This is a genomic window from Streptomyces sp. NPDC036764, assembly GCF_055609385.1.
The window spans coordinates 1-55,853 of sequence record NZ_JBVJPT010000003.1; the positions used below are offsets into that span (position 1 = coordinate 1).

The window sequence follows — 55,853 nt, forward strand, 5'->3', positions numbered from 1 at the left end:
CGGGGTATCAACATATCTGGCGTTGATTTTTGGCACGCTGTTGAGTTCTCAAGGAACGGACGCTTCCTTTGTACTCACCCTCTCGGGCTTTCCTCCGGGCGCTTCCCTTCGGTCTTGCGTTTCCGACTCTATCAGATCTTTTCTCGACCCGATTTCCTCGGTGCTTTCCAGGTTTCCGCTTCCGCGTTTCCCTTTCCGGCGGTTCCGACTTTATCAGACCCTTTCGGGCCTGACTCCCAGTCAGTGGGCTTGTCTTCCCGGCTGTTGGGCCGTTCCGACGAGTGAGACTTTAGCGGATTCCTCGCTCCCGAGCTAATCGGGGGCTGCACTCTGTCGAGCGCGGATTCCTCATTCCGTAATACGCATGCCAATGAAGCGACGGCAGACAGACCGACTGTCGTCGAATAGTGGTTGGTACTTGCGGAGTGGCTGTCCGGGGACCGACCGGAGTCGGCGCTCACGTCGGACAACTCGGAGAACAGTACGGACCGGGTCTGGGCGTGTCAACTTCACTCCCTGTGGCACCTCGGAGGCGTAGGCTGAGGCGCATGACGACGCGTACGTGTAGCAAGCTGTGGTGGGCCGCCTGACGGCGGCCGCGCTCACGTACGCACTCAACGGCCGCCGCCTCGGCGGCCGTTTTCGTATCTCCCTCCAGAGGGTCGGCCGGCCGGGGACGGCGGTCTCGACCAGGAGGTGGAGAAGAGATGACGCGGGTCTTCAGTGGGGTCAAGCCGACCGGGCATCTGACGCTGGGGAACTACCTCGGGGCCATGCGGCGGTGGGCGACCGTCGATCAGCACCAGGCCGACGCGCTGTTCTGCATCGTCGATCTGCACGCGCTGACCGTGGACCACGATCCGGCGCGGGTGCGCAGACTCAGTCGGCAGGCGGCGACGTTGTTGCTGGCGTCGGGGCTGGATCCGGAGCTGTGCACCGTCTTCGTGCAGAGCCATGTGGACGAGCACGCGCGGCTGTCGTATGTGCTGGAGTGCGTGGCCACGGACGGCGAGATGCGGCGGATGATCCAGTACAAGGAGAAGGCGGCGCGGGAGCGGGTGCGGGGCGGGAGTGTGCGGCTGTCGCTGCTGACGTACCCCGTGCTGATGGCGGCGGACATCCTGGCGTACGGGACCGATGAGGTGCCGGTCGGGGACGATCAGACGCAGCATGTGGAGCTCGCGCGGGATCTGGCGGTGCGGTTCAACCAGCGGTACGGGCATACGTTCGTGGTGCCTCGGGCCACGCCGCCGCAGGTCGCGGCTCGGGTCATGAACTTGCAGGATCCGGCCTCGAAGATGGGCAAGAGCGATGACTCCGGGCCGGGGATCGTCTATCTGCTCGATGAGCCGGACGTGGTGCGGAAGAAGGTCATGCGGGCCGTGACCGACAGTGGGCGGGACGTCGTGTACGACCGGGCCGCGCGGCCGGGTCTCGCGAATCTGCTGGAGATCCTCGCGGCGTGCACGGGTGGGAACCCATCGGAGCTGAGCGGTGTATATGAATCGTACGGAGCCTTGAAGAAGGACACCGCAGAGGCAGTGGTCGAGGTCCTCAAGCCCGTACAGGACAGGCACAGGGAGCTGTGCGCGGATCCTGGTTATGTGGAGGGGGTGCTGCGGGATGGTGCGGAGCGGGCTCGGGCGATGGCTCGGCCGACCGTGGATGCCGCGTATCGGGCGATCGGACTGCTGCCGGCGGCTGCGACGGCGACCGCGGATATCGGGGTGACCGTGTAGGGGGTGCGCTGGGCCGCCCCCTGGGCAGGGGGCGGCCGGGCGTCACTTGTTGCTGCTGCCGGAGGCGAGTTCGCGGCTGCGGTCGCGGGCGGCTTCGAGAGCGGCGATGAGGGCGGCTCGTACGCCGTGGTTCTCCAGTTCGCGGATGGCGTTGATGGTCGTGCCGGCGGGGGACGTGACGTTCTCGCGGAGCTTGACGGGGTGTTCGCCGCTGTCGCGGAGCATCGTCGCGGCGCCGATCGCGGACTGGACGATCAGGTCGTGCGCCTTGTCCCTGGGCAGTCCGAGGAGGATGCCGGCGTCCGTCATGGCTTCGACCAGGTAGAAGAAGTACGCCGGGCCGGAGCCGGAGAGGGCGGTGCAGGCGTCCTGCTGGGACTCGGGGACGCGGAGCGTCTTGCCCACGGAGCCGAAGATCTCCTCGGTGTGTGCGAGGTCGGCCTCGCTGGCGTGGCTGCCGGCGGAGATGACGGACATGGCCTCGTCGACGAGGGCGGGGGTGTTCGTCATGACGCGGACGACCGGGGTGCCCGCGGCGAGGCGGGACTCGAAGAAGGAGGTGGGGATACCGGCCGCTCCGCTGATGACCAGGCGGTCGGCGGGGATGTGCGGGGCGAGCTCGTCGAGGAGGGTGCCCATGTCCTGCGGCTTGACGGTGAGGATCAGCGTGTCGGCGGTCTTGGCGGCCTCCGCGTTGGTGACCGGGGTGACTCCGTGGCGGGTGCGGAGTTCTTCGGCTCGTTCCGCGCGGCGGGCCGTCACCAGGAGGTCGGCCGGGGCCCAGCCGCCGCGGATCATTCCGCTGAGCAGGGCTTCGCCGATCTTGCCGGTGCCGAGGACTGCGACTTTCTGAGTCATGGCTGGGGTGTCCTCCGGGGGTTGCGTCGTCCGGATTCATCCTCGCACCGGGCGCCGCCTTTGGAGGTGACATGTCCGGTGGGCGGACTATCCGGGCGATGCCGGGCCCGGCCCCGCGGGGGTCATGCCGTCCTGCGTCGCAGGGTCGCCGCTCCCAGGCCCAGGACCAGCAGGGCGCAGCCGGCCACGATCAGGGCGTCGCGGACGAAGTTGGCGGTCATGTCGGTGTGCTTGAGCACCTCGTTCATGCCGTCGACCGCATACGACATCGGGAGGACGTTGGAGATGGCCTCGAGGGCGGGGTGCATGTTGTCGCGGGGAGTGAACAGGCCGCAGAGAAGGAGTTGGGGGAAGATCACGGCCGGCATGAACTGGACGGCCTGGAACTCGGAGGCCGCGAAGGCCGAGACGAAGAGACCGAGTGCGGTGCCGAGCAGGGCGTCGAGCAGGGCCACGAGCAGGAGCAGCCAGGGGCTGCCGGTGACGTCCAGGCCGAGGAACCAGAGGGCGAGACCGGTCGCCAGCGCGGACTGGATGATCGCGAGCGTGCCGAAGGCGAGGGCGTAGCCGGCGATCAGGTCGCCCTTGCCGAGAGGCATGGCGAGGAGCCGTTCGAGGGTGCCCGAGGTGCGTTCGCGCAGGGTGGCGATGGAGGTGACCAGGAACATCGTGATCAGCGGGAAGATCCCGAGGAGGGAGGCGCCGATGTTGTCGAAGGTGCGCGGGCTGCCGTCGAAGACGTAGCGCAGCAGGAACAGCATCACGCAGGGCACGAGGAGCATCAGCGCGATGGTGCGCGGGTCGTGGCGGAGCTGGCGCAGGACCCGGGCGGCGGTGGCGGTGGTGCGGGCGAAGTTCAGGGCGCCGGTGGGGGCGGGCCGGAGCGTGCCGGTGGTGCTCGTCGTCGTGGTCATCGCGTGGTCTCCTTCGCGCGGGCGGCAGTCGCGACCGCCTCGTCGACCAGGTGCAGGAAGGCCGCCTCGACGGTCTCGGACCCCGTACGGGTGCGGAGGGCCTCGGGGGTGTCGTCGGCGAGGATCTCGCCCTCGCGCATGAGGAGGAGGCGGTGGCAGCGCTCGGCCTCGTCCATGACGTGGGAGGAGATGAGGAGGGTGGCGCCGCGGGAGGCGGCGATGTCGTGGAAGAGGTTCCACAGGTCGCGGCGCAGGACCGGGTCCAGACCGACCGTGGGTTCGTCCAGGACGAGCAGTTCGGGGGTACCGAGGAGGGCGACGGCGAGAGAGACGCGGCTGCGCTGGCCGCCGGAGAGGTTGCCGGCCAGGGCGTCGGCGTGGCTGGTGAGGTCGACGTCGGCGATGGCGCGGGTGACGTTCTCGTGGCGCCGGTCGGCGGCGGCGTGGCCGGGGTCGAGGATCGCCGCGAAGTAGTCGAGGTTCTGGCGGATCGTCAGGTCGTCGTAGACGGAGGGGGCTTGGGTGACGTAGCCGATGCGGGTGCGCAGGGCCGGGTGGCCGGCGGGGCGGCCGAGGACTTCGAGGGTGCCGGTGACCTTGGCCTGGGTGCCGACGATCGACCGCATGAGGGTGGTCTTGCCGCAGCCGGACGGGCCGAGCAGGCCGGTGATCTGGCCGCGCGGGACGGTGAAGGCGAGGTCGCGGAGCACCCGGCGCGGGCCGCGCACGACGTTCAGGGCCTCGGCTCGGAGGGCTGGGGTGTCGGGAGGGTCGGAGCGGACGGAATCGACCGGCGAGTAATTCATCATGCGATGAATAATGCTCCGGTGGGAATGCGGCGTCAAGCGCCGGGGTGGGCTCGGGGACGGGGTGCGGTTAGGTGCCGGGGCGGTGGGACGCGGAGGGGTGAGGCATGGGGCCGTGGGACGCGGGGCCGTGAGTCGCGGGGTGGGGGGACGCGGGGCGGTGGACACGGGGGCGTGGGACGCGGGGCGGTGAGACACGGGGGCGTGGGAGGCGGAGGGGTGAGGCATGGGGCGGTGGGACGCGGGCCCCGTGAGTGGTGCGCGCGGTGAGTGGTGCGTGCGGTGAGGTGTGCGGGGGCGCGGGTGTATTGGGTGCTGGGCATGTCGGGGCATGGGTTCGCCCGCCCTAGCCGGTTCCGGGCGTAGGGCGGGCGGGGTCGGCGAGATGCGTCAGGAGGTGGTGGCTACGAGGAGGTCGACGTCGTAGGTCTCTTCGATGATTCCGTCGGGGAAGGCGTTGAGGAGGAGCTGCTTCTCCTCGGCGAGGAAGGCGGTGCTCGCCTCGGTGCCGTGGACGAGGAAGATCGAGTGGCTGCCGATGTTGGCCAAGTGGGTGTCGACGGGGACTCGGCGGCTCCAGCGGACCTTGCGGCGGATGAAGTCGAGCTTGCCCGTCGGGTCGCCCAGGGCGGCTCGGGCGCCGCTGCCGTTCTGTTCGACGACGGGGTGGATGCCGAAGGAACGCTCGATGCGCCGCGCCTGTGCGACGTGCCACGCGATGTCGAGCGGGGTGGTGTTCCACCACAGGGCCAGCGCACCGCCGGGGCGCAGCACTCTCAGGGCTTCCGGAACCGAGTGGGCGGGGTCGGTCCAGTGCCAGGCCTGGGCGTAGGTGAGGAAGTCGGCGGAGCCGGTGGCCAGGGGGAGGTTGTTGCCGTTGCCGCGGACGATCGGTATGTCCGGGTGGGCGCGACGGAACTGGGCGGCCATTCCGTTGCCGGGTTCCACGGCCAGCACGTCGGCGCCGCGTCCGCGGAGGAGGGCGGTGGCGATGCCGGTGCCCGCGCCGACGTCGATGACGCGCGCACCGGTGAGGGGGCGGCCGGCGAGTTCCTCGATGGCGTCGAAGAGGGCGGGTGGGTAGGAGGGGCGGTTCGCGGCGTACTGGGCCGCGGCGTCGTTGAAAGAGCTGGCGCGGTCGGAATGGGAAGGCGCGGTCATGCGGCCATGGTGACCCTGGTTTGTGTGGTGTGCACCGAGTTTTGCGCGGGCCTTTCGGTGGGCGCGGGTCGATGAGCGCGGCTCAGTGGACACAGGTCGATGGACGCCGGTCGATGAGCGCGGCTCAGTGGACACAGGTCGATGGACGCCGGTCGATGAGCGCGGTTCGGTAGGCGTGGGTCGATGAGCGCGGCTCAGCGGGCGCAGGTCGATGAACGCAGGTCGATGAGCTCGGCTCGATGGACGCGGCTCGGTGAGCGCGGGTCGATGACGGTGGCTCGATGAGCCCGGGGCTCGATAGGCCCGGGTCGATGACGGCGGCTCGGGGCAGCGTCGTCGGCCAGCTCTGCGCGGTGCGCCCGTGTGTCCACCTGTGCAGGGCGCTCCCTGCGTCTGCCTGCGCCCTCTGCGTCTGCCTTGCGCACCCTGCGCCCCGTCCAAGGGCGGCGGCTAGTCGCGGCGGCGTTTTTTCGAGGGGTTGCCGGTGCGGCGGGTGGTGCGGGATTCGTGTTGCTTGCGGGCCTTGTCGTATTCCTCGCGGTGGAGCTTCTCGCCGGGGGCCTCGACGAGGGAGCGGAAGAAGTAAGCGAGGAGGGAGCCGACGAAGCCGATGGTGAGCAGGCCGCGCAGGGAGGCGTGCCGGTCGGGGTCGGGGCGCTTGGTGAAGGCCTCCCAGGTGTGGCGGAAGGCGAGCGCACTGCAGATGGCGAACATCGCGACGACCAGGACGGTCACGAAGCTGCCGGGGCCGGCGATCGCGATCCCCTCGTAGGCGAAGCGCAGCACCAGGCAGGAGACGGCCGCTGCGAGGAGAGACCCGGCGCTGACACCGATGCGGCGGGCGGTGTAGCGGTTGTCGTGGTCGACCCAGGTCGTGCCGAAGAAGCGCAGGGGCTCGGGGCGGGGACCCGAGGAGCCCGCGGGGATGGCCGGCGTGCCGTTCTTCTCGCTCACGAGTCGATTATGGCTCCGGCGGGGCCGCGGGCTCCGTACGGGTCCCGGCGAACCGGGATCGGCTGGGCTCAGGAGCAACGCGGCCTGACGTAGCCGTCGGTGCCCGTGTGCACATAGGTGTCCGAGACGTACAGGCCGTCGTCGATGTTGTCCCAGATGTTCGACGTGCCGTAGGGACCGGTCACGGTCATGCCCGGCGTCTGGCAGTAGATCGGCACCTTCGCGCCCTCGGGCAGGACGCGAACGATGGCGTACTGGGTGCCCGGGCCGGTGCGGACGTTGAGTCGGTAGCCGGGAGCGGTGTCGTAATAGCGCAGGCCCGCCGCATCCGCGGTGGCGGCCGAGCCGACGACCATGAGGAGGGCTCCAGCGGCCGCGGTGACCAGGGCGGCTCCGCGCTTTCGGGATTTCATTCGGTCTCCGGAGATTCGATCACGATGAGCAGCGCGGGCGGATGTAGCCGTCGCTGCCTGTCCTCACGTACGTGTCCGAGACGTACTCGCCGCTGGCGATGTTGTCCCAGATGTTCGATGTGCCGTAGGGGCCGGCCACGGTCGTGCCCGGCGTCTGGCAGTAGATCGCAACCCGCGAGCCCTCGGGCAGGACTTTGACGATCGGGTAGGTGGTGCCGGGGCCACTACGGACGTTGAGGCGCACACCGGGTGCGACCGAGTAGTAGGGCACGGACGCCGTGGCGGCGGCCGTGGCGACGGCCGCGTCTTCATCCACTCTGTCGGCACGGTCAACAGACATGCGGAACTCCCCCCGTTGAACCCCACGACCATCGTGGGGCCCCATTGATTCCCCCAGAACACGCCATCAAACAGACGCGTTCAACTCGAACATGGAGACTAGCAAGCCGCCTCTGTCCCGTTCGATTCATCGACTAGGCTCCGTGCGTCGCGCGCGCGGACGAACAGCACGGGGGTGGTCCCATGGCGCCACAGCAGAACGCCGGAGCGGGCGCGGAAGCGGAACTTCCCGAGTACGCCGGTCACTACCGTCTGGAGTCCCATCTGGGGTCCGGCGGCATGGGCGTCGTACACCTGGCCCGCAGCACCTCGGGCATGCAGCTCGCGGTGAAGGTCGTGCATGCCGAGTTCGCCAGGGATCCCGAGTTCAGGGGGCGGTTCCGGCAGGAGGTGGGCGCGGCCCGCAAGGTCAGCGGGGCCTTCACCGCGCCCGTTGTCGACGCCGATCCGGAGGCCGAACGGCCCTGGATGGCCACGCTGTTCATCCCCGGCCCGACCCTCTCCGATCACGTGAAGCGGAATGGTCCGATGGAACCGGCGCAGCTCCGGCGGCTGATGGCCGGGCTGGCCGAGGCGCTGCGCGACATACACCGGGTCGGCGTGGTGCACCGGGACCTGAAGCCGAGCAATGTGCTGCTCGCCGAAGACGGTCCGAAGGTCATCGACTTCGGCATTTCTCGGCCAAAGGACAGTGAACTGCGGACCGAGACGGGGAAGTTGATCGGAACGCCGCCGTTCATGGCGCCGGAACAGTTCCGGCGGCCCCGTGAGGTCGGCCCGGCCGCCGATATCTTCGCGCTGGGGTCCGTGATGGTGCACGCGGCGACCGGCCGCGGCCCGTTCGACTCCGACAGCCCCTATGTCGTGGCCTACCAGGTCGTCCATGACGAGCCGGACCTGAAGGACGTTCCGGAGAATCTCGCCCCGCTCGTACTGCGGTGCCTCGCCAAGGAGCCCGAGGACCGGCCCACGCCCGACGAGTTGATGCGGGAGCTGCGGTCGGTCGCGGCGTCGTACGACACACAGGCGTTCATACCGGCGCAGCGCACGGCCGATCCACGGGATCCGGAGGAGCCCCCCGCGGGGTCGCGGCCGACGCCTGCGCCGGCGCCGAAGAAAGGACGTCTTCTCAAGCGAGGAGCCCTGGCGGCCGCGGCCATGGTCCTGATCGCCGGGGGAGGTGCCGCCGTGTGGCTGATGAAGGACGGCGGCGAAGCACAGCCGAAACCGGGCGACTCAGCACCCGCCGAAGTGGCCGCATTCAGACCCTGGGCCGTGAGGACGACGCCCAAGGCGACAGGCCTGCCCAGGTGTTCGTACGAAAAGCAGCGGCTGCTGTGTACACAACCGGGGCTGGTCAGTGCCCTGGATCCGGCGGACGGCAGTGTGCTGTGGCGTTATCCGCTCGCCAAGGGCGACGCCCCCGGCCGGCCGCCGACCCTCTCGGGTGGGCTGGCCCACGTGCTGACGAACGCGGGCCGACGGCTGGAGGCACTCGATCCGGCATCCGGTGAGGCCCGGTGGAAGCTGGACGTCTCGTCGTACCGCGGGTTCCGGTACGCGGGCGGCATGCTCGTACTGATCGGTGAGGACGGCAGGGCGACCGGCGTCGACAGCGCGTCGGGCGAGGCGGCATGGGATCGGCGGATACCGGGGCTGAGCGAGGCGTACGTCGTCTCGTTCCCTGGCAGCCCGTGGGTGTTTGTGACGAGCTCTGCCGCCGACGGGGCCCGGACACGCGTCATGGCGCTGGATCCGAGTACAGGTGAGGTGCGCTGGGACGCACGGCTCGACGGTGCACTGACGCCCGTCGGCGCCTCCAAGGGCGAGGTGTTCTTCCTCTCGGAGGGCGGAGACTACGGCGAGGCAAAGGCGGTGGTGCGTTACACGCCGGAGTCCGGGGCCACGCGTCGCGTGCCCTTGCCCGTCCCGGTCACCCAGGCGCAGGCCACGGTGCACGCAGGAGTGGTCTACCTCCTGGGAACCGGCGGATCCCTGGTGGCGGTCGACACGCGCGCGGGCAGGCAGCTCTGGTCCCTGGAAACGGCCGTGAGCCAGGGCTCGGCACCGGTCTGTGACGGTCGGCGGGTGTATTTCAGCGCCGCCGACGGACGACTGCTCGCCGTCGACGCCGCCAAGGGATTGCTGCTCGGCCAGACGCCACCACGGCTCAGCGCGAACTCCGCGCAGGCCACGACCGCGGTGCCGGCACCCGGAACGAGCGACGGCCGCATCTACGCCACCGCCCCCGACGGCACCGTGTTCGCCGTTGCCGGCCGCGACCCGTCGGCCTGGTGACCGGGCGGTCGGCCTGCTGACCGGCCCCTCGGACTGCCCACTCGCGTACGCCCTGATGCGGCCCGTCGGCCTGCTGACCCGCGCACGCCCTGCTGTCCCGCGCACCCCCTGCTGTCCCGCGCACCCCCTGCCGTACGGCACACGCCCTGCCGACCCGCACCCGTGCACCCCCGCTGTACGGCAAAGGGGCCGCCTCCAAAGAGACGGCCCCCGTGATCCGCGCTACGGGCGTCAGCCCAGCTTCGTCACGTCCCGGACGGCACCCTTGTCCGCGCTGGTCGCCATCGCGGCGTACGCCCGCAGGGCCGCCGACACCTTGCGCTCGCGGTTCTTCGGGGCGTACGCGCCGTTCAACGCCTGCTCGCGGCGGGCCAGTTCCGCCTCGTCCACGAGCAGCTCAATGACGCGGTTCGGGATGTCGATGCGGATGCGGTCGCCGTCCTCGACGAGGGCGATCGTGCCGCCGGACGCCGCCTCCGGGGAGGCGTGGCCGATGGACAGGCCGGAAGTGCCGCCGGAGAAGCGGCCGTCGGTGATCAGGGCGCAGGTCTTGCCGAGGCCGCGGCCCTTGAGGAAGGACGTCGGGTAGAGCATCTCCTGCATGCCGGGGCCGCCCTTGGGGCCCTCGTAGCGGATGACGACGACATCGCCGTCCGTCACCTGCTTGTTGAGGATCTTCTCGACGGCCTCTTCCTGCGACTCGCAGACGACCGCCGGGCCCTCGAAGGTCCAGATGGACTCGTCCACGCCCGCGGTCTTGACCACACAGCCGTCGACGGCGAGGTTGCCCCTGAGGACCGCGAGGCCGCCGTCCTTGGAGTAGGCGTGCTCGGCGCTGCGGATGCAGCCGCCCTCGGCGTCCTCGTCGAGCGCCGCCCAGCGCTCGGACTGGGAGAAGGCCTCGGCCGAGCGGACACAGCCGGGGGCGGCGTGCCACAGCTCGACGGCCTTCGGCGAGGGGGACCCGCCGCGCACGTCCCAGGTCTTCAGCCAGTCCCCCAGGGACGGGCTGTGGACGGCGTGGACGTCCTCGTTGAGCAGGCCGGCCCGGTGCAGCTCGCCCAGCAGGGCGGGGATGCCGCCGGCTCGGTGCACGTCCTCCATGTAGTACGTGCGGTCCTTGGCGACGTTCGGTGCGACCTTCGCCAGGCAGGGCACGCGGCGGCTGACCGCGTCGATCTGCTCCAGACCGAACGGGACGCCCGCCTCCTGGGCGGCGGCCAGCAGGTGCAGGATCGTGTTGGTGGAGCCGCCCATGGCGATGTCGAGGGCCATGGCGTTCTCGAACGCCGCGAAGGTGGCGACGTTGCGCGGCAGGACCGTCTCGTCGTCCTGCTCGTAGTAGCGGCGGGTGATGTCCATGACCGTGCGGGCCGCGTCCTCGTACAGGGCCTTGCGGGCCGTGTGCGTGGCGAGCACCGAGCCGTTGCCGGGCAGGGACAGGCCGATGGCCTCGGTCAGGCAGTTCATCGAGTTGGCGGTGAACATGCCGGAACAGGAGCCGCAGGTCGGACAGGCGTTCTCCTCGATACGGAGGATGTCCTCGTCCGAGATCTTGTCGTTCACGGCGTCGGAGATCGCGTCGACCAGGTCGAGGGTGCGGACCGTGCCGTCGACCAGCGTGGCGCGGCCGGACTCCATCGGGCCGCCGGAGACGAAGACCGTGGGGATGTTGAGCCGCAGGGCCGCGTTCAGCATGCCCGGCGTGATCTTGTCGCAGTTCGAGATGCAGATCAGGGCGTCGGCGCAGTGCGCCTCGACCATGTACTCCACGCTGTCCGCGATGAGGTCGCGGGAGGGCAGGGAGTACAGCATGCCGCCGTGGCCCATCGCGATGCCGTCGTCCACGGCGATCGTGTTGAACTCGCGCGGGATGCCGCCGGCCTCCCTGATCGCCTCGCTGACGATCCGGCCGACGGGCTGGAGGTGGGTGTGACCGGGCACGAACTCGGTGAAGGAGTTCGCCACCGCGATGATCGGCTTCCGGCCGATGTCCGCACCGGGTACACCGGAGGCGCGCATAAGGGCGCGGGCGCCCGCCATGTTGCGGCCGTGGGTGACTGTGCGGGACCTCAGCTCGGGCATCGTCGCTCGCTCCTTCAGGGACTGCTGGGACAGCGGGTACTGCGATCAGAGACTTCTGACTGCTAACGAGCGTACGCCGGTCATCCAGAGAGCGGGACGAGGTGTCCGCAATACGGGACGTATGTCTCGCGGAATCGGGGGATGCATCGGAAAACCACCGGGGACAATCGGGGACGCATCGGCGTCGTTTCGGCGGCGCATGCCTCGCGGCACCGGCGATCCGGCCCGTCAGGAACCGGTCAGGAGCCGATCATGCAGCCGATCAGGAGCCGGTCAGATGCCCCTGCACGACCGGCGCCACGCGCGCGATGATCTGCTCGGGGTCCGCGGAGGCGATCGGCTCGATCTTGATGACGTAGCGCATCATCGCGACCCCGACGAGCTGCGCGGCCGCCAGCTCGGCGCGCAGTTCCGCGTCCGGGGCGTCGATCTCGCCGGCGATGCGGCGCAGCAACTGGGCCGAGACCAGGCGCCGGAACACGGTGGCGGCGGCCTCGTTGTTGACCGCCGAGCGGACGATCGCGAGCAGCGGCCTGCGGGTGACGGGGTTCTCCCAGAGCCCGAAGAGGGAGCGGGTCAGGCGCTCGCCGACGTCGTCGAGGGGCACCTCGAGCACGGCGTCCCGCACCTTCAGGGCGGGCACGAGGGCGACCTCCACAGCCGCCTCGAAGACCTGTTCCTTGGTGCCGAAGTAGTGATGCACGAGCGCGGAGTCCACGCCGGCCGCCTTGGCGATGCCACGCACCGAGGTCTTTTCGTAGCCGCGCTCGGCGAACTCCTCGCGGGCGGCGTCCAGGATGCGGTCGCGGGTGTCGGCGGATTCGGCACGCGGGGGCCGGCCCCGGCGCCGGGAGCCCACCTCGTCGGCTGCGTCGGTCACGGCCGGGGCACCTTCACCGCGGAGGCCAGGTGCAGCCGCGTGAAGGCGAGGGCCTCGGCGAGGTCGGCCTCGCGTTCGGCGCCGGACATCGCGCGGCGGGTGTTGACCTCGATGACGACGTGACCGTCGAAGCCGGTCAGGGCGAGACGTTCCAGCACCTCGGCGCAGGGCTGGTTGCCGCGGCCGGGCACGAGGTGCTCGTCCTTCGCGGACCCCCGCCCGTCCGCGAGGTGCACATGACCCAGCCGATCGCCCATCCGGTCGATCATCTGCACGGCGTCCGCGCGGGCGGTGGCCGTGTGGCTCAGATCGATCGTGAAGTGGCGGTAGTCGTCCTTCGTGACGTCCCAGTCGGGGGCGTAGGCGAGCATCTCGCGGTCGCGGTAGCGCCAGGGGTACATGTTCTCGACGGCGAACCGCACGTCCGTCTCGTTCGCCATACGCCAGATGCCGGCGACGAAGTCGCGGGCGTACTGGCGCTGCCAGCGGAACGGCGGGTGCACCACGACCGTGCCCGCCCCGAGCTTCTCGGCGGCGGCCCGGGCGCGCTGGAGCTTGGTCCACGGATCCGTCGACCAGACGCGCTGTGTGATCAGCAGACAAGGAGCGTGGACGGCGAGGATCGGGATCCGGTGGTAGTCGCTGAGCCTGCGCAGCGCCTCGATGTCCTGGCTGACCGGGTCGGTCCAGACCATGACCTCGACACCGTCGTACCCGAGGCGCGCGGCGATCTCGAAGGCCGTCGCCGTCGACTCCGGATAGACGGAGGCCGTCGACAGAGCGACCTTCGCATCCGGGATGCGCACCACTGGTTCTGCCACGAGGGACAGAGTACGGGGCGTCACGGAACGCGGGGGAACCGATGACCGCACGCTCGCCGGCAGGGCCGACAACCGGCCAGGTGCGCGAACTGGGCCGATGCGGGGCGGGTGAAGCGCGGGCGCGGGGTGGGGGGTGTGGCGGGGTTCACGCGCGGGCGTGGGGCGCCGCCGACCGCGGCGCGCGGGGGCGGCCGCGAGCCCTACGCCGTCGTGAGCGCCCTACGGCTCCGCGTGCCTGCACGCCCGGTTGCCGGGCGGGTCCGTCAGCCCACCGTCATCTGATCCAGCTTCCGCAGGATCACGCCCTCACGCAGTGCCCAGGGGCAGACCTCCAGCGTCTCCACGCCGAACAGATCCATCGCCCCCTCGGCCACCAGCGCCCCGGCGAGGAGCTGCCCCGCGCGCCCGTCCGAGACGCCCGGCAGTTCCGCGCGCTGGGCCGTGGTCATCCCGGCCAGCCGGGGCACCCACGCCTCCAGGGACTCCCGCTTCAGCTCGCGCTGGGTGTACAGGCCCTCCGCGGAGCGTGCGGCACCGGCGATGCGGGCGAGCTGCTTGAAGGTCTTGGACGTCGCGACCACGTGGTCCGGCGCACCGAAGCGGCTGAATTCGCCGACCGTGCGAGCGATCTGCGCGCGCGCATGCCGCCGTAGCGCCCGTATGTCCTCGGGGTCCGGCGGATCACCCGGCAGCCACCCGGCGGTCAGCCTCCCGGCCCCGAGCGGCAGCGACACCGCCGCGTCCGGCTCCTCGTCTATGCCGTACGCGATCTCCAGGGACCCGCCGCCGATGTCCAGCACGAGGAGCTTTCCGGCCGACCAGCCGAACCAGCGCCGGACGGCGAGGAAGGTCAGCCGGGCTTCCTCCGGGCCGGTGAGGACCTGGAGCGAGACCCCGGTTTCGTCCTTCACACGCGCGAGTACGTCGTCGGCGTTGCTCGCCTCGCGCACCGCCGACGTGGCGAACGGCAGGACTTCCTCGACACCCTTGTCCTCGGCGGCCTGGAGCGCCTCATGGACGACGCCGATCAGCCGCTCGACCCCGTCGGGACCGATGGCTCCGCTGTCGTCGAGGAGTTGGGCAAGGCGCAGCTCCGCCTTGTGCGAATGCGCGGGCAGCGGGCGCGCGCCGGGGTGAGCATCCACCACCAGCAGATGCACCGTGTTGGATCCCACGTCCAGGACACCGAGTCTCATGTACGGAACGCTACTGCCACCTGGGCGATCCTCCGTCCTCGAAGTCCCAGGTGCGGACGCCGTACCCTGGTCCCGTGCCAAAGACGAAAAAGGCGAAGGACGACAAGACGTCCAAATCCGACAAGGGTTCTTCGCAGGCGAAGGCGGCCACGAAGTCGAAGAAGCCGAGGAAGGGCTCCGCGGAGCCGGACGAGAAGGGTCTCGACTTCGCACGCGCATGGGTGGAATTCCCTGATCCGGCGGACGACGAGCAGGTCTTCCGCTGCGATCTGACATGGCTGACCTCCCGTTGGAACTGCATCTTCGGCAGCGGCTGCCAGGGCATCCAGGCGGGCCGCGCGGACGACGGCTGCTGCACTCTGGGGGCCCATTTCTCGGACGAGGACGACGAGAAGCGCGTCGCGGAGCATGTGGCGAGGCTCACGCCGGAGATCTGGCAGCACCATGACGAGGGCATGGAGCACGGCTGGATCTCGGAGGACGAGGACGGCGACCGCCAGACCCGCCCCTACAACGGCTCGTGCATCTTCCAGAACCGCCCCGGCTTCGCGGGCGGCGCGGGCTGCTCGCTGCACATCCTCGCCCTGAAGGAGGGCCGCGAGCCGCTGGAGACCAAGCCGGACGTCTGCTGGCAGTTGCCGGTCCGGCGGACGTACGACTGGATCGACCGGCCCGACGACACCCGGGTGCTCCAGGTGTCGATCGGCGAGTACGACCGCCGCGGCTGGGGTCCGGGCGGCCACGACCTGCACTGGTGGTGCACGTCGGCGACCTCGGCGCACGGCGCCGGCGACCCGGTGTACGTGTCCTACCGGGCGGAGCTGACCGAGCTGATGGGCAAGGCCGGCTACGACCGTCTGGTCGAGCTGTGCGAGGAGCGGCTGGCATCGCAGCTCCCCCTGCTGGCACCGCACCCGGCGGATCCGGTCGCCTGACCGACGGCCACCTGCCGCGCGGCGACGCCCGACGTCGTCGCCCGGCAGGGAGCGCCGGCGCCCCACGCCACACACCTGGCCCCGGTGCCCTTTGACCTACGGCCCCGACGGGCCGGGCTCCCCGCTCCCGCTGGGCGGTGGTGTCGAGCTCGTCGGGTCGGACGGGCTGGACGGGTCGGACGGCGTCGGGTCGGACGACGAGGGCGGTGGGTCGCTGGGCGGCGGGTCGGACGGCGTCGGGTCGCTCGGGGTCGGGTCCGGCGGATCCGGGGTCGTCGGTGTCGGGTCCGGATCGGAGGACGAGGGCGGCGGCTCGCTGGGCGTCCCGGGGTCGGTCGGGTCGCTGGGCAACGGGTCGGGGCCGGGGCCTTGTCCCGGGTCGGAGGGGCTCGGGGCGGTGCCGTAGCCCTCGATGGAGACGACGGCGCCGGCTGGTGAGATCGCCACCCGCGCGCTCCAGTACCCGGACGGCTCGCGGAGCTGGTCGACGTACACCTTGATCGTCAACGACTCGCCCGGCTCCAGCGTTCCCGACGACCGGCTCAGGTACAGCCAGTGCGCCCCGGTGCTCGCCGACCAGCGCACCGGCGTGCGCCCCGTCGCCGTGAGGGTGACGAGTGTGGTGTCGCCGCTGTGGTCGGCGGTCACCTCCAGGTTTCCCGCGCCCGCCCCGCGCACCCCGCTGACGCTGACGACCTCGACCAGGACGTCCGTGCCGGAGCGGTCCCCGAAGCGGCCGCCGGGGGTGGTGCTGGCGTTGCCGGCGTTCTCGTAGCCGCCGTCCGCGGCCTCTCCGTCGAGGGCGCCGGGGCCGTGCGCCTCGCTCGCGCTGGCCGCGCCGCCTTCGACGCCCTCGGCGGTCGGGGTGCCCCGGTAGGCGGCCCACAGCGCGATGACCGGCGCGGCGATGACGGTGGCGACGACGGTCGTGGTGACGGCACGCGCGCGTAGCCGGTCCCTGCGGGCGGCACGATCCTTCGGGTCCATCGGGAAGCCACGCCGGTCGAACCGCGGCACGGCACCGCCCCGCGCGCGCGGGTGGTGCGCCAGGGCCATGTGCAGGGCCGCGCGGGGCGCCTGGAGGACGGGCAGCTCGGCGGGGGTGACGGCCGCGCCGGGCCACCGGCCGGGGATCGCGCGCTCGGCGGTGCGGCGGCAGCGCGGGCAGTCGTCGACGTGCCGGACGAGTTCGCGGCGCAGGGCCGTGCCGAGCACGACCTGGTTGTCGCCGGTCAGCCGGGCGACGCTCGGACAGGCGCCGGTCTCGACGACGGCGAGGGCCGCGCGGGTGCGCTCGACCTCGCAGGCGGCTGAGGCGAGCAGTTCGCGGGCGGCGGCGAGGTCCAGGCCGAGGACGGCGGCGACCTCGCCCGCGGCGAGGTGGTGGCGTACGGCGAGTTCGAGGGCCTCGCGCTGCTCCGGGGTGGTGCCCGCGGCCTCCGGCCAGGCGAGGAGGGCGAGTTCGCGACGCCGCTGCTCCTGGATCTCGTCGGCGACGGGCGGCCCGGCCGACTGCGCCCCGGTCGTCCGGTGCGCGCCGGGGCGGCCCGCCGCGTGGCTGCCCTGACGTTTCTGCTTGGCCTCGGCCAGCTTGCGCAGACACGCCCAGCGGGCCAGCGCGTACAGCCAGGGCCGCCGGTCGGCGGGGGTCTCGGGCACGCGCTGACCGCGGCGCTCGGCGAGCGCGAGGACGTCGCCGAGGGCGGCGGTCGCGCTGTCGTGGTCGCACAGGACGGACAGGCAGTAGGTGAACAGCCCGTCCAGATAAGGCTCGTAGCGCGCGGGCGGCCGCTGCGCCAGCGTGCGTGCCGCCGCACGATCACGCGCCTCCCGGTGCGCCCGATGCGCGCCGGCGGTGCGGGGCGAGGTCTCCGGAGTGCTGCTCATCATTGGTGGACCGTAGGCGGCTCGCGGTGGCGCCTTCCGCCTGCTTTAGCAGTTTTAATCCATACGGGTGAAACGATCCCTCAAAGGGGTACAGGAACCCGGGATTCCATGGCTTGTGCATGACGAGTCGGCCCCCCGCGGCGCCCCGAAGAGGCGCCTCGTGCACGGCCGTACGGCGTTGTCAGTGGGCTCGGCTACGGTTCATCGCATGGCTGCCCGTACCAAGACCACGAAGGACCGACCGTCCTACCGCTGCACCGAGTGCGGCTGGCAGACGGCCAAGTGGCTCGGCCGTTGTCCCGAGTGCCAGGCATGGGGGACGGTCGAGGAGTACGGCGCACCGGCGGTCCGTACGACGACACCGGGGCGGGTGACGAACTCCGCGCTGCCGATCGGGCAGATCGACGGCCGGCAGGCGACCGCGCGCTCCACCGGTGTGCCGGAGCTGGACCGGGTGCTCGGCGGCGGGCTGGTGCCCGGGGCCGTCGTCCTCCTCGCGGGCGAACCCGGCGTCGGCAAGTCCACGCTGCTGCTGGACGTGGCGGCCAAGGCGGCGAGCGACGAGCACCGCACGCTGTACGTCACCGGTGAGGAGTCGGCGAGCCAGGTGCGGCTGCGCGCGGACCGCATCGGCGCCATCGACGACCATCTGTATCTCGCGGCCGAGACCGACCTGTCGGCCGTGCTGGGCCACTTGGACGCGGTGAAGCCGTCGCTGCTGATCCTCGACTCGGTGCAGACCGTGGCCTCCCCCGAGATCGACGGCGCCCCCGGCGGCATGGCCCAGGTCCGGGAGGTGGCCGGTGCGCTCATCCGCGCCTCCAAGGACCGCGGGATGTCCACCCTCCTCGTGGGACACGTCACCAAGGACGGCGCCATCGCCGGCCCCCGCCTCCTGGAGCACCTCGTGGACGTCGTCCTCCACTTCGAGGGCGACCGGCACGCGCGCCTGCGTCTCGTGCGGGGCGTCAAGAACCGCTACGGCGCGACGGACGAGGTCGGCTGCTTCGAACTGCACGACGAGGGCATCACGGGCCTTACCGACCCAAGCGGACTTTTCCTGACCCGTCGTGACGAACCGGTCCCCGGCACCTGCCTGACGGTCACCCTGGAGGGCCGCCGCCCCCTGGTGGCCGAGGTGCAGGCGCTCACCGTCGACTCCCAGATCCCCTCGCCCCGCCGCACGACGTCCGGTCTGGAGACCTCGCGCGTCTCGATGATGCTGGCCGTGCTGGAGCAGCGCGGCCGGATCAGCGCGCTCGGCAAGCGGGACATCTACTCGGCGACGGTCGGCGGCGTGAAGCTCTCGGAGCCCGCGGCGGACCTCGCCGTCGCCCTCGCGCTGGCCTCCGCCGCCAGTGACACACCTCTCCCCAAGAACCTGGTCGCGATCGGCGAGGTGGGCCTCGCGGGCGAGGTCAGACGGGTCACGGGCGTGCAGCGCAGGCTGTCCGAGGCGCACCGTCTGGGCTTCACGCACGCCCTCGTTCCGGGCGACCCGGGCAAGATCCCCGCGGGCATGAAGGTGCTGGAAGTGGCCGACATAGGAGACGCGCTCCGGGTCCTTCCGCGCTCGCGTCGGCGAGAGGCCCCACGGGACGAGGAGGACCGCCGGTAGACTTTGCCCAGGTCTCGCCCGTCCGTACGAACCCCATGTGCGAAACGGGAGCGCCAAGAACCTGCGACCGGAGGAGTGCAGTGGCAGCCAACGACCGGGCGGCAGCTCCCGGAAAGTCCGGCGGGAGTTCCGGTGCCGATGGCCTGATGCGCGCCTCACTGAGCGCGGTGGCTCCAGGCACGGCCCTGCGCGACGGGCTCGAACGCGTCCTGAGGGGCAACACCGGCGGACTCATCGTGCTCGGCTTCGACAAGACCGTCGAGACGATGTGTACGGGCGGATTCGTCCTGGATGTCGAGTTCACGGCGACGCGACTGCGTGAGCTGTGCAAGCTCGACGGCGGCATCGTGCTGTCGTCCGACCTGTCGAAGATCCTGCGCGCGGGTGTGCAGTTCGTGCCCGACGCGACGATCCCGACGGAGGAGACGGGCACCCGGCACCGTACGGCGGACCGGGTCAGCAAGCAGGTCGGCTTCCCGGTCGTCTCGGTCTCCCAGTCGATGCGGCTGATCGCGCTCTACGTCGACGGCCAGCGCCGTGTCCTGGAGGACTCGGCGGCGATCCTCTCCCGCGCCAACCAGGCGCTCGCGACCCTGGAGCGCTACAAGCTCCGCCTGGACGAGGTCGCGGGAACGTTGTCAGCGCTGGAGATCGAGGACCTGGTGACGGTCCGCGACGTCTCGGCGGTGGCCCAGCGCCTGGAGATGGTCCGGCGCATCGCGACCGAGATCGCCGAGTACGTGGTGGAGCTGGGCACCGACGGACGTCTTCTCGCCCTCCAGCTCGACGAGTTGATCGCGGGCGTGGAACCCGAGCGCGAGCTGGTGGTGCGCGACTACGTCCCCGAGCCGACGGCCAAGCGCTCCCGCACGGTCGACGAGGCGCTGTACGAACTGGACGCCCTCACCCATGCCGAGCTCCTGGAACTGTCCACGGTGGCACGGGCGTTGGGCTACACCGGCTCCCCCGAGGCGCTGGACTCGGCGGTCTCCCCGCGCGGCTTCCGCCTCCTGGCCAAGGTGCCCAGACTTCCCGGCGCCATCATCGACCGCCTGGTGGAGCACTTCGGCGGCCTCCAGAAGCTGCTCGCCGCCAGCGTGGACGACCTCCAGACGGTGGACGGCGTCGGCGAGGCCAGGGCACGCAGCGTGCGCGAGGGACTGTCACGGCTGGCCGAGAGCTCGATCCTGGAGCGGTACGTCTAGTCGGACCGAGAGCCGCGCCCCACACCGGCGCGGCCCGCACCGGCACCGCCAGCACCCTGCGCGTCTCGGCAGCCTGCGCCGCCCGGCAGCCGTACGGCCCGCTAGTCGTTCTCCAGCACGAACGACGTCTGTGCCGTCCCGAAGCCGGGCGTCGTCGCCTCCACCAGGTACGTGCCCGCCTCGGCCGACCCGGCGGCGGGCGTCGCGCACTGCGGGGCGCTCGCCCTGCGGTCCCACTTCACGGTGTACGTGATGCTCGAACCGGCCGGCACCCGGAACCGCAGGCTGCTGGAGACCTTGGGGCAGTCGGCCGAGGACCAGAAGTCGTCCTCGGATCCCGCCTGAGTGACCGTCACCACCGCGTTCTTCGGGCCGAGATCGACCTTGCAGTCGTAGGTGGAGGAGTTCGTCGCGGTCAGCAGCAGAGCCGGCGTCTCGCCGGGCTCGTAGGCGTTGTGGAGGCTACTCACCTTCAGCTTCATCTGGCCCGAGACGCAGTCGGGCAGCGAGGAGCCCTCGGCCACCGCGTCGTCCGCGCCGACACCGCCGCCCTCGCCGCCACCGGCGGAACCACTGCCGGAGCCGCCCTCGCCGGAGCCCCCGGCGGTCGTGCCGTCCCCGGAGCCGCTTCCGTCACCGGAACCGTCGCCTGAACCCGACCCGTCGGAGTCCCCGCCGGCCGTCGACTCGTCGCGTCCGCCGGGCGCTTGACTGATCGCGGGCCCGGAACCCGTGGGGCCCGGCGTGATGGTCGAGGGCGCGGGATTCTTGCCGTCGGATCCGCCCGCGTCGTTCTTGCCGCCTCCGCCGCCCGAGGTGAGCACCCAGGTGATCAGTAGCGCCAACAGGGCGCACACTGACAGCAGTACGGCCCTCCGTCGCCAGTAGATGGTGGAGGGAAGCGGCCCGACCGGATTGCGCAGAGATCCCACGGCGCAAACTGTACGAGAGATCGGCGCGTTAGCTGCGCCACCCGCCGCCCCGGACGGCAACTTTTCCGGATCATCATCCCGGAAAGCGCTCGCCGGGGGCCACGCCCACCCTGTCTCCCGTCAGGGGTGACACCTGTCGATCGCAGGGCGTGACGGGATCGGCCCACTGCCTACGGTCCGTGACCGTGGCCTTCCGCAACGCCGACCTCACCCATGACACCCCAAAGTAGGTACGGCACATGGCCGGGACACGACCCGGGGGTTCGCGATCGCGGTACTTGCACCTCTGGCCACGGCTATCGCGTGCGTCATCTTCCTCGGCGGCCGACAGCAGGCGAGCGGATCACCGTACGAACTCCGCCTCTACGGAAGGGCGCTGAGACAGGCCGACCTGCCGGATCACGGTCTTGGCCACGCACCGCCCCGCGTTGGCGGAGCAGAGCCTGAAGTGGTGGGCGGAGACAGGGAGTTCGCCGCTCGCACGGTAGCTATGGCTGTCGCTGTCCTGCGGACGGGCGCGCGGGGCCAGTCCGGGAGAGCGCCGGCGAGGCCATGGGGCGGCGCGCCCAGACAGGTCGGCGTAGGCGGCGGGTGGCGGGCGGCGGGCGGCGGGCGGCGGGCGGCGGGCGGCGGGCGGCGGGCGGCAGCAACGACTACCGCGCTCACAGCCGCCCCTCCCGTAAGCCGGGAGGCCGCACTCGCACGTCCCGCAACCCCCGATCCGCAGCCGCCAACGCACCGGCACCCGCCGCCTACCCTCCCCGCCGCCCCCGACATGGCAGGATCGGAAAGCCATGACTGCGCCCACGAAGCCCCCGCACACCCACACCGACGCCGACTCCGACGGCCTGGCCGGTCAGCCGCTGCACGGCAGTGTCATCGACTGGTTCGACGAGAACGCCCGCGACCTCCCCTGGCGGCGCCCCGAGGCCGGCCCCTGGGGTGTGATGGTCAGTGAGTTCATGCTCCAGCAGACGCCGGTGAACCGCGTCCTGCCCGTCTACGAGCAGTGGCTGTCCCGCTGGCCCCGCCCCGCCGACCTGGCCAAGGAGGCGCCCGGCGAGGCCGTCCGCGCCTGGGGCCGGCTCGGTTACCCGCGCCGCGCGCTGCGTCTGCACGGCGCCGCCGTCGCCATAGCGGAACGGCACGGCGGGGACGTACCGACCGACCACGCCCAGCTCCTCGCGCTGCCCGGCATCGGCGAGTACACCGCGGCCGCCGTGGCGTCCTTCGCGTACGGCCAGCGGCACCCCGTCCTGGACACCAACGTCCGCCGGGTCTTCGCCCGGGCCGTCACCGGCGTGCAGTACCCGCCGAACGCCACCACCGCCGCCGAACGCAAGCTCGCCCGTGCCCTGCTCCCCGACGACGAGCGCACCGCTTCCCGCTGGGCCGCCGCCTCCATGGAGCTCGGCGCGCTGGTGTGCACCGCGAAGAACGAGTCGTGCCACCGCTGCCCGATCGCCGCGCAGTGCGCCTGGCGGCTCGCGGGCAAGCCGGAGCACGAGGGCCCGCCACGCCGCGGCCAGACGTACGCCGGAACCGACCGTCAGGTGCGCGGCAAGCTCCTCGCCGTGCTGCGGGAGGCCCACACCCTCGTACCGCAGGCGGCGCTGGACCGTGTGTGGCACGAACCGGTGCAGCGCGCCCGCGCCCTGGACGGCCTCGTCTCCGACGGGCTGGTGGAGCCGCTGCCGGGCGGGATGTACCGGCTGCCGCTGAGCTGACGCACAGTCACATCACAGCCGTACGGTCTCTGCAACACACGACTCACAGCCTCCGCACGGCCGTTGCAGGGCCAGCACACCATCAAATCCCCCTATACCCACCCCAACCTCCCGACCGTTTTGCCCCTTTCCTGATTCCGTTACACAACCGACGGACAGCCGAGCGCTGGCCGAAGGCTGCTTCGGACAGCGCCGTGACAACGCCTCCGTAGCTTCATCTCCGTACCCGGCAGACGGGGACGACCACGAAGCAGAAGCAGTGAGACCGACGGCCGACAGGCCGGCCGGGAACGGGGAATCGGGAGGCGGTCAACATGGCGCAGGGCGAGGTGCTCGAGTTCGAGGAGTACGTCCGCACCCGGCAGGACGCGCTGCTGCGCAGCGCCCGCCGGCTGGTCCCGGACCCGGTCGACGCGCAGGACCTGCTGCAGACCGCGCTGGTGCGGACGTACCACCGCTGGGACGGCATCGCGGACAAGCGGCTCGCGGACGCCTACCTGCGCCGCGTGATGATCAACACGCGGACCGAGTGGTGGCGTGCGCGCAAGCTGGAGGAGGTGCCGACCGAGCAGCTCCCGGACGCCTCCGTCGACGACTCCACCGAGCAGCACGCGGACCGCGCTCTGCTGATGGACATCATGAAGGTTCTGGCACCCAAGCAACGCAGCGTCGTCGTGCTGCGACACTGGGAGCAGATGTCCACGGAGGAGACGGCCGCGGCCCTCGGCATGTCGGCCGGTACGGTCAAAAGCACGCTGCACCGGGCGCTCGCCCGACTCCGCGAGGAGCTGGAGAGCCGCGATCTGGACGCACGCGCGCTGGAGCGTGAGGAGCGGGAGCGTTGCGCGGCCTAGGCACGACCACAGGCGGCACCGGGCACACGGAGCGGGGTGACGGGGACACGGACAGGGGTGACAGGGCCACGGACGGGGACCCCGGGGACACCGGATCCGCGCACTCCGGGCCCGGATCGGGGCCCGTGCGGGGGACCTTGCAGGCGGCGTTCACGGCGATGGCCGTGGTCGTCGCCCTCGCCCTTTTCGCCTCCGCCTGCGCCACCGGCGGCACCGGCGCACGTGACGAGGGGCCCGCGCACGCCGACCTGGCGGGCGGCTCGGCCGTCTCACCGTCGGCCGTGGCCTCGGCCTCGGCGGTCCCGGACCGCACGGAGGCCGTCCGGCTGGTCAAGGCGGACCCCGTGGTCTCGACGGAGGTCAAGCGCGAGCTGAAGCCGTGCGTGTCCGACGACTACCCCATCGACGTGTCGTACGGCGACCTGACCGGCGGTCCCGCGGACGACATCGTGGTCAACGTCCTGTCCTGCGGGGACGGCGTGGGCGTCGCCTCGTACGTGTACCGCGAGCAGAGCGGTGCGTACCGCAATGTGTTCAAGTCGGAGGAGCCTCCGGTCTACGCCGAGATCGACCGCGGCTACCTTGTGGTGACCAAGCAGGTGTACGCCAAGGACGACGCGTTGTCGAACCCGTCCAGCGAGGACGTGACCTCGTACGAGTGGAAGTCCGACCGCTTCGTCCGGAAGTTCAGCACCCGCACCGACTACGGCTCGCTCGGCGGCGACGACACACCGGCGCCGGACGGCTGAGACCGCGCAGTCCGTGAACGCATCGGGCGCTCCACGCGTCCCTCAATCGGGCACGTTCTTGTGGACGCGCCCCATGGACACGTCCTGCACGGCCGAGAAGCATCAGACGCACCACCGGAAACACACGAGGACTGAGAGCACCGGGATGGCAGAACAGACCCACGTCCTGTTCGTCGAGGACGACGACGTCATCCGCGAGGCCACCCAGCTCGCCCTGGAGCGGGACGGCTTCGCGGTGACCGCCATGCCCGACGGGCTGTCGGGGCTGGAGGCGTTCCGCACGAACCAGCCCGACATCGCGCTGCTGGACGTGATGGTCCCGGGCCTGGACGGGGTCAGTCTGTGCCGCCGTATCCGCGACGAGTCGACCGTGCCGGTGATCATGCTGTCGGCGCGTGCCGACTCGATCGACGTGGTGCTGGGCCTGGAGGCGGGCGCGGACGACTACGTCACCAAGCCGTTCGACGGCGCCGTGCTGGTCGCCCGGATCCGGGCGGTGCTGCGCCGCTTCGGGCACGCGGGCCGCACGGACCGGGTGGACGAGACCGACTCCACGGCCACCGGCGGCCTGCTGGCCTTCGGCGACCTGGAGATCGACACCGAGGGCATGGAGGTGCGCCGGGACGGCCGGCAGGTCGCGCTCACGCCGACCGAGATGCGGCTGCTGCTGGAGTTCTCCTCGGCGCCGGGCACGGTGCTGTCGCGGGACAAGCTGCTGGAGCGGGTGTGGGACTACGGCTGGGGCGGGGACACGCGGGTGGTCGACGTCCATGTGCAGCGGCTGCGGCAGAAGGTCGGCCAGGACCGTATCGAGACGGTCCGTGGCTTCGGCTACAAGCTGAAGGCCTGAGCGAGGCGGCATGCGGGAGATGTTCAGACGGCCGGCCGCGTCCGGCGCGGCGAGCGTCGGCCTCACGGATCCGGCGGAGATCGCGGGGCAGGGGGTGGATGCCCGTGCGGGCGTTCGTACGGGGTCACCGGCGGGTGGTCGCAGCGGCATGCGCGTGAGGGGCATGGGCGGCGGCCGGATCGCCATACGTACGGGGCTGCGGTGGAAGCTGAGCGCGGCGATCGCGCTGGTCGGCGCCCTTGTGGCGGTCGTACTGAGCCTTGTCGTGCACAACCAGGCCCGGGTCTCGATGCTGGACAGCGCGCGCGATCTCGCGGACGAGCGGATCCAGATCGCCCAGCGCAGCTACGAGCAGTCCAAGCGGCTGAACTTCCCCAACCTCACGATCGACGACCCGGAGCTGCCGGCGGCGCTGCGGGACAAGGTCGAGGAGGGCCGGCGGGCGACCTATGTCACCGACACGCCGAGCGGCGCGCCCGACATCTGGGCGGCCGTGCCGCTCAACAACGGGCATGTCCTGTCCCTGCGCACCGGCTTCACCGACCGCAGCGACCACATCCTGAACCGCCTCGACCAGGCCATGATCATCGGTTCGATCGCGGTGGTGTTCGGCGGCAGCGCGCTCGGTGTACTCATCGGCGGACAGCTTTCGCGGCGGCTGCGCAAGGCGGCGGCCGCGGCGAACCAGGTCGCGAGCGGTGAGCCGGACGTCAGGGTGCGGGACGCCATCGGCGGTGTCGTACGGGATGAGACCGACGACCTCGCGAGCGCGGTGGACGCCATGGCGGACGCGCTCCAGCAGCGGCTGGACGCGGAGCGCCGGGTCACCGCGGACATCGCGCACGAGCTGCGCACGCCGGTGACCGGACTGCTGACGGCGGCCGAGCTGCTGCCGCCCGGCCGGCCCACGGAACTGGTCCTGGACCGGGCGAAGGCCATGCGCACGCTGGTCGAGGACGTCCTGGAGGTGGCCCGCCTCGACAGTGCCTCGGAGCGGGCCGAGTTGCAGGACATCCTGCTGGGCGAGTTCGTCAGCCGGCGGGTCGCGGCCAAGGATCCCGCCATCGAGGTGCGGGTCGTCCACGAGTCGGAGGTCACCACCGACCCGCGGCGCCTGGAGCGGGTGCTGTTCAATCTGCTGGCCAACGCGGCGCGGCACGGCAGGCCGCCGATCCAGGTCACGGTCGAGGGCCGGGTCATCCGGGTCCGCGACCACGGCCCCGGGTTCCCCGCGCATCTGATCGCCGACGGCCCCAGCCGCTTCCGCACCGGCAGCAGCGACCGCTCGGGCCACGGCCATGGCCTCGGCCTGACGATCGCCGCAGGTCAGGCCCGGGTCCTCGGTGCCCGGCTGACCTTCCGCAACATTCGCCCGCCGGGCGCCCCGGACCATGTGCCGGCGGAGGGCGCGGTGGCCGTCCTCTGGCTCCCGGAGCACGCGCCGACGAAGACGGGGAGCTACCCGATGCTGCCGTAGCGGCGGACCGGGCGGCTCACCTGGACCGGGTCCGAGGGTTCACTCGAAGGACTTGGAGAAGTCGAGCTCCTCGCTCCGCTCGGTCAGCGAGTACCAGTTGCCGTTGTCGTCGCGGAAGATCGCCTCGATGCCGTACGGCCGCTCCTGGGGCTCCTGGATGAACTCCACCCCGCGTGCCTTGAAGGTTTCGTAGTCCCCCCGGCAGTCGTCGGTGTGGAACGCCCCGGCACCGATGACGCCCTTCGCGACGAGCTTCTTCAGCGCCTCGGAGGACTCGGGGTCGAGGCCGGGACCGTCCAGGCTCATGAGCGCGAGCTCGACGTCCGGCTGCCCCTTCGCCCCTACAGTGACCCACCTCATCTCGCCCATGGACAGGTCGTTGCGCACCTCGAAGCCGATCTTCTCCGTGAAGAACGCCTTGGTGCGCGCCTGGTCGAACGTCCAGACGGTGGTGATGCCCAGCCCCTTGATCATGACCCTGCTCTCCCCTGCTCTGCTCCGTGGTTCCTTCCGTCACGTTAGGCAGGGGCACGGTCAACTCGCTTCTTCAGAGTTGCTGTCCCGCTGCCGGAAGCCGCCGGCCCAGAACATCGCGTAGCACCCCGGTATCAGCGCCGCCCCGCGGCCGACGTGCTTGTGCCGGTACTCGCTCGGCGACAGGCCGGTCCGTGCCTTGAACTTCGCCGAGAAGGTGCCGAGGCTGCTGAACCCGACCAGATGGCAGATCTCCGTCACGGTCAGATTGGCCACCCGCAGATACTCCTCGGCCCGCTCGATCCGCCGGTGGGTCAGATACTGCCCCGGCGTCTCGCCGTACACCGCTTTGAAGGCCCGCACGAAGTGATACCGCGAGTACCCGGCGTGTGCGGCCACCGCGTCCAGGTCGAGGCCGGGGTCGGCCCACTCCCGGTCCATGGCGTCCTTGGCCAGCCGCAACTGCCGCACCTTGTCCATGCAGCCGATGGTGGCACGCCCCACTGACAACGCCGGCACAGGCGAAGGCCCCCGGGCAGCACACCCGAGGGCCTTTTCGTTTGCCGGGCTCGGACGGCCTGGGGCCGCCTCGGGCCGCCTAGGCGCCGGCCTCCACGGCCTCCGGCTTCGGGTCCGCGCCCTTGAGCGGGACCTCCTTGACGAACAGGGCCGCCGCCAGGGCCAGCACGGCGATCACGGCGCCCAGCAGGAACGCCGAGTGCGTGCCGGCCGACACAGCGTGCTGGTACGCCTCGCGCACCGCGTCCGGCAGCTTCGCCAGGCTCGCCGCGTCGAGCTGTGCCGACTGCTCGGTCACCTTGGACCCCAGCGAGCCGGCCCGCTCGGTCATGACGTCCTGCACCCGGTTGTTGAACAGCGCGCCCATGATCGCGACGCCGAACGAGGAGCCGAGCGTACGGAAGAGCGTGGTGGAGGAGGACGCGACGCCCATGTCCTTCATCTCGACGCTGTTCTGCGCGACCAGCATGGTGATCTGCATCAGACAGCCCATGCCGAACCCGACCACGGCCATGAACACGCCGGACATGAAGCGGCTGGTGCCGGTGTCCATCGTCGACAGCAGGTACAGCCCGACGACCATCAGCGCGCTGCCGGCGATCGGGAAGAGCTTGTAGCGCCCGGTGTTCGTGGTCACCCGGCCGGCGACCATCGAGGTGACCAGCATCGCCCCGAGCATCGGCAGCAGCAGGAGCCCGGAGTTGGTGGCGGAGGCGCCCTGCACGGACTGCTGGTACAGCGGCAGGAACAGCGTCGCACCGAACATCACGAACCCGGTGATGAAGCCGATGAGGGACATCAGCGTGAAGTTCCGGCTGCGGAAGATGTGCAACGGCACGACCGGCTCGGCCGCCTTGGTCTGCCAGAACACGAACCCGACGAGCGCGGCGACGCCGATGCCGATGAGCTCCATGATCCGGGCGGACGTCCAGGCGTACTCCGTGCCGCCCCACGTGGTCACCAGCACGATCGAGGTGATTCCCACGGTCAGCAGCGCCGCGCCCAGGTAGTCGATCCGCGCCTTGGCCCGCTTCTTCGGCAGGTGCAGCACGGCACTGATCGCGGCGAGGGCCACGACGCCGAGCGGCAGGTTGATGTAGAAGGCCCAGCGCCAGCCCCAGTGGTCGGTGATGGTGCCGCCGACCAGCGGTCCGCCGATCATCGCCAGCGCCATGACGCCGGCCATCATGCCCTGGTACTTGCCGCGCTCCCGCGGCGGGATCAGGTCACCGATGATCGCCATGACGCCGACCATCAGACCGCCGGCGCCGAGTCCCTGCACCGCCCGGAACCCGATGAGCTGCCCCATGTCCTGGGCCATGCCGCTGAGCGCGGATCCGATGAGGAAGAGCACGATCGACGACATGAAGACGCCCTTGCGCCCGTACATGTCGCCGAGCTTGCCCCACAGCGGGGTGGAGGCCGCGGTCGCCAGGGTGTACGCCGTCACGACCCACGACAGATGTTCCAGGCCGCCCAGCTCGCCCACGATCGTCGGCATCGCGGTGCCCACGATCATGTTGTCGAGCATCGCCAGCATCATCGTGATCATCAGCGCGAGCAGTACGACCCGTACGCTCTTCGGCTTCTTGTCGGCCGGATCGGCTTGCTTCGCCCGATCCGCCGGTCCTGTGTCCACTGCCAGTGTGTCCGCCATGATTCCCACTCCCCCAGCCACTTACTTGCCGCCCGGCTAGTTGCCTACACTGAAGGAAGGTAGGTGCGTAACTAGCCGGGCGTCAAGTAAGTTTTCCGGAAAGCCGAGAAGTACGAGGATGGGTGGCACCATGGACGGCACCAAGCAGCGGCGCCGCGGGAACACCCGCCAGCGCATCCAGGACGTGGCCCTCGAACTCTTCGCCGAGCAGGGCTACGAGAAGACCTCACTGCGCGAGATCGCCGAGCGCCTGGAGGTCACGAAGGCGGCCCTGTACTACCACTTCAGGACCAAGGAAGAGATCATCGTCAGCCTCTTCGAGGATCTGACGAAGCCGATCGAGGAACTGATCGAGTGGGGCAGGCAGCAGCCGCACACCCTGGAGACGAAGCAGGAGATCGTCCGCCGCTACAGCGAGGCCCTGGCCGGCGCGTCCCCCCTCTTCCGCTTCATGCAGGAGAACCAGGCGACCGTCCGCGAACTGAGCATCGGCGAGACGTTCAAGGACCGCATGCTCGGCATGCGGGACATCATCATCGACCCGGACGCCGATCTGGTGGACCAGGTGCGCTGCATCAGCGCCCTGTTCACGATGCACGCCGGGATGTTCGTGCTGAAGGACCTCGAAGGCGACCCCGAGGAGAAGCGCAAGGCCATCCTCGAGGTCGCCACGGACCTGATCACTCAGGCGCACAAGGGCGCCTGAGCGGCAAGCGGCTGCCTCAGATCGAGCTGCTGCCTCAGATCGACAGGCCGTTGGCCCGAAGGAAGGCCACGGGGTCGACCGCGGAGCCGTAGTTGGCGGTCTTGCGGATCTCGAAGTGCAGGTGCGGACCGCTGGAGTTACCGGTGTTGCCGGACTTGGCTATCTTCTGACCGGTCTTGACGATCTGGCCGATCTTCACGTCGATGCGCGACAGGTGGGCGTACTGGGAGAACGTCCCGTTGCCGTGCTTGATGACGATGGCGTTGCCGTACGCGGGACCGTCACCGGCGCCGTTGCCGCCGGCCTTGACGACGGTGCCGCCGTGCGCGGCCACGACCTGGGTGCCGGTCGGGACGGCGAAGTCCTGACCGCTGTGGGTGGACTGCCACATGCCGCCGGCCTGCGCGAAGCTGGCGGACTTCGTGTACTTCTTGACCGGCTTGACCCAGGAGACGGCCTTCTTGGCGGGGGCCTTCTTCGCGGGCGCCTTCTTCGCGGCGACGGTCTGGGCCTGGACGGCGGCGGGGGCGGAGGTCATCTCAGCAGCGACCGCGCCTCCGGCGCCCAGCACGACCGAGGCTCCCAGTCCGGCGGCCAGCACAGCAGCACGGGTGCGGAACGCGGACGTACGGGGCGAACGGAACGAGAAGCGCGGGGACATTCGAAACCTCACGGGTACGACGACAGGGAAAACCACCCGACACATGCGGTCGCCGGATGGCCATCCCTTGGTAACCCCGCCGGGGCCGAACCCCAAAACCCCTCAACTACGACGAGAGCTAGTACTCAGTGGCAAAAATCCCCGCACCTTGACAGAGCGCCCAATACGGACGAACCAGCGTCAACACCAAAAGAGTCCGCCAGTTTTCACAATAAAAGTCTGTTTTGCCCGCAGGGCCGCTTTCCACTATTCCCGCTAGTAACGGACAAATCGCCTGTGCCTCATGTCACCGCCCAGTGCAATCGGAAGACCCCGGAATGTGACGGGCGCTACGCGACTCAAAGACACCGAGAACTGATCGCTCAGGCCGATGTGACGCACACCTCTAGCGACTTACCGTCCAGTAACCCTAACGTTCCCCTCACGCCACTCCCACCCACGAACATGCACGCGACAACAACAGAGCGCACGTGACGTGAGAGGACCCCCCACATGACCCTTCGCCGCCCCTGGGCGCGCCGTATCGCGGTCGGCACCGTCTCCGCGGCCGCCCTCGTGGCCCTCGCGGTCCCCGCCGAAGCGGCCACGGCCGCGAGCGCCTCGACCACCGCCACCGCGGCTGCCGAGGACGTGGACTACGACACCTGGCAGAAGGACTGCCAGGCGGTCATGAACCAGGCGCTGCCCTATCTGAAGCAGCGGATCGCCAACACCAAGCCGGGTGAGAAGCAGGCGATCGTCTTCGACATCGACAACACCACCCTGGAGACGGACTTCGGCTTCAGCTACCCGCAGCCGGCCAACAAGCCGGCGCTGGATGTCGCCAAGTACGCCCAGGAGCACGGCGTCTCGCTGTTCTTCGTGACCGCCCGCCCGGGCATCATCTACCCGGTGACCGACTACAACCTCAAGTACGTCGGTTACAAGGTCTCCGGCCTGTACGTGCGCAACTTCTTCGACCTGTTCAAGAACGTCGCCGACTACAAGACGGCCCAGCGCGCCGACATCGAGAACAAGGGCTACACGATCATCGCGAACATCGGCAACAGCGCCACCGACCTGTCGGGCGGCCACGCCGAGAAGACGTACAAGCTGCCGGACTACAACGGCCAGCTTTCCTGACGAGGCACACACAAAGGGGCTGCCCCGGGACTTGGTCCCGGGGCAGCCCCTTTGGCTCAGACCCAGCGCAGCGGCTAGGCCTCCTTGCTCAGGTTCGGCCCGCTTCCGCCGGCCGCCTGCTCGATCGGCGGGACGTCCGGCAGGGCCGACTTCTCCTCGCCGCGGAAGGTGAAGGTCTTGGTCTCGCCCTCGCCCTCCGTGTCCACGACCACGATGTGACCGGGGCGCAGCTCGCCGAAGAGGATCTTCTCCGACAGGGTGTCCTCGATCTCGCGCTGGATCGTGCGGCGCAGTGGCCGCGCGCCCAGCACGGGGTCGTAACCCTTCTTGGACAGCAGCTCCTTGGCGGACTGAGAGAGCTCGATGCCCATGTCCCGGTCCTTGAGGCGCTCGTCCACCTTGCCGACCATCAGGTCGACGATCGCGAGGATGTCGTCCTGGGTGAGCTGCGGGAAGACGACCACGTCGTCGACGCGGTTGAGGAACTCGGGCCGGAAGTGCTGCTTGAGCTCGTCCTGGACCTTGTTCTTCATGCGCTCGTAGTTGGACTTCGTGTCACCCGAGGCCGCGAAGCCCAGGTTGAAGCCCTTGGAGATGTCCCGGGTGCCGAGGTTGGTCGTCATGATGATGACCGTGTTCTTGAAGTCCACGACCCGGCCCTGGGAGTCGGTCAGCCGACCGTCCTCCAGGATCTGCAGCAGCGAGTTGAAGATGTCCGGGTGGGCCTTCTCGACCTCGTCGAAGAGGACGACCGAGAACGGCTTGCGGCGGACCTTCTCGGTGAGCTGGCCACCCTCTTCGTAGCCCACGTAGCCGGGGGGCGAACCGAAGAGACGCGAGACCGTGTGCTTCTCGCTGAACTCCGACATGTCGAGGGAGATCAGCGCGTCCTCGTCGCCGAAGAGGAACTCGGCGAGCGCCTTGGACAGCTCGGTCTTACCGACACCGGACGGACCGGCGAAGATGAACGAACCACCGGGACGCTTCGGGTCCTTCAGACCGGCACGCGTACGACGGATCGCCTTCGAGAGCGCCTTGACGGCGTCCTTCTGACCGATGACCCGCTTGTGGAGCTCGTCCTCCATGCGCAGCAGACGCGAGGACTCCTCCTCGGTCAGCTTGAAGACCGGGATGCCGGTGGCGGTCGCGAGGACCTCGGCGATCAGCTCGCCGTCGACCTCGGCGACGACGTCCATGTCGCCGGCCTTCCACTCCTTCTCCCGCTTGGCCTTCGCGGCGAGGAGCTGCTTCTCCTTGTCGCGCAGGGAGGCGGCCTTCTCGAAGTCCTGCGAGTCGATCGCGGACTCCTTGTCGCGGCGCACGCCCGCGATCTTCTCGTCGAACTCGCGCAGGTCCGGCGGCGCGGTCATCCGGCGGATGCGCATCCGGGAGCCGGCCTCGTCGATCAGGTCGATCGCCTTGTCCGGCAGGAAGCGGTCCGAGATGTACCGGTCGGCCAGGGTCGCGGCCTGGACGAGGGCCTCGTCGGTGATGGAGACCCGGTGGTGGGCCTCGTACCGGTCGCGCAGACCCTTGAGGATCTCGATGGTGTGCGGCAGGGACGGCTCGGCGACCTGGATGGGCTGGAAGCGGCGCTCGAGGGCCGCGTCCTTCTCCAGGTGCTTGCGGTACTCGTCCAGCGTCGTCGCACCGATGGTCTGCAGCTCACCACGGGCCAGCATCGGCTTCAGGATCGAAGCCGCGTCGATGGCGCCCTCGGCGGCACCCGCACCGACGAGCGTGTGCAGCTCGTCGATGAACAGGATGATGTCGCCGCGGGTGCGGATCTCCTTGAGCACCTTCTTCAGGCGCTCCTCGAAGTCACCGCGGTAGCGGGAGCCGGCGACCAGCGCGCCGAGGTCCAGGGTGTAGAGGTGCTTGTCCTTGAGGGTCTCGGGCACCTCGCCCTTGACGATGGCCTGGGCGAGGCCCTCGACGACGGCGGTCTTGCCGACGCCGGGCTCACCGATCAGGACCGGGTTGTTCTTGGTACGGCGGGACAGCACCTGCATGACCCGCTCGATCTCCTTCTCGCGCCCGATGACCGGGTCGAGCTTGGACTCACGAGCGGCCTGGGTGAGGTTCCGGCCGAACTGGTCGAGGACCAGGGACGTCGAGGGCGTGCCCTCGGCAGGCCCGCCGGCGGTGGCGGTCTCCTTGCCCTGGTAGCCGGAGAGCAACTGGATGACCTGCTGCCGCACCCGGTTGAGATCAGCGCCCAGCTTGACCAGGACCTGGGCGGCGACGCCCTCGCCCTCACGGATCAGGCCGAGCAGGATGTGCTCCGTGCCGATGTAGTTGTGGCCCAGTTGAAGGGCCTCGCGGAGCGACAGCTCCAGGACCTTCTTGGCACGGGGGGTGAAGGGGATGTGCCCGGACGGGGCCTGCTGCCCCTGCCCGATGATCTCCTCCACCTGCTGGCGGACCGCCTCGAGCGAAATCCCGAGGCTCTCAAGGGCCTTGGCGGCGACACCCTCACCCTCGTGGATCAGGCCCAGGAGGATGTGCTCGGTGCCGATGTAGTTGTGGTTGAGCATCCGGGCTTCTTCCTGAGCCAGGACGACAACCCGCCGCGCGCGGTCGGTGAACCTCTCGAACATCGTTAATCGCTCCTCAGAGCGGTCAGGCAGTGGGGGGAACTTCCCCTCCCTGTCCTTCCGCAGCTTAGTCCCGCAAGCGGGGACCGCTCATTCCAACTGCCGACACCGTCGATGGCCTCCTGACCCCGAACGCCGACATCTGCTCCAACCCGATGGTGCGAGACGATGTTCCCGCAGGCCAGGTGGTTACCCTCTCCATCAGTACGCCGATGGCGAACGTGAGACTCACTGTCCTGCGTGTCGCCCCCTCCCACTAGGGATGTCTTACCCGCTGGGACTGACACTCCATGCCGCGCCCCCCGGTTCCCTCCGCTACGGGCGAACAACCTTGCGCCACCCCACACCCCCGCACGCTCCCCTTTTCGACACGCTGCGCACTTGTCAGCACACCCAGCGTAACCAGCACCTCCATTCGGCGGTTGCTCCTGGCATGGTCGGCACCCGCCTCTCGTTCCCCACGGCCCTCGCCGCGGTCCCGCTTACCCGTCGGCCGCTCGATCCGAGCGATCAGGTCCGCCGGTGGTACGAGAACGAACTGGGCTGGCCGGTGGTGCCCGCGGCCCCCGGATCTCCGCCGGCCCTGCGGGTGGGCGTGCGCTTCGACGTCCTGGACGTCCCGGCCGAGGCGGGCCGTGCGGCATTGCGCCATCTCGGGCCGGACTCCCCGGTGGCCGTCCAGGGCGACCGCATGCGGCTGCTCGTCGCGGCGGGCGGCGCACAGGAGGTGCCGGGCGTGCTGGCCTGGCTGGAGTGGGGCGCCCTGCCCCTGGACCTGACGGCGCTCGGCGAGGGCGACCTCATGGAGGCGCCGCTGCCCGCGCGGGCGATCGGGACGCTCACGGCCGTAGGGCATTGCGCCTGGTATTCGGCCTGGCATCGCACCGGGGACGTGACTCCGCCGGCGTTCGCGCGGCACCGGGCCGACGAGCCGGGCCCGGTCGGGGCCGCCGTACGGCGCCCCGTCGATACCGGACCGAGGGGGGCCGTACGTCGTGCTGGGCTGCCGGGGCCCGGTGGTGTGCGGCCGCTTCCCCTGGGCCGCTCCGGCGCCGTGCAGGGGGCCGCCGTGTGGCTGCGCCCCCCCGAGCCTGGGGGCGAGGTCGAGGCCTCGCTGCCGACGTTGTCGGCGCTCGGGGGCGGTGGGGGCGCCCCCGATCTCGTGCGGGTTGTGGACACGGTGGCATCTCACTGCCACCGCCTGCGGCTGAGGCGCGCGTGCGCCCGGCCGTCGGCCCGTCCATAGGCCTGTTCCGTGGATCAGGCTTTGCCCTGGATCAGGCGTTGGCCTTCTCGTATGCCTCGCGAATGGACGCGGGAACACGGCCGCGGTCGTTGACCTCGTAGCCGTTCTCCTTGGCCCACGCGCGGATCTGCGCGGTGTCCTGGCTGCCACCGGAAGCGGCGCGCGCCTTTCCGCGACCACCCGAAGCGCGGCCTCCGGTGCGACGACCGCCCTTCACGTAAGGGTCGAGAAGGCCACGGAGCTTGTCCGCATTGGCAGTCGTGAGATCGATCTCGTACGTCTTGCCGTCCAGCGCGAACGTCACGGTCTCGTCCGCCTCGCCGCCGTCGAGGTCGTCGACAAGAAGGACCTGAACCTTCTGTGCCACCGGATTTCCTTTCATCGATAACTTGAGGGCCTGGGGTCTGCGGCGTCCGCCGTTTCGCCGTCCCCTGTTATATGCAGTACTGCACTACGTCGGAAAGCAAACCGCTTTTGCTGGAAAAACACAAACCCCCGGGAGAGACCTACAGCCCGGGCACCGTCCGGAAACGTGCGCGTTTCGGACATAGGGCACCTGGGCATGGCCTGTCGGGCGGAATACACCTTGTGGATCCATGGAGGATCCTTGGTGATCACAGATGCAGAAGCATCCGACTGTTGCCCAAGGTGTTCGGTTTCACTCGTTCGAGACCGAGGAACTCCGCCACGCCCTCGTCATAGGAACGCAGCAGCTCCGCGTAGACATCGGTGTCGACCGGCGTCTCACCGATCTCGACGAAGCCGTGCTTGCTGAAGAAGTCCTCTTCGAAGGTCAGACAGAAAACGCGTCGAACGCCGAGCCAGCGTGCGGTGTGCAGCAACTTCTCCAGCAACTGGTGACCGACGCCGGCACCCTTCAGGCCGGGCTTCACGGCGAGAGTGCGAACTTCCGCCAGGTCTTCCCACATCACGTGCAGCGCGCCGCAGCCGACGACCTCGCCGTTGTCGTCGCGTTCCGCGACCCAGAACTCCTGGATGTCCTCGTAAAGCGTCACCGTGGCTTTGTCGAGCAGGATGCGCCGGCGGACGTACTCGTCAAGGAGACGACGCACCGACGGGACATCGCTGGTACGGGCCCGTCGGACGGTGATGGCTTTTGAGCTGACTTCTGGGCTCTCGGCCGAGGGAGTCCCGGTCGAGTGGCTCTCTGCTGACATGAGCGGACGCTATCGCCCGTCGGGCTCCTGTGCGGAGCCGGGGTTCTCGCCGGCGGTATCCGGCTGGGTATCGGTGCCGGTATGCGGGGCGGGGGTTTGGGGGCGCCTCGTTTGGGAGCGGCGGGTTTGGCGGGGGCCTGTATCGGTGGCGGCGGCGGTTTCGGAGCGGCCGGTATCCGAACCGCTCGTATCGGCGTTGTCGCTATCGGTGCTGGTATCGGCGCTGCCGGTATCGGTGCCGTCGGTATCGGTGCCGCCGGTTTCGGGGGCCGTTACGGCGCGCGTATCGGGCGACGCCGGCGTCTCGGGTTCGCTGGTTTCCGGGCCCTGGACCATGCGTACGGCGTCCCGCAGGGCCTTGCGCTGTTCCTCGCTCATCATGCCGAAGAAGGCGACGAGCGCGGCGGCGGGGTTGTCGCTCTGCGACCAGGCGTCGTTCATCAGGGCGGCCGAGTAGGCGGCTCGTGTGGAGACCGCCTCATATCGATAGGCCCGGCCTTCCGCTTCGCGGCGTACCCAGCCCTTCTGATGGAGATTGTCCAAAACGGTCATCACCGTCGTGTACGCGATGGACCGTTCCTGCTGGAGATCTTCCAGGACTTCTCGAACGGTCACCGGGCGGTTCCACTTCCACACCCGCGTCATGACCGCGTCTTCGAGTTCTCCCAATGGGCGAGGCACAGCTCAGCACAATAGTGGGAGTTCTGGTTGTTGGCGTGCCGGACGTGCACTTTCTCTGGCAAATGGGAACAAAAAGGGCGTACGACTCGGAAAATGGCGGCTTGGAGTCGTACGCCGTTGAGCGTGCCGCCGGTTGAAGGCGGCGGTCGGTGTCAGGCGTCCTTGTTCACGGAGGCGGAGGCCTGGCGGGTGCCCTCCGCGCGCGCGAGGGCGGCGTCCACGGCCGCGTCCTCCTTGGCCTTGTTGGCTCCGCCCTGGGTCTTCACGATCACTCGGATCACACCGATGAAGAAGACGGCCATGACGGCCGGGGGGAGGAGCGCGGAGACGTAGTCCATGCGTCCAGGGTAGCCAGGGGGGTGGGGGTTGTGGCGGTGGGGGCGGGGTGCGGCAGGCGCGGGGGTGTGGGGTGCGCGGGCGCCGGGGTGCGGGGTGCGGCTGGCGCCGGGGTGCGGGGTGCAGCCCGGGCGGGGTGCGTGTGTGGCCCGGGTGGGGCGCGTATGTGGCCCGGGTGGGGAGTTCGGGCCGCCCGGGTAGGGGGCGGCCCGGGTGGGGTGTGCGGGTTGGCGGTGGGTCAGCCCGCGGCGAGGTGTTGGGGTGGGTTGGTGGAGGGTGGGGTCGGTTTACGGCGGGGGAAGACCTCCCCGGGGGTGGGGATGGGGCGGGCGGGCTTCGGGGCGTCGGGGGTGGGCTCCGGGCCGGGTTTGGGGGCGGCCGGTTTTTCGGCGGGCTTCTTGCGGGGCTGTTTGGCGGGTTCCTGGGCGGCGGCCTGGGTGGGGACGTCGATCGTGGCGCCGGGTGCGGTCGCGGAGTCGCCGAGAGTGCCGCCGGAAGGGCCTGCGGAACGGCCTCCTGGGAGGGCCTGGAGGTGCGTACGGGACGCCGGGATGGTCGGCGTGGTCTGCGGGGCCGTCGGGTGGGTGGCGCGGCGTCCCAGGGGGCGGCAGCGGGCCAGGAGGGCGGCTGCGGCGGGGTTGCTGCGCAGGGCTTGGAGGGCGGCGAGATCCTCGGGGATCGGGGGGTAGCCGGCGCCGAGGGCTTCTTCGAGGAGGGTGAGGTAGCCGGCCGCGGTGCCGGGGAGGGCGGCGCGGTAGCGGGCGAGGTCGGCCACCAGGAAGGCACGCATCCGGGCGCCCTCGCGCATCGCCTCGTCGAGACTCTCGGCGAGACGGAGACAGTCCTCGACGTCTTGGGCCGAGGCGGGGCTGGGGGTGAGGGCAAGGTCGAGGGCGCGGCGGAGCACACGCAGCTCCTCCACGCCGAACGCCATGCCGCCGCGGGATCCGTATGGCGTGGGCATGCGCCGACGATACGCGCTAATCAGACAAACGCGGCATATGGGGGCGGTGTGGCGTGGGGTGACACTCGGGTGGGTGGGGGTGCGCGTTGATGCCTGCGGCGCCTGTGCGGGGTGGGTGGGGGTGCGCGTAGCGCCAACGGTCCGGTGGGTGGGTCGGGGCCGTGCCGGGGGGTCTCCGTCCTCGGTCGGGCGGTTGCTGTCGGGCAGGGAGGCCGCCGTCTCTTGACGCCCGCCGCTGCGGGCGGACACCCCCCGGCACGTCCCCTTACGCCGTACGCGGGTGCTGCGCCAGCCCCGGCACGTCCCCTTGCCGCCGTACGCGGGTGCTGCGCCATCGCCGGCACGTCCCCTTACCGCCGTACGCGGGTGCGGCGCCATCGCCGGCACGGTTCCTTACGCCGTGGGCGGCCGCGGGTGCGTCTCGGTGCAGGCCGCCTGCAACCCCGCCAGGGGCGCGGGGAACTGCGCGACCAGCCACTACGGACCCGCAGACGCCGGACGCGGGCGACGCCCACGGCCCCCTCGTGGCGCAGGCGGCCTGCACCCGCCTGGGGGCGCGGGGAACTGCGCGACCAGCCCCCACGGACCCGCAGCCGCCGGACGCGGGCGACGCCCACGGTCCCCTCGTGGCGCAGGCCGCCTGCACCCGCCTGGGGGCGCGGGGAACTGCGCGACCAGCCACGACGGACCCGCGGACGCCGGACGGGTGCGTGGGGGTACGCCCGCCTATTTCAGCCCGTCCGGCGATTGAGGACGAGGCCCGTTCAGGGCCGGTGTGGGGGGCTGGGGGCGGCAGCCTCCAGCGGGGTTGCCAGCAGGGCCGGGGGCCTCGGGAACCGGCGTCAGGAGGGACCCCCGGCTCAAGCGACGCAGTCACATGCGGGAGACGTTGCGTTCGTAGACCAGGCGGAGGCCGATCAGGGTCAGCCACGGTTCGTGTTCGTCGATGACCGAGGATTCGCCCAGGACCATGGGCGCCAGGCCGCCCGTCGCGATGACCGTGACGTCTTCGGGGTCGTCCGCGAGTTCGCGGGCCATGCGGTTGACGACGCCGTCGACCTGGCCCGCGAAGCCGTAGATGATGCCGGACTGCATGGCCTCGACGGTGTTCTTGCCGATGACGCTGCGCGGGCGGGCCACCTCGATCTTGCGGAGCTGGGCGCCGCGGACGCCGAGGGCCTCGACGGAGATCTCGATGCCGGGGGCGATGACGCCGCCGATGTACTCGCCGCGCGCGCTCACCGCGTCGAACGTCGTCGCCGTACCGAAGTCGACGACGATCGCGGGGCCGCCGTAGAGGTCGACCGCGGCGACCGCGTTGATGATGCGGTCGGCGCCGACCTCCTTGGGGTTGTCGGTGAGGATCGGGACGCCCGTCTTCACGCCCGGTTCGACGAGGACGGCGGGGACGTCGCCGTAGTAGCGGCGGGTCACCTCGCGCAGTTCGTGCAGGACCGAGGGGACCGTCGCGCAGATGGCGATGCCGTCGATGCCGTCGCCTAGCTCGTCGCCGAGGAGCGGGTGCATGCCCATCAGGCCCTGGAGGAGGACCGCGAGCTCGTCCGCCGTGCGGCGGGCGTCCGTGGAGATGCGCCAGTGTTCGACGATGTCCTCGCCGTCGAAGAGGCCGAGGACGGTGTGCGTGTTGCCTACGTCGATGGTGAGCAGCATGCCCGTTCCTACTCCGCCGCTCGCAGGTCCAGGCCGATGTCCAGGATCGGCGAGGAGTGGGTGAGGGCTCCGACGGCGAGGTAGTCGACGCCGGTGGTCGCGTACGCCCGGGCGTTGTCGAGGGTCAGGCGGCCCGATGCCTCCAGTGCCGCGCGGCCGCTCACGATCGCCACGGCCTCCTCGCACTCGCCCGGCGTGAAGTTGTCCAGCAGGATCAGGTCCGCGCCCGCGTCCACGACCTCGCGGAGCTGGTGCAGGGTGTCCACCTCGACCTCGATGGCGAGCTCGGGGAAGGCCTCTCGGACCGCCTTGAAGGCCTGGGAAACGCCTCCCGCGGCCACCACGTGGTTGTCCTTGACCAGGGCCGCGTCCGACAGGGACATGCGGTGGTTGACCCCGCCTCCGCAGCGCACCGCGTACTTCTCCAGGGCGCGCAGGCCCGGTGTCGTCTTGCGGGTGTCGCGGACCCTCGCCCCGGTGTCTTCCAGTACGTCCGCCCACGCGCGCGTGGCCGTCGCGATGCCGGACAGGCGGCACAGGATGTTCAGTGCGCTGCGTTCGGCCGTCAGGAGGTCGCGGGTGCGGGTCGTGATCGACAGGAGCGTGTCGCCCGGCTCCACCCGCTCGCCGTCCTCGATGTGGCGCTCGACCTCGAACTCGTCCTCGCAGACGATCGAGAGGACCGCTTCGGCGATCCTGAGGCCCGCCACCACGCCCGCTTCACGCGCTACGAAGTCGGCCGTGGCCACTGCTTCTTCGGGGATGGTCGCGACCGTCGTCACGTCCACGCCGTGCGCGAGGTCCTCCTGGATGGCGACGTTCGCGATGTCCTCGACCTCGACGGGGTCCAGGCCCGCCTCGGCGAGGAGCTCGGCGAGTGCGGGGTCGAGGCCGCACTCCAGGTACTCCTCGTCGGCACCGCAGGCGCAGTCGTCGCCGCAGCCGCCGTTCGAGGCGAGGGGAAGGTCGGGGGTGGTCACTGCTGTCACTGCTCCTGGGGACGGGTCGGGGGGAAGTCTGCGGTGTCTGTGGTGTGCACGGCCAGTGTGCGGTCCGGGTTCAGGCGTACGACGATGTGGCGGCGCCATGTCGTGTCGTCGCGGTCGGGCTCGTCCTCGCGCCAGTGGCAGCCCCGGGTCTCCTCGCGCCGGCTCGCGGCGGCGACCAGGACCCTGGCCACGCACAGGAGGTTGGTGGCCTCCCAGGTGTCGACGCCGGGTTCGGCCGTCTTGCCGTTCTCGGCGAGGGCGTCGCGGGCCTCGGTGCGCAGTTGCTGGAGCTGGTCGGCGGCCCTGGTGAGGGAGCTCGCCGAGCGCAGCACGCCCGCGCCGTCCGTCATGATCCGCTGGATCGTGAACCGGGCCTCGGGGGCGAGCAGCGGGTGCTCGGGGGTCTCGGGGTACGGCACCGGGTTCGGCACGCGGGCGTGCAGGCCGTTGGCCGCGCGGGACGCCGTGATGTCCTCCGCGATGCGCTCGGCGTAGACCAGGCCTTCGAGGAGTGAGTTGGAGGCCAGGCGGTTGGCGCCGTGCACACCGGTGCAGGCGACCTCGCCGCACGCGTACAGACCGGGGACGGTCGTGCGGCCCTGGGAGTCGGTGCGTACGCCGCCGGAGGCGTAGTGGGCGGCCGGGGCGATGGGGATGGGGGTGGTGACCGGGTCGATGCCGTTCGCACGGCAGGCGGCGAGGATCGTCGGGAAGCGGTGCTCCCACATGTCGGCGCCGAAGTGCCGCGCGTCGAGGAACATGTGCTCGGCGTCCTGCTCCAGCATGCGCCGCATGATGCCCTTGGCGACGATGTCCCGGGGCGCGAGTTCCGCGAGTTCGTGCTGTCCCAGCATGAAACGGACGCCGTTTGCGTCGACCAGGTGGGCGCCCTCGCCGCGTACCGCCTCGGAGACCAGGGGCTGCTGGCCCTCCGCCTCCGGGCCGAGGAACAGGACCGTGGGGTGGAACTGCACGAACTCGAGATCGCTGACCTCGGCGCCCGCGCGCAGGGCGAGGGCCACTCCGTCGCCCGTCGACACGGACGGGTTCGTCGTCGCCGAGAAGACCTGGCCCATGCCGCCGGTCGCGAGGACCACCGCGGGGGCGTGCACGGCGCCCACGCCGTCGTGCTGGCCCTCGCCCATGACGTGCAGGGTGACGCCCGCCGTACGGCCGTCGGCGTCCGTCAGCAGATCCAGGACCAGCGCGTTCTCGATCGTGCGCAGGCCACGCGCGCGTACCGCCTCGACCAGGGCGCGGGAGATCTCCGCGCCGGTCGCGTCGCCGCCGGCGTGGGCGATGCGCCGGCGGTGGTGGCCGCCCTCGCGGGTGAGTTCGAGTTCCCCTTCGGAGGACTCGTCGAAGTGGGCGCCGGTCTCGATGAGGCGGCGTACGGCGTCGGGGCCCTCGGTGACGAGGATGCGTACGGCCTCCTCGTCGCACAGGCCGGCGCCCGCGACCAGGGTGTCGTCCAGATGCTGTTCGGGGGTGTCGCCCTCGCCGAGGGCAGCGGCGATGCCGCCCTGGGCCCAGCGGGTGGAGCCGTCGTCGAGGCGGGCCTTGGTGACGACGACCGTCCTCAGGCCCTCGGCCTCGCAGCGCAGGGCGGCGGTGAGGCCGGCGACGCCGGAGCCGACGACCACGACGTCCGCGGTGATGGACCACCCGGGCGCGGGCGCGTGCAGTCGTATGCCTGTGCTGGTCACGAGGCGGCTCCGAAGGTCAGCGGGATGTTGTCGATCAGCCGGGTCGTCCCGACCCGGGCGGCGACGGCGAGGACGGCCTCGCCGGTGTATTCGTCCTCGTGATCGGTGATCTCCGTGAAGTCGGACGGGTCGACGAGGGCGAGGTAGTCCAGTTCGAGCGGCGGGTCGAGGCGGGCGGCCTCGTCCAGGACCAGGCGGGCGGCGGCGCGGACGGCGGCCGCGGCGCCGGGGACGGCCTTGGCGACGGCGTGCGCGTCGGCGGCCGCGCGGGACTCCCCTATGGCGCTGAGCGCCTCCGCACGCGCGCGTGTGGCGGGCACTTCGCGCGCGCGTGCGCGCAGCGCCTCCTGTGCGGCGTGCCGGTCGCTGCCGGCGAACAGGGCCTGGGACAGCGCGAGGGCCGTGCGGCGCTCCTTGGGCGAGAGGTAGCGGTTGCGGCTGGAGAGGGCGAGGCCGTCCTCCTCGCGCACGGTCGGGACGCCGACGATGTCGACGCCGAAGTTCAGGTCGCGGACCATGCGGCGGATCAGCGCGAGCTGCTGGGCGTCCTTCTGGCCGAACAGGGCGACGTCGGGCCGGGTGAGGTGCAGCAGCTTGGCGACGACGGTGAGCATGCCGTCGAAGTGGCCGGGGCGCGAGGTGCCTTCCAGGCGCGCGCCCATGGGGCCGGCGCTGATCCGCACCTGGGGCTCGCCGCCCGGGTAGACCTCGTCGACGGCGGGGGCGAACACGACGTCCGCGCCGGCCTGTTCGGCGATCTCGAGGTCGGCGTCCAGGGTGCGCGGGTAGCGGTCGAGGTCCTCGCCCTGGCCGAACTGCAAGGGGTTCACGAAGACGGTGACGACGACCTCGCCATCCGGTCCGGCGATCGCGCGCGCGGTGCGGATCAGCGTGGCGTGGCCCTGGTGCAGGGCTCCCATGGTCATCACTACGGCGCGGCGGCCGGAACGCGTGCGCGCGTGCAGTTCGGCGGCGGTGCGCAGGGTGGTGGTCATCGGGTGTCTCCCTCGGCGCCGTTGGTCCCGCCCGCGAGTACCCCGAGGAGGTCCTCGGCGAGCTCCGGCTTGAGCAGGCCGTGGGCGAGGGCGCGGTCGGCGGTCGCGCGGGCCATGGCGAGATAGCCGGCGACGGTCTGCGGGGCGTGCCGGCGCAGCTCGCTGACGTGCGCGGCGACGGTGCCGGCGTCCCCGCGCGCGACGGGGCCGGTCAGGGCGGCGTCGCCGGAGCGCAGGGCGTTGTCGAGGGCGGCGCCGAGCAGCGGGCCGAGCATGCGGTCGGGGGCGGCGACGCCCGCCTCGCGCAGCAGCTCCATGGACTGGGCGACGAGCGTGACCAGGTGGTTGGCGCCCAGCGCGAGCGCCGCGTGGTACAGCGGGCGCCTCTCCTCGGCGATCCACTCCGGCTCGCCGCCCATCTCGATGACGAGGGCCTCCGCGGCCAGCCGCAGCTCCTCGGGCGCGGTGACGCCGAAGGAGCAGCCGGCGAGGCGCTGGACGTCCACGGGCGTGCCGGTGAAGGTCATCGCGGGGTGCAGGGCCAGCGGCAGCGCTCCCGCGCGCAGGGCCGGGTCCAGGACCTTGGCGCCGTACCGACCGGAGGTGTGCACCAGGAGCTGGCCGGGCTTCACGGCCCCGGTCTCGGCGAGGCCCTCGACCAGGCCGGGCAGGACGTCGTCCGGGACGGTCAGCAGCACCAGCTCGGCGCGCGCGAGCACTTCGGCGGGCGGCACCATCGGCACGTCGGGGAGCATCCGCTCGGCACGTCGCCGGGAGGTGTCGGAGACCCCGGAGACGGCCACCGGACGGTGCCCGGCGAGCTGGAGGGACGCGGCGAGCGCGGGGCCCACCCGACCGGCGCCGACGACACCGACGGAGAGCCGCGCGGGACGGTCCTTGGGATCTGGCTGTTGGCTTGTACTCACTCGACGGCGGCCTTCCCGTTCCAGTCCGCTCGGGGTACCGGACGATTTCTCGTCATGTTAACGCGATTGGTTCGAGAGGCGTTCGGTTGTCCACAGGCTGTGGGTTTCGCCACGCCTTCGCACGCGGGCGCACCGGGCGGGGCCGGCGCGCGAAAGGGGCGTGCGGGCGACGCGGCCTGCTGGGGGGATGCGGGTGACCGGCGGGCGGGGCCGGGGCGGGAAATGCGGGTGCTCGCGCAGGTGAGGGCACGGGATGATCCGGGGCATGAGCGATACGGCGGAGCGGGGCGAGGTACAGCGGGTGGAGCCGGGCGGGCAGGGGGCCGGGGCAGGGGCGGATCCGGGCGAGGACTCGCCCGACCGGCAATCGCCGGCACAGCAGTCACTGAACGAGCCGGCCCTCAACGAGCGATCACCAGGCGAGCAATTGTCGGACGAGCCGGTGTCGGACGACGAGCGGCGCACGCGGCGTCGCGAACGGCGCATCGCCGCCTACCGCAGCGCGCGGCACGTGCTCGCGCGCCCCGGCTTCCTCGGCACCCTCCGGGAGCGCCTGGCGCTGCTGGACGAGGCGCGTGCGCTGGAGCTGCACGACCTGGACGCGCCGTCGGACCTCTACGGCGACGGCATCGTCGAGGCCCTGGAGGAGAGGACCGCCGGCCTGCTCGGCAAGGAGGCCGCCGCGTTCTTCCCGACGGGCACCATGGCCCAGCAGGTGGCCCTGCGCTGCTGGGCGGGCCGTACCGGGAACCCGGCCGTCGCGCTGCATGCGCTGGCGCACCCCGAGATGCATGAGCGCAATGCCTTCAGCCAGGTCAGCGGCTTGCGTCCGGTCCGTGTGACGAGCGAGCCGCGGCTACCGACCGCCGCCGAGGTACGGGACCTCGACGAGCCCTTCGGGGCGCTGATGCTGGAACTGCCGCTCCGGGACGCCGGTTTCGTGCTGCCCACGTGGGAGGAGCTCACGGAGGTGGTGGAGGCGGCGCGCGAACGCGAAGCGGTGGTGCACTTCGACGGCGCGCGCCTGTGGGAGTCCACGGTCCACTTCGGGCGCCCTCTGGAGGAGATCGCGGACCTGGCGGACAGCGTGTACGTGTCGTTCTACAAGTCCCTCGACGGCTTCGGCGGCGCGGCCCTCGCCGGTCCGAAGACGCTGGTGGACGAGGCGAAGGCATGGCGGCACCGTTACGGCGGCACGATCTTCCAGCAGTTCCCGACCGCGTTGTCGGCCCTGGCCGGACTGGAGCGGGAGCTGCCCCGGCTGCCCGAGTACGTCGCCCACGCGCGCGTGGTGGCCGCCGCGCTGCGTGAGGGGTTCGCGGCGGCCGGGGTGCCGTGGATGCGGGTCCACCCCGAGCCGCCGCACACGAACGAGTTCCAGGTCTGGCTTCCGTACGACGCCGACGTCCTCGCCGAGGCCGCGATCCGGCAGGCCGAGGAGACGAAGACCGTGCTGTTCGCCAACGGCTGGGAGGCCAAGGGCCCCGGGCTGGCCTTCACGGAGGTCTACGTACGGGCCGCGGGACTGGAGTGGACGGCCGCCGATGTGCGGGAGGCCGTGGCCCGGTTCGCGGCCCTGCTGACCGAGGAGGTCACCAGGTAGAGCGCGGCCGCCCGTGCAGCCACCGCCCCAGGGCGTGCCGTATCCGCCCATGGGCCGGGCGGCCTGCGACGACGGCCCTGAATTGCCGGTGGTCGCGGATCTCGCGCATGACCTGCCAGTCGTGGGAGCCCGGCGCCGGAGGGGCCGGCTCGCCGAGCTGCCGGGCACGGTAGGTGTCGAGGAGGTAGTGCTGCGTGATGCTCATGGCCGATCGCCTTCTCGGGACGTAGGAGACATGACGTGGGTGGGTGATCGGGCTCCGCGGCTGCCCCGGTTGCCCCAGGCTGCGCCGGGTGCCGCCGCCGCGTCGCGTCGATTGACGGCCGCCGTCAATCGACGGCTGCGCTGTCAGTGGCGGGGTGCACCATGAAGGGCATGAGCGTGACCATCGACATCGCGGGGCTGCGGCCGGAGAGGCTCGCCGTCGTGCCCTCCCCGCTGGCCGAGCTCGGCATGGCGCTGCACGCGCTGTCGGAGCCGGCGCACCACCCGGGCCTCCAGGGCTGGGTGACGGGCGTGACGGCCCGGATGGACTCGCATCTGGCCGACCGGATGTGCGAGGCCGACTTCCTGTGGCGGTCGACGTTCTCGGACCTGTTCCTGCCCTTCGCGGGCATCCCGGGCCGCAGCACCCTCCCGGGCGCCACGCTGGCGGAGGAGCTGGACCAACTGGACAAGCTCACGGACGAGCAGTTCCTTGACGCCGCCCTGGAGTTCACCTGCGCCCTGCCGTACGGCACCAGCGGGCCCGACGCGCTGTCCGATCCCGAGGTGCGGCAGCGGGCGCTGGACCTCGCCGCCGCGCGCGGGCCGCAGCAACTGCGGTTCAGTGAGCGGCTGCTCGTCGATCCGCCGCGGATCCGGGCCTGGCTGCGGCAGTTCCTCCAGGACTGCGACGAGGCGTTCTTCGCGGACGCCTGGTCCCGGCTGAGCCACCAGCTCGCGGCCGACGCCCGGCACAAGACGGACCTCCTGCGGCGCAAGGGCCTCGCGGAGGCGCTGACCGCGGTGTCCCCGGCGGTCGCCCTCGACGAGGCGGCCGCACGGATCACGGTCGACAAACTGGGCGAGGGCCATACGACCGTGGGGGACGGCGGCCTCCTCCTCGTCCCGACGAGCCTGGGCTGGCCGCACCTGATGGTCCTGCACCGCTACGCCTGGCAGCCGGTGCTGCACTACCCGGTCGGCTCCCCCGAGCTCGCCGCCCCGCCCTCGGTCGAGCAACTGGCCCTGCGGATGACGGCGCTCTCCCACCCCGTGCGCATGCGTATCTGCCGCAACCTCGCACGCAGCGCGTACACCACGGGCGAGCTGGCCCAGGTTCACGGCATGACGGCACCGGAGATATCCCGGCACCTGAGCGTCCTGAAGAAGGCGGGCCTGATCACCACCCGCCGCCGCGGGCGGTACGTCCTGCACCAGCTCGACGTCACGGTGGTGGCCCGGCTGGGCAGCGACTTCCTGGAGGGTGTCCTCCGGTAGCGTCCGCCCCGGCTGGGTGCCGGGACCGGGCGTCAGTCGAACCGGATGTGCCTGATCCCCACCCCCGCCTGCCGCAGCCGCGTCCGCAGCGCGCCCTCGTTGTTGGGCCGCAGCCGCAGTCCGGCCAGGACGGCGATGCGGTCGGCCGTCTTCGGCACGGTCGAGTGGTCCGTCCACAGATGTTCGGCGAACTCCGGCTCGCGCAACCGCTCCAGGCAGTGGTCGAGCTGCCGCACGGCCCAGCTCTCCCGGCGCAGCCCGGCGTTCTTCCCTGCGACGTACCGCAGGACGTGCCCGAAGCCGCGCTCGCGCAGCCGCTTCAGGACGGTCTCCCGCTGGGCGAGGAGGCTGAAGTGCCGTACGTCGTGTCCGAGTTCGCCGAGGCGGCCGACCGTCTCGGCGAAGTAGTCGGAGTTCGTGACCGTCATGGGGGCGATGACCACGCCGTCGTGCTTGGTGAGCGCAAGGTCGAGCACCTCGACGACGCCCTGCCGCCAGGACGTCAAGTCCTGGAAGTCCCCGCGCAGTTCGGGCGGGAGCGTGCGGCGCAGACCGAATCCGGCGTGCTCCGGATCGCAGATGACGCTGCCGGGCAGCCGGCGCTGGATCTCGTGTGCGGTCTGTGTCTTGCCGCCCCCGAAGGGGCCGTTGATCCACAGGAGCATGCGCAGACCCTAGTGGGCACCGGTCACGCCGGGGTCACGCCCCCCGGCGCCGCGTCAGCCGTGCCCGCCGGCGCGGACCAGCCCGGTCTCGTAGGCCAGGACCACCACCTGCACCCGGTCGCGCAGCCCCAGCTTGGTCAGGATGCGGCCGACGTGGGTCTTCACGGTCGCCTCGGACAGCACCAGCCGGGCGGCGATCTCGCCGTTGGACAGCCCCTGGGCGACCAGCACCATGACCTCGCGCTCCCGGTCGGTGAGCCGCTCCAGCTCCTTGTGCTTGGGCTCCTGGCCGGTGGACGGCAGCATCGGCGCGAACCGGTCCAGCAGACGCCGGGTGGTGGACGGGGCGACCACCGCGTCGCCGCTGTGCACCGAGCGGATGGCGGCGAGGAGCTCGCCGGGCGGCACGTCCTTGAGCATGAAGCCGGAGGCGCCCGCCTTCAGCCCGGAGAAGGCGTACTCGTCGAGGTCGAAGGTGGTCAGGATCAGCACCTTGGGCGGGTCCTCCTCCAAGCAGATACGGCGGGTGGTCTCCACGCCGTCCAGCTTCGGCATGCGCACGTCCATCAGCACGACGTCGACGGCGGTCGAGCGCAGTACCTGGAGGGCCTCGACGCCGTCGCCCGCCTCCGCGACGACCTCCATGTCCGGCTGGGCGGCGAGCACCATCCGGAACCCGGTGCGCAGCAGCACCTGGTCGTCGACGAGCATCACGCGGATCGCCATCGGGGTCCTCTTCCGTGTCTTCCGTATCCGTCTACAGGGCCGTTACAGGTGTCAACAAGGGACATGTCTCAGGGGTCAGTGTGCTGGCTTGAGCGGCAGCAGCGCACTGATGCGGAATCCTCCGCCCGGGCGCGGCCCCGCGTCCAGGGTGCCGCCGACCATGCCGACCCTCTCGCGCATCCCGATCAGGCCGTGCCCGCTGCCGTCGGCGCCGCCGTCCTCGTACAGCTCGTGCGGGGCGCCCTTGCCGTCGTCCTCGACGAGCAGGCCGAGACCGTCGTCGAAGTAGACCAGACGCACACTCGCGCCCGCGTTCGGGCCGCCGTGCTTGCGGGTGTTGGTGAGCGCCTCCTGCACGATGCGGTACGCCGTGAGCTCGACGCCGCTGGGCAGCGGGCGAGGGGTGCCCTCGACCTTGAAGTCGACCGGGAGCCCGGAGGTGCGGCACTGCTGGATGAGCTCGTCGATCTGCTCGACGTCGGGCTGCGGGACGTACTCGCCGCCCTCCTGGTGCTCACCGGTGCGCAGCACGCCGAGCAGGCGGCGCATCTCGGCGAGGGCCTGGCGGCCGGTGGAGGAGATCGTCTCCAGGGCCTTCTTGGCCTGGTCCGGGGCGGCGTCGAGGACGTAGGCGGCGCCGTCGGCCTGCACCACCATCACGGAGACGTTGTGCGCGACGACGTCGTGCAGCTCGCGTGCGATCCGGGCGCGTTCGGCGGCGACCGCGACCTTGGCCTGCGCCTCGCGCTCCTTTTCGAGCCGGGTCGCGCGCTCCTCGAGCTGCTCGTAGTAGGCGCGGCGGGTGCGGATCGAGTCGCCGAGCACCCAGGCGAGCGCGAACGGCACCGTGAGGAAGATCATCAGGGCGATGTTGCCCAGGACGCTGGAGTCCCGCTCCGGCCAGCGGAGCTGTGCCAGCGGCGCCGCGCACAGGCCGACGCCCAGCGCGAGCCGGGAGGCCCAGCGCGCGCCGGTCGCGGCCACGGTGTAGGTGATCACCAGGAAGGCGAAGTTGGCGGGCGTCGTCGCCACATCCAGCACCAACTGCACCACCCCCACCCCGAGGGCCAGCACCAGCATCTTCTCCGGCATGCGCCGGCGCAGCGCGATCACCAGGCACAACAGAAGGACCACCACGATGATCGCTGCCTCTGAGTCCGTGCCCGGAGGGTTCTGCCCGCCCTCGTCCCGGACGGTCACGGTGACCACAGAGATCCCGAGCAGGAAGACGGCCCAGAAGCTGTCGACCCATGTCGGGTGCCTGCGGATGAAGTCGTAGAGGCGCTGCACGTAACCCAGCGTAGGGAAGCGAGATGCGTGCAGGGGTCAACCGGAGGGCCGATCCGCACCCCGCGCGCGTACTCCCCAAGGTGGAGGCTGCGTTCTTCTGTGCGCTTAGCCTGGGCCGGTGACAGCAGAGGCGACGGGCGAGTGGCACGGGTGGCGCACGGCAGCGGAAGCCGCTCTCTACGGCCCGGACGGCTTCTACCGCCGCCCCGAGGGGCCGGCCGGGCACTTCCGTACGTCCGTCCACGCCTCCCCGCTCTTCGCCACCGCCGTGGCCCGTCTGCTGTGCCGGGTGGACGAGGCTCTGGGCCGGCCCGCGTCCCTCGCCTTCGTCGACATGGCGGCGGGGCGCGGTGAGCTGATCACGGGCGTCCTGGCCGCCCTGCCCGCCGAGGTGGCGGCACGCACGCGTGCGTACGCCGTCGAGGTCGCCGATCGCCCGGAATCCCTGGATCACCGAATCGAGTGGCTGCCGGAGCCACCTCCCGGGATCACGGGCCTGCTGTTCGCCAACGAGTGGCTCGACAACGTCCCCGTGGAGGTCGCCGAGGTGGACTCCGCCGGCGTACCGCGCCGGGTCCTCGTACGACAGGACGGCGCCGAACGTCTCGGAGGGCCGGTCGCCGGGGCGGATGCGGAGTGGCTCGCGCGGTGGTGGCCGTTGGGGGGCGTGGAGGGGGCGCGGGCCGAGATCGGCCTGCCACGGGACGAGGTCTGGGCCGATGCCGTCGCGACCCTGGAGCGGGGCCTCGCGGTAGCCGTGGACTACACGCACACGGCAGCGGCGCGACCGCCCTTCGGCACCCTCACCGGCTTCCGCGAGGGCCGCGAGACATCACCCGTCCCGGACGGCTCGTGCGACATCACGGCCCATGTGGCACTGGACGCCTGCGCCCTGCCCGGAGCGGTCCTGCTGACCCAGCGCGCCGCCCTGCACACCCTGGGCATCACAGGCGCACGCCCACCTCTGGAGCTGGCCTCTACTCGCCCAGCGGACTACGTACGGGCCCTTGCGAGCGCGGGCGAGGCCGCCGAGCTGACGGCGACGGGCGGGCTGGGGGACTTCGGCTGGCTCATGCAGTCGGTTGGAATTCCGAACGTACTGGCCCAGGGGCAGGGCGACCCGCCGGACTGACGGGCCGCCTGCTTGTCGCCCACCTGTCGCCTACTTGTCGATGTCTCCCACCACGAAGAACATCGACCCCAGAATCGCCACCATGTCCGCGACCAGCGTCCCCGGCAGCAGCTCGACCAGCGCCTGGATGTTGTTGTACGAGGCGGAGCGCAGCTTCAGCCGGTAGGGGGTCTTCTCGCCCTTGCTGACGAGGTAGTAGCCGTTGATGCCGAGCGGGTTCTCGGTCCACGCGTACGTGTGGCCCTCGGGCGCCTTCAGCACCTTGGGCAGCCGCTGGTTGATCGGCCCCGGCGGCAGCTCGGCGAGCCGGTCGAGGCAGGCGTCGGCGAGGTCGAGGGCGTTGTGGGTCTGCTCCAGCAGGCACTCGAAGCGGGCGAGGCAGTCGCCCTCCTGCCGGGTCACCACGCGCAGGACGTCCCCCAGCTCGCCGTAGGCCAGGTAGGGCTCGTCGCGGCGCAGGTCGAAGTCCACGCCGGCGGCGCGCGCGATCGGCCCGCTCACGCCGTACGCGTGCACGATCTCCGGCGTGAGGGCGCCCACGCCCCGCGTGCGCCCCCGGAAGATCTCGTTGCCGAGGACCAGGTCGTCGAACCGGTCCATGCGGGAGCGCACGTCGGAGACGGCGGTACGCGCACGCGTGGTCCATCCGGCCGGCAGGTCCTCCTTCAGGCCGCCGACCCGGTTGAACATGTAGTGCATCCGCCCGCCGGAGACCTCCTCCATCACGTGCTGGAGCTCCTCGCGCTCCGTGAAGGCGTAGAAGATCGGCGTGATCCCGCCCAGCTCCAGCGGATACGACCCCAGGAACATCAGGTGGTTGAGCACCCGGTTGAGCTCGGCGAGCAGCGTCCGCGTCCACACGGCCCGCTCGGGCACCTCCATGCCGAGCATGCGCTCGACGGCGAGGACGACGCCCAGCTCGTTGGAGAACGCCGACAGCCAGTCGTGGCGGTTGGCGAGCATGATGATCTGGCGGTAGTCGCGGGCCTCGAAGAGCTTCTCGGCGCCGCGGTGCATGTACCCGATCACCGGCTCCGCGCTGATGATGCGCTCGCCGTCCAGCACCAGCTTCAGGCGCAGCACTCCGTGCGTGGACGGGTGCTGGGGCCCGATGTTGAGCACCATGTCGGTGCTCTCCGCGGCGCCGCCGATACCGACCATGGTCTCCGTCGTAGGAGTCATGAACACAGTCTCTCCTACGTACGCTGGCCTCATGGAGACGGGGAGCCCGGAAAACACGGGAACGACGGGGGACGAGCGGGCGGGGGACGGGCCGGGGTGGACCGGGCTGCCGCCGGGCCTGCTCCGCATGCGCCGGCTGCTTTTGGTGGTGTGGCTGGGGCTGCTGACGATCGGCCTGGCCCTGCTGCTCGGCCTGCTCGCCGGGCCGAGCTGGGCGGCCTTCGCGCTGCTGCCCCTGGCGCTCATGGCGTGGGGCTGGGTGATGCTGGGCCGCAACTGGCGCTCGTGGCGCTACGCCGAGCGCGCCGACGACCTGCTGATCAGCCGGGGCGTGCTGTGGCGCGAGGAGACGGTCGTGCCGTACGGCCGTATGCAACTGGTCGAGGTCACCTCTGGCCCCGTGGAGCGGCACTTCGGGCTGGCCAGCGTGCAACTGCACACGGCTGCCGCCGCGACCGACGCCACGATCCCCGGCCTGGACCCGGCGGAGGCGGAACGGCTGCGCGACCGGCTCACCGAGCTGGGCGAGGCACGATCGGCGGGCCTGTGACGACGCCGGGCGTCGACGGCGCCGTACGCGAGCAGCGGCCGGTGTCCGAGCGGCGCCTGCACCCCGTGACGCCGCTCAGGCGCGCGTGGGCGCCGGTGGCCGTGCTGATCGGCTGGGCGGTGCACGACCCGGACCAGGCGCAGCGCCAGCTCACCAGGCTGACCACGACCACCCTGCTGATCGCACTTGCCGTCTTGCTCCCGGCGGCCGCCCTGTACGGCTTCCTCACCTGGTGGTTCACGCACTTCGCGGTGACCGACGCGGAGTTGCGCATCCGCACCGGTCTGCTGTTCCGGCGCACCGCGCACATCCGGCTGGAACGCATCCAGGCGATCGACATCACCCAGCCGCTGCTCGCGCGCGTGGCGGGCGTGGCGAAGCTGAAGCTGGACGTCATAGGCGCCGACAAGAAGGACGAACTCGCCTTCCTGGGCGCGGAGGAGGCGCGCACCCTGCGTGCCGAACTCCTCGCGCGCGCCGCCGGTTTCGCCCCCGAGACGGCACACGAGATAGGCGAGGCGCCGTCCCAGCAGCTCCTGCGGGTCCCGCCGGCCGTCCTCGCGACCTCCCTCGTCCTGACCGGCGCGACCTGGGCGACGCTGGCCGCCGCACTGGTCGTACCGACCGTCCTGTGGCTGGTCACCGAGAGCGCGTGGACGGTCCTGGCCAGCGCGATCCCCCTGTTCGGCGCTGCGGGGGCGAGCAGCGTGGGACGTTTCGTCACCGAGTACGACTGGACCGTGGGCGAGTCGCAGGACGGACTGCGCATCGACCACGGCCTCCTCGACCGCGCCCACGAGACGGTGCCGCCGGGCCGTGTGCAGACGGTACGGATCGTCGAGCCGCTGCTGTGGCGACGACGCGGCTGGGTGCGGGTGGAACTGGACGTGGCAGGCTCCGCCAACTCGCTCCTGCTCCCGGTGGCGCCGCGCGAGGTCGCCGAGTCGGTCGTCGCGCGCGTGCTGCCCGGGGTGACGGTGCCGAGCCGTGCCTCCCTGAACCGTCCGCCACGGCGCGCGGCCAGGTGTGTGCCCCTGTGGTGGCGCGGCTACGGACTCGCCGTCACGGACGCGGTGTTCGCCGCACGCACGGGGCTGTTCCGCCGCAGCCTCGCCCTGGTCCCGCACGCCAAGGTCCAGAGCGTCAGGCTGGCCCAAGGGCCCTGGGAGCGCCTGTGGGGCGTCGCCGACGTCCATGTGGACACGGGGGCCAACAAGACCGTCACCGCGCGTCTGAGGGGCGCCGAGGAGGCGGCGGAGCTGCTACGGGGCCAGGCGGAGCGATCCCGCACGGGCCGCCGGGACGCGCGGCCGGATCGCTGGATGGCCTGACGGCTGGATGGCCTGACGGCTGGATGGCGTGACGGCTGGATGGCCTGACGGCTGGATGGCCTGACGACTGGATGGCCTGACGACTGGATGGCGTAACGGCTGGATGGCCTGACGACTGGATGGCCTGACGACTGGATGGCCTGACGGCTGGATGGCGTGACCGCCTGGGGAGATGCGGGGCGGCGCGGAAGGGGGCCGTCGACCGTCCGACCTGGCCCCGCGGTCGGCCGTCCGACCGGCCCCGCCGCCGTCAGGAGACCGCGCTGCGCAGCCCCTGCACGTCGATCTGCTCCGTCTCGTCGTGCGCCGTCAGGTCGATGACCTGGCCGATGCCCCGGGACTCCTCGTCGGCCGGCTTGAACGCGGCCTCGGCCTCGGCCTTGTGCAGGGCGAGGGCCTCCTGGCCGACGACGTCGGCGAGGTCCTCGTTCTGGACGGACTCCAGCGCGGACGGCTCCGTTTCCTGCTTCGTACCGAAGAAGTCGAACCCGCCCTCGACCGCCGGACGCCGCACGGGCGCTGCCGGTACGACGGCCACCGCGGTCGGCTCTATGAAGTGCCCCGCCGGACGCCGGGCCGCGGGCAGCGCCGGCCGGGCAGGGGCGACCGTGCCTGCCGGGGTGACGGCGGCCGCGTGCTCATGCCCGTCGACCGCCCCGGACTTCCCCTGTGGGTCGTCCTCCGGCACGAACTCCGTCTCGGACCCGCCGGTCCCCTCCACCTCGGCGTCACCCGAGGCGTCCCTCAGCGGCCTGCCGCCGGACGG

At 71.0% G+C, this 55,853-nt stretch carries 51 protein-coding genes and 1 pseudogene (1 of these 52 running past the window's edge); 18 read left to right on the forward strand and 34 right to left on the reverse strand.

The window, feature by feature from the left end; genetic code table 11:
* Positions 1-707: 707 nt before the first annotated feature.
* On the forward strand, positions 708-1,739 hold the full coding sequence (trpS, locus tag ACZ69Q_RS14870; RefSeq protein ID WP_471041567.1) for a tryptophan--tRNA ligase: 1,032 nt from the start codon (positions 708-710) through the stop codon (positions 1,737-1,739).
* 42 nt (positions 1,740-1,781) lie between these two features.
* Here trpS and proC read toward each other — a convergent pair whose 3' ends face one another.
* From proC to ACZ69Q_RS14905, 7 genes are all read right to left on the reverse strand, one after another.
* Complete coding sequence (proC, locus tag ACZ69Q_RS14875; RefSeq protein WP_471041568.1) at positions 1,782-2,597, reverse strand: pyrroline-5-carboxylate reductase; 816 nt, start codon at positions 2,595-2,597, stop codon at positions 1,782-1,784.
* 122 nt (positions 2,598-2,719) lie between these two features.
* Positions 2,720-3,511: an ABC transporter permease gene (locus ACZ69Q_RS14880; protein ID WP_471041570.1), complete on the reverse strand. Its 792-nt coding sequence runs from the start codon at positions 3,509-3,511 to the stop codon at positions 2,720-2,722.
* Positions 3,508-4,320 carry an ABC transporter ATP-binding protein gene (locus ACZ69Q_RS14885; protein ID WP_471041572.1) on the reverse strand — a complete coding sequence of 271 codons (813 nt, stop codon included), beginning with the start codon at positions 4,318-4,320 and terminating at the stop codon, positions 3,508-3,510. The genes ACZ69Q_RS14880 and ACZ69Q_RS14885 overlap by 4 nt, the downstream gene beginning before the upstream one ends.
* Before the next feature lie 387 nt (positions 4,321-4,707).
* Entirely contained in the window at positions 4,708-5,478 is a 771-nt protein-coding gene (locus tag ACZ69Q_RS14890) for a class I SAM-dependent methyltransferase (RefSeq protein ID WP_471041573.1), read from the reverse strand.
* 450 nt (positions 5,479-5,928) lie between these two features.
* Positions 5,929-6,432 (reverse strand): EamA/RhaT family transporter, encoded by a 504-nt coding sequence (locus ACZ69Q_RS14895; RefSeq protein WP_471041575.1) that lies wholly within the window; start codon positions 6,430-6,432, stop codon positions 5,929-5,931.
* A 68-nt stretch (positions 6,433-6,500) separates the two neighbouring features.
* Entirely contained in the window at positions 6,501-6,845 is a 345-nt protein-coding gene (locus tag ACZ69Q_RS14900) for an SH3 domain-containing protein (protein ID WP_471041577.1), read from the reverse strand.
* A 19-nt stretch (positions 6,846-6,864) separates the two neighbouring features.
* A complete protein-coding gene (locus ACZ69Q_RS14905; RefSeq protein WP_471041578.1) occupies positions 6,865-7,185 on the reverse strand; it encodes an SH3 domain-containing protein in 321 nt (106 codons plus the stop codon).
* A 182-nt stretch (positions 7,186-7,367) separates the two neighbouring features.
* Between ACZ69Q_RS14905 and ACZ69Q_RS14910 the strand changes: the two genes are divergently transcribed.
* Entirely contained in the window at positions 7,368-9,482 is a 2,115-nt protein-coding gene (locus tag ACZ69Q_RS14910; RefSeq protein WP_471041580.1) for a serine/threonine-protein kinase, read from the forward strand.
* Positions 9,483-9,713: 231 nt separating this feature from the next.
* On the opposite strand, the gene ilvD is transcribed toward ACZ69Q_RS14910, so the two are convergent.
* The 4 genes from ilvD to ACZ69Q_RS14930 form a co-directional block, all read right to left on the reverse strand.
* Positions 9,714-11,567 carry a dihydroxy-acid dehydratase gene (gene ilvD, locus ACZ69Q_RS14915; RefSeq protein ID WP_471041582.1) on the reverse strand — a complete coding sequence of 618 codons (1,854 nt, stop codon included), beginning with the start codon at positions 11,565-11,567 and terminating at the stop codon, positions 9,714-9,716.
* 262 nt (positions 11,568-11,829) lie between these two features.
* The gene (locus ACZ69Q_RS14920) at positions 11,830-12,447 is read right to left on the reverse strand and encodes a TetR/AcrR family transcriptional regulator (protein WP_471041584.1); all 618 of its coding nucleotides are present in this window, start codon (positions 12,445-12,447) and stop codon (positions 11,830-11,832) included.
* Positions 12,444-13,268, reverse strand: coding sequence for a sugar phosphate isomerase/epimerase family protein (locus tag ACZ69Q_RS14925; protein ID WP_030963577.1), 825 nt, complete (start codon positions 13,266-13,268; stop codon positions 12,444-12,446). Before ACZ69Q_RS14925 ends, ACZ69Q_RS14920 begins: the two co-directional genes overlap by 4 nt.
* A gap of 263 nt (positions 13,269-13,531) precedes the next feature.
* Positions 13,532-14,464, reverse strand: coding sequence for a Ppx/GppA family phosphatase (locus ACZ69Q_RS14930; RefSeq protein ID WP_471041586.1), 933 nt, complete (start codon positions 14,462-14,464; stop codon positions 13,532-13,534).
* 74 nt (positions 14,465-14,538) lie between these two features.
* Between ACZ69Q_RS14930 and ACZ69Q_RS14935 the strand changes: the two genes are divergently transcribed.
* Positions 14,539-15,399 carry a DUF3109 family protein gene (locus ACZ69Q_RS14935; RefSeq protein WP_471041587.1) on the forward strand — a complete coding sequence of 287 codons (861 nt, stop codon included), beginning with the start codon at positions 14,539-14,541 and terminating at the stop codon, positions 15,397-15,399.
* A 96-nt stretch (positions 15,400-15,495) separates the two neighbouring features.
* On the opposite strand, the gene ACZ69Q_RS14940 is transcribed toward ACZ69Q_RS14935, so the two are convergent.
* Positions 15,496-17,289 (reverse strand): BACON domain-containing protein, encoded by a 1,794-nt coding sequence (locus ACZ69Q_RS14940; RefSeq protein WP_471041589.1) that lies wholly within the window; start codon positions 17,287-17,289, stop codon positions 15,496-15,498.
* Positions 17,290-17,494: 205 nt separating this feature from the next.
* On the opposite strand from ACZ69Q_RS14940, the gene radA reads away from it, so the two are divergent.
* On the forward strand, positions 17,495-18,904 hold the full coding sequence (gene radA, locus ACZ69Q_RS14945) for a DNA repair protein RadA (protein ID WP_471041591.1): 1,410 nt from the start codon (positions 17,495-17,497) through the stop codon (positions 18,902-18,904).
* Positions 18,905-18,984: 80 nt separating this feature from the next.
* Positions 18,985-20,109, forward strand: a complete 1,125-nt coding sequence (gene disA, locus ACZ69Q_RS14950; RefSeq protein WP_393523458.1) for a DNA integrity scanning diadenylate cyclase DisA — start codon at positions 18,985-18,987, stop codon at positions 20,107-20,109.
* Positions 20,110-20,210: 101 nt separating this feature from the next.
* On the opposite strand, the gene ACZ69Q_RS14955 is transcribed toward disA, so the two are convergent.
* Complete coding sequence (locus ACZ69Q_RS14955; RefSeq protein ID WP_471041593.1) at positions 20,211-21,041, reverse strand: hypothetical protein; 831 nt, start codon at positions 21,039-21,041, stop codon at positions 20,211-20,213.
* A gap of 794 nt (positions 21,042-21,835) precedes the next feature.
* Here ACZ69Q_RS14955 and ACZ69Q_RS14960 point away from each other — a divergent pair.
* The 5 genes from ACZ69Q_RS14960 (at position 21,836) to cseC (ending at position 26,698) form a co-directional block, all read left to right on the forward strand.
* Positions 21,836-22,768: an HhH-GPD family protein gene (locus ACZ69Q_RS14960; RefSeq protein ID WP_471041594.1), complete on the forward strand. Its 933-nt coding sequence runs from the start codon at positions 21,836-21,838 to the stop codon at positions 22,766-22,768.
* A gap of 314 nt (positions 22,769-23,082) precedes the next feature.
* Positions 23,083-23,622: a SigE family RNA polymerase sigma factor gene (locus ACZ69Q_RS14965; RefSeq protein WP_003999062.1), complete on the forward strand. Its 540-nt coding sequence runs from the start codon at positions 23,083-23,085 to the stop codon at positions 23,620-23,622.
* Between the two features lie 158 nt (positions 23,623-23,780).
* On the forward strand, positions 23,781-24,371 hold the full coding sequence (locus ACZ69Q_RS14970) for a hypothetical protein (protein ID WP_471042578.1): 591 nt from the start codon (positions 23,781-23,783) through the stop codon (positions 24,369-24,371).
* Between the two features lie 145 nt (positions 24,372-24,516).
* Positions 24,517-25,221 (forward strand): two-component system response regulator CseB, encoded by a 705-nt coding sequence (gene cseB, locus ACZ69Q_RS14975; protein WP_471041595.1) that lies wholly within the window; start codon positions 24,517-24,519, stop codon positions 25,219-25,221.
* Between the two features lie 10 nt (positions 25,222-25,231).
* Complete coding sequence (gene cseC, locus ACZ69Q_RS14980) at positions 25,232-26,698, forward strand: two-component system sensor histidine kinase CseC (RefSeq protein ID WP_471041597.1); 1,467 nt, start codon at positions 25,232-25,234, stop codon at positions 26,696-26,698.
* Positions 26,699-26,737: 39 nt separating this feature from the next.
* Here cseC and ACZ69Q_RS14985 read toward each other — a convergent pair whose 3' ends face one another.
* The 3 genes from ACZ69Q_RS14985 to ACZ69Q_RS14995 form a co-directional block, all read right to left on the reverse strand.
* Positions 26,738-27,172, reverse strand: a complete 435-nt coding sequence (locus tag ACZ69Q_RS14985; RefSeq protein WP_346183952.1) for a VOC family protein — start codon at positions 27,170-27,172, stop codon at positions 26,738-26,740.
* Positions 27,173-27,232: 60 nt separating this feature from the next.
* Positions 27,233-27,652: a helix-turn-helix transcriptional regulator gene (locus ACZ69Q_RS14990; RefSeq protein WP_471041599.1), complete on the reverse strand. Its 420-nt coding sequence runs from the start codon at positions 27,650-27,652 to the stop codon at positions 27,233-27,235.
* Between the two features lie 118 nt (positions 27,653-27,770).
* Entirely contained in the window at positions 27,771-29,348 is a 1,578-nt protein-coding gene (locus ACZ69Q_RS14995) for an MDR family MFS transporter (RefSeq protein WP_471041601.1), read from the reverse strand.
* A 118-nt stretch (positions 29,349-29,466) separates the two neighbouring features.
* Between ACZ69Q_RS14995 and ACZ69Q_RS15000 the strand changes: the two genes are divergently transcribed.
* Positions 29,467-30,054 (forward strand): TetR/AcrR family transcriptional regulator, encoded by a 588-nt coding sequence (locus ACZ69Q_RS15000; RefSeq protein WP_471041603.1) that lies wholly within the window; start codon positions 29,467-29,469, stop codon positions 30,052-30,054.
* A 34-nt stretch (positions 30,055-30,088) separates the two neighbouring features.
* On the opposite strand, the gene ACZ69Q_RS15005 is transcribed toward ACZ69Q_RS15000, so the two are convergent.
* The gene (locus tag ACZ69Q_RS15005; protein WP_471041605.1) at positions 30,089-30,715 is read right to left on the reverse strand and encodes a M23 family metallopeptidase; all 627 of its coding nucleotides are present in this window, start codon (positions 30,713-30,715) and stop codon (positions 30,089-30,091) included.
* A gap of 492 nt (positions 30,716-31,207) precedes the next feature.
* Between ACZ69Q_RS15005 and ACZ69Q_RS15010 the strand changes: the two genes are divergently transcribed.
* The gene (locus tag ACZ69Q_RS15010; RefSeq protein WP_471041606.1) at positions 31,208-31,837 is read left to right on the forward strand and encodes an HAD family acid phosphatase; all 630 of its coding nucleotides are present in this window, start codon (positions 31,208-31,210) and stop codon (positions 31,835-31,837) included.
* Positions 31,838-31,911: 74 nt separating this feature from the next.
* On the opposite strand, the gene ACZ69Q_RS15015 is transcribed toward ACZ69Q_RS15010, so the two are convergent.
* A complete protein-coding gene (locus ACZ69Q_RS15015; protein ID WP_471041608.1) occupies positions 31,912-34,437 on the reverse strand; it encodes an ATP-dependent Clp protease ATP-binding subunit in 2,526 nt (841 codons plus the stop codon).
* A gap of 430 nt (positions 34,438-34,867) precedes the next feature.
* Here ACZ69Q_RS15015 and ACZ69Q_RS15020 point away from each other — a divergent pair, with 430 nt between their 5' ends.
* A complete protein-coding gene (locus ACZ69Q_RS15020) occupies positions 34,868-35,680 on the forward strand; it encodes an SCO3374 family protein (protein WP_471041609.1) in 813 nt (270 codons plus the stop codon).
* A 31-nt stretch (positions 35,681-35,711) separates the two neighbouring features.
* On the opposite strand, the gene ACZ69Q_RS15025 is transcribed toward ACZ69Q_RS15020, so the two are convergent.
* From ACZ69Q_RS15025 to ACZ69Q_RS15070, 10 genes and pseudogenes are all read right to left on the reverse strand, one after another.
* Positions 35,712-36,047, reverse strand: coding sequence for a histone-like nucleoid-structuring protein Lsr2 (locus tag ACZ69Q_RS15025; RefSeq protein ID WP_030959275.1), 336 nt, complete (start codon positions 36,045-36,047; stop codon positions 35,712-35,714).
* Between the two features lie 247 nt (positions 36,048-36,294).
* Positions 36,295-36,858 (reverse strand): amino-acid N-acetyltransferase, encoded by a 564-nt coding sequence (locus ACZ69Q_RS15030; RefSeq protein ID WP_107904505.1) that lies wholly within the window; start codon positions 36,856-36,858, stop codon positions 36,295-36,297.
* Positions 36,859-37,175: 317 nt separating this feature from the next.
* A pseudogene (locus tag ACZ69Q_RS15035) lies at positions 37,176-37,539 on the reverse strand (BlaI/MecI/CopY family transcriptional regulator); the annotation flags it as partial.
* A gap of 152 nt (positions 37,540-37,691) precedes the next feature.
* The gene (locus ACZ69Q_RS15040) at positions 37,692-37,877 is read right to left on the reverse strand and encodes a hypothetical protein (RefSeq protein ID WP_471041611.1); all 186 of its coding nucleotides are present in this window, start codon (positions 37,875-37,877) and stop codon (positions 37,692-37,694) included.
* Between the two features lie 236 nt (positions 37,878-38,113).
* Positions 38,114-38,809, reverse strand: a complete 696-nt coding sequence (locus tag ACZ69Q_RS15045) for a hypothetical protein (RefSeq protein ID WP_471042581.1) — start codon at positions 38,807-38,809, stop codon at positions 38,114-38,116.
* A 903-nt stretch (positions 38,810-39,712) separates the two neighbouring features.
* On the reverse strand, positions 39,713-40,510 hold the full coding sequence (locus ACZ69Q_RS15050) for a type III pantothenate kinase (protein ID WP_272124073.1): 798 nt from the start codon (positions 40,508-40,510) through the stop codon (positions 39,713-39,715).
* Positions 40,511-40,518: 8 nt separating this feature from the next.
* Positions 40,519-41,490, reverse strand: coding sequence for a carboxylating nicotinate-nucleotide diphosphorylase (nadC, locus tag ACZ69Q_RS15055; RefSeq protein WP_471041613.1), 972 nt, complete (start codon positions 41,488-41,490; stop codon positions 40,519-40,521).
* A gap of 5 nt (positions 41,491-41,495) precedes the next feature.
* Positions 41,496-43,205, reverse strand: a complete 1,710-nt coding sequence (locus tag ACZ69Q_RS15060; RefSeq protein WP_471041614.1) for an L-aspartate oxidase — start codon at positions 43,203-43,205, stop codon at positions 41,496-41,498.
* Positions 43,202-44,200 (reverse strand): pantoate--beta-alanine ligase, encoded by a 999-nt coding sequence (panC, locus tag ACZ69Q_RS15065; RefSeq protein ID WP_471041615.1) that lies wholly within the window; start codon positions 44,198-44,200, stop codon positions 43,202-43,204. Before panC ends, ACZ69Q_RS15060 begins: the two co-directional genes overlap by 4 nt.
* Positions 44,197-45,126, reverse strand: a complete 930-nt coding sequence (locus ACZ69Q_RS15070) for a Rossmann-like and DUF2520 domain-containing protein (protein ID WP_471041617.1) — start codon at positions 45,124-45,126, stop codon at positions 44,197-44,199. Before ACZ69Q_RS15070 ends, panC begins: the two co-directional genes overlap by 4 nt.
* Positions 45,127-45,391: 265 nt before the next feature.
* Here ACZ69Q_RS15070 and ACZ69Q_RS15075 point away from each other — a divergent pair, with 265 nt between their 5' ends.
* Entirely contained in the window at positions 45,392-46,729 is a 1,338-nt protein-coding gene (locus ACZ69Q_RS15075) for a threonine aldolase family protein (protein ID WP_471041619.1), read from the forward strand.
* On the opposite strand, the gene ACZ69Q_RS15080 is transcribed toward ACZ69Q_RS15075, so the two are convergent.
* The gene (locus ACZ69Q_RS15080; protein WP_471041621.1) at positions 46,719-46,934 is read right to left on the reverse strand and encodes a hypothetical protein; all 216 of its coding nucleotides are present in this window, start codon (positions 46,932-46,934) and stop codon (positions 46,719-46,721) included. The genes ACZ69Q_RS15075 and ACZ69Q_RS15080 overlap by 11 nt on opposite strands.
* Positions 46,935-47,104: 170 nt before the next feature.
* Here ACZ69Q_RS15080 and ACZ69Q_RS15085 point away from each other — a divergent pair, with 170 nt between their 5' ends.
* Entirely contained in the window at positions 47,105-48,211 is a 1,107-nt protein-coding gene (locus tag ACZ69Q_RS15085; RefSeq protein WP_471041623.1) for a DUF5937 family protein, read from the forward strand.
* A gap of 32 nt (positions 48,212-48,243) precedes the next feature.
* Here ACZ69Q_RS15085 and ACZ69Q_RS15090 read toward each other — a convergent pair whose 3' ends face one another.
* From ACZ69Q_RS15090 to ACZ69Q_RS15100, 3 genes are all read right to left on the reverse strand, one after another.
* Positions 48,244-48,876 (reverse strand): AAA family ATPase, encoded by a 633-nt coding sequence (locus ACZ69Q_RS15090; RefSeq protein ID WP_471041624.1) that lies wholly within the window; start codon positions 48,874-48,876, stop codon positions 48,244-48,246.
* Between the two features lie 54 nt (positions 48,877-48,930).
* The gene (locus ACZ69Q_RS15095; RefSeq protein ID WP_471041625.1) at positions 48,931-49,602 is read right to left on the reverse strand and encodes a response regulator; all 672 of its coding nucleotides are present in this window, start codon (positions 49,600-49,602) and stop codon (positions 48,931-48,933) included.
* A 75-nt stretch (positions 49,603-49,677) separates the two neighbouring features.
* The gene (locus tag ACZ69Q_RS15100; protein ID WP_471041627.1) at positions 49,678-50,892 is read right to left on the reverse strand and encodes a sensor histidine kinase; all 1,215 of its coding nucleotides are present in this window, start codon (positions 50,890-50,892) and stop codon (positions 49,678-49,680) included.
* 118 nt (positions 50,893-51,010) lie between these two features.
* Here ACZ69Q_RS15100 and ACZ69Q_RS15105 point away from each other — a divergent pair, with 118 nt between their 5' ends.
* Complete coding sequence (locus tag ACZ69Q_RS15105) at positions 51,011-52,024, forward strand: SAM-dependent methyltransferase (RefSeq protein WP_471041629.1); 1,014 nt, start codon at positions 51,011-51,013, stop codon at positions 52,022-52,024.
* 30 nt (positions 52,025-52,054) lie between these two features.
* On the opposite strand, the gene ACZ69Q_RS15110 is transcribed toward ACZ69Q_RS15105, so the two are convergent.
* The gene (locus tag ACZ69Q_RS15110) at positions 52,055-53,206 is read right to left on the reverse strand and encodes an NADH-quinone oxidoreductase subunit D (RefSeq protein ID WP_471041631.1); all 1,152 of its coding nucleotides are present in this window, start codon (positions 53,204-53,206) and stop codon (positions 52,055-52,057) included.
* 31 nt (positions 53,207-53,237) lie between these two features.
* Here ACZ69Q_RS15110 and ACZ69Q_RS15115 point away from each other — a divergent pair, with 31 nt between their 5' ends.
* Together ACZ69Q_RS15115 and ACZ69Q_RS15120 are read left to right on the forward strand one after the other, a co-directional pair.
* The gene (locus tag ACZ69Q_RS15115; protein WP_471041633.1) at positions 53,238-53,756 is read left to right on the forward strand and encodes a PH domain-containing protein; all 519 of its coding nucleotides are present in this window, start codon (positions 53,238-53,240) and stop codon (positions 53,754-53,756) included.
* Positions 53,753-55,087: a PH domain-containing protein gene (locus ACZ69Q_RS15120; protein WP_471041634.1), complete on the forward strand. Its 1,335-nt coding sequence runs from the start codon at positions 53,753-53,755 to the stop codon at positions 55,085-55,087. The genes ACZ69Q_RS15115 and ACZ69Q_RS15120 overlap by 4 nt, the downstream gene beginning before the upstream one ends.
* Positions 55,088-55,337: 250 nt before the next feature.
* Here the strand turns inward: ACZ69Q_RS15120 and ACZ69Q_RS15125 are convergent, their stop codons facing one another.
* Positions 55,338-55,853, reverse strand: partial view of a hypothetical protein gene (locus ACZ69Q_RS15125; protein ID WP_471041636.1) — the 3' portion only. Its footprint extends 1,080 nt past the window's final position; 516 of the gene's 1,596 nt are visible here — the last part of the coding sequence; its start codon lies beyond the right edge, outside the window; its stop codon occupies positions 55,338-55,340.

Excerpts from the sequence above, each read along its gene's own strand:
- ACZ69Q_RS15020 (WP_471041609.1), top strand. The coding sequence starts at position 34,868 with ATGGTCGGCACCCGCCTCTCGTTCCCCACGGCCCTCGCCGCGGTCCCG.
- ACZ69Q_RS15110 (WP_471041631.1), bottom strand. The coding sequence starts at position 53,206 with ATGACTCCTACGACGGAGACCATGGTCGGTATCGGCGGCGCCGCGGAG.
- ACZ69Q_RS14910 (WP_471041580.1), top strand. The coding sequence starts at position 7,368 with ATGGCGCCACAGCAGAACGCCGGAGCGGGCGCGGAAGCGGAACTTCCC.
- ACZ69Q_RS14940 (WP_471041589.1), bottom strand. The coding sequence starts at position 17,289 with ATGATGAGCAGCACTCCGGAGACCTCGCCCCGCACCGCCGGCGCGCAT.
- ACZ69Q_RS15050 (WP_272124073.1), bottom strand. The coding sequence starts at position 40,510 with ATGCTGCTCACCATCGACGTAGGCAACACGCACACCGTCCTCGGCCTC.
- ACZ69Q_RS14990 (WP_471041599.1), bottom strand. The coding sequence starts at position 27,652 with ATGGACAAGGTGCGGCAGTTGCGGCTGGCCAAGGACGCCATGGACCGG.
- ACZ69Q_RS15040 (WP_471041611.1), bottom strand. The coding sequence starts at position 37,877 with ATGGACTACGTCTCCGCGCTCCTCCCCCCGGCCGTCATGGCCGTCTTC.
- ACZ69Q_RS14930 (WP_471041586.1), bottom strand. The coding sequence starts at position 14,464 with ATGAGACTCGGTGTCCTGGACGTGGGATCCAACACGGTGCATCTGCTG.
- ACZ69Q_RS14985 (WP_346183952.1), bottom strand. The coding sequence starts at position 27,172 with ATGATCAAGGGGCTGGGCATCACCACCGTCTGGACGTTCGACCAGGCG.
- ACZ69Q_RS14995 (WP_471041601.1), bottom strand. The coding sequence starts at position 29,348 with ATGGCGGACACACTGGCAGTGGACACAGGACCGGCGGATCGGGCGAAG.
- ACZ69Q_RS15005 (WP_471041605.1), bottom strand. The coding sequence starts at position 30,715 with ATGTCCCCGCGCTTCTCGTTCCGTTCGCCCCGTACGTCCGCGTTCCGC.
- radA (WP_471041591.1), top strand. The coding sequence starts at position 17,495 with ATGGCTGCCCGTACCAAGACCACGAAGGACCGACCGTCCTACCGCTGC.
- ACZ69Q_RS15015 (WP_471041608.1), bottom strand. The coding sequence starts at position 34,437 with ATGTTCGAGAGGTTCACCGACCGCGCGCGGCGGGTTGTCGTCCTGGCT.
- ACZ69Q_RS14905 (WP_471041578.1), bottom strand. The coding sequence starts at position 7,185 with ATGTCTGTTGACCGTGCCGACAGAGTGGATGAAGACGCGGCCGTCGCC.
- trpS (WP_471041567.1), top strand. The coding sequence starts at position 708 with ATGACGCGGGTCTTCAGTGGGGTCAAGCCGACCGGGCATCTGACGCTG.
- ACZ69Q_RS14900 (WP_471041577.1), bottom strand. The coding sequence starts at position 6,845 with ATGAAATCCCGAAAGCGCGGAGCCGCCCTGGTCACCGCGGCCGCTGGA.
- ACZ69Q_RS15095 (WP_471041625.1), bottom strand. The coding sequence starts at position 49,602 with ATGGCGATCCGCGTGATGCTCGTCGACGACCAGGTGCTGCTGCGCACC.
- proC (WP_471041568.1), bottom strand. The coding sequence starts at position 2,597 with ATGACTCAGAAAGTCGCAGTCCTCGGCACCGGCAAGATCGGCGAAGCC.
- ACZ69Q_RS14885 (WP_471041572.1), bottom strand. The coding sequence starts at position 4,320 with ATGATGAATTACTCGCCGGTCGATTCCGTCCGCTCCGACCCTCCCGAC.
- ACZ69Q_RS15085 (WP_471041623.1), top strand. The coding sequence starts at position 47,105 with ATGAGCGTGACCATCGACATCGCGGGGCTGCGGCCGGAGAGGCTCGCC.
- ilvD (WP_471041582.1), bottom strand. The coding sequence starts at position 11,567 with ATGCCCGAGCTGAGGTCCCGCACAGTCACCCACGGCCGCAACATGGCG.
- ACZ69Q_RS14960 (WP_471041594.1), top strand. The coding sequence starts at position 21,836 with ATGACTGCGCCCACGAAGCCCCCGCACACCCACACCGACGCCGACTCC.
- ACZ69Q_RS14890 (WP_471041573.1), bottom strand. The coding sequence starts at position 5,478 with ATGACCGCGCCTTCCCATTCCGACCGCGCCAGCTCTTTCAACGACGCC.
- ACZ69Q_RS15115 (WP_471041633.1), top strand. The coding sequence starts at position 53,238 with ATGGAGACGGGGAGCCCGGAAAACACGGGAACGACGGGGGACGAGCGG.
- ACZ69Q_RS15045 (WP_471042581.1), bottom strand. The coding sequence starts at position 38,809 with ATGGCGTTCGGCGTGGAGGAGCTGCGTGTGCTCCGCCGCGCCCTCGAC.
- ACZ69Q_RS14880 (WP_471041570.1), bottom strand. The coding sequence starts at position 3,511 with ATGACCACGACGACGAGCACCACCGGCACGCTCCGGCCCGCCCCCACC.
- ACZ69Q_RS14965 (WP_003999062.1), top strand. The coding sequence starts at position 23,083 with ATGGCGCAGGGCGAGGTGCTCGAGTTCGAGGAGTACGTCCGCACCCGG.
- ACZ69Q_RS15080 (WP_471041621.1), bottom strand. The coding sequence starts at position 46,934 with ATGAGCATCACGCAGCACTACCTCCTCGACACCTACCGTGCCCGGCAG.
- panC (WP_471041615.1), bottom strand. The coding sequence starts at position 44,200 with ATGACCACCACCCTGCGCACCGCCGCCGAACTGCACGCGCGCACGCGT.
- cseB (WP_471041595.1), top strand. The coding sequence starts at position 24,517 with ATGGCAGAACAGACCCACGTCCTGTTCGTCGAGGACGACGACGTCATC.
- ACZ69Q_RS15090 (WP_471041624.1), bottom strand. The coding sequence starts at position 48,876 with ATGCTCCTGTGGATCAACGGCCCCTTCGGGGGCGGCAAGACACAGACC.
- ACZ69Q_RS15075 (WP_471041619.1), top strand. The coding sequence starts at position 45,392 with ATGAGCGATACGGCGGAGCGGGGCGAGGTACAGCGGGTGGAGCCGGGC.
- ACZ69Q_RS14970 (WP_471042578.1), top strand. The coding sequence starts at position 23,781 with ATGGCCGTGGTCGTCGCCCTCGCCCTTTTCGCCTCCGCCTGCGCCACC.
- ACZ69Q_RS15030 (WP_107904505.1), bottom strand. The coding sequence starts at position 36,858 with ATGTCAGCAGAGAGCCACTCGACCGGGACTCCCTCGGCCGAGAGCCCA.
- cseC (WP_471041597.1), top strand. The coding sequence starts at position 25,232 with ATGCGGGAGATGTTCAGACGGCCGGCCGCGTCCGGCGCGGCGAGCGTC.
- ACZ69Q_RS15010 (WP_471041606.1), top strand. The coding sequence starts at position 31,208 with ATGACCCTTCGCCGCCCCTGGGCGCGCCGTATCGCGGTCGGCACCGTC.
- ACZ69Q_RS15000 (WP_471041603.1), top strand. The coding sequence starts at position 29,467 with ATGGGTGGCACCATGGACGGCACCAAGCAGCGGCGCCGCGGGAACACC.